This is a genomic window from Nonomuraea sp. NPDC050547 (assembly GCF_044457345.1).
Lineage (GTDB): Bacteria > Actinomycetota > Actinomycetes > Streptosporangiales > Streptosporangiaceae > Nonomuraea.
In genome coordinates this window covers 1-57,212 of sequence record NZ_JBITGW010000020.1, presented here as the reverse complement: position 1 = coordinate 57,212, position 57,212 = coordinate 1, and the positions used below count along the sequence as shown (strand labels likewise).

Here is a 57,212-nt window from a genome sequence, read left to right as displayed (position 1 = left end):
CCAGCGTGATCGCCGAGGCCAGACCGGCGATCAGCGCGAACATCCGGAACCTCGCCACCTTGTCCGACAGCGGGCCGATCAGCACCACCGCCAGGAACGTCGCGACCTGGCCGACGAGCATGAGCATGCCCATCTTGGAGACGACCTCGGCCTTCGGGATCTTGATGAAGTCCTCGAGCAGGAAGAGGTTGAAGGTGAAGATCATCATGTAGCCGAGCATGATTCCGAAGCGCCCGACGAACGCCCACAGGAAGTCCCGGTGACGCAGCGGCCGCACGAACGCCGCGAGAAACTCGCCCATGTCGAACGGCTGGCGCGGCAGCTCCGTCGACGAGCGGTCGGGGCTGGCCAGCACGATGAGCAGGGCCGCGGCGACCAGAACCCCCATGACCACGTAGTACGCGCCGCCGTCGGCCAGCTGCGGCATGCTCATGAACATCAGGGCGGCGGCGATCGTGGCCACCGGCGTGCCGAGGCCGAACAACGCGGAGAAGGTGCCGTAGCGGCGGGCCGGGACCCGGTCGGGCAGGATCGCGGTGATCGCGGCCTGGTAGCCGTTCATGATGAGCTGCACGCCGGCCCAGCTGATGCCGAGCATGAGCACGCTGGCCGCGTTGGCCTGCAGCAGCAGCGCGAGAACGCCGATCGCGACGCAGCCGAGGATCCAGGGGGAGCGGCGGCCGAACCGGGAGCGGGTCCGGTCGGAGATCTGGCCGAAGATGGGGTTGGCGATGGTGGCCATGAGCGGGCCGATCGAGTTGGCCAGCCCGAGCGCGGCCACGTCGTTGGTCCCGGTGATCAGCTGGACGTGGCGGGGCAGCAGGAACGCGCCCACGCCGATCCAGAGGAACATGACCGCGACGTTGGCGAGGGGGAGCGTGAGATAGAGCGGGCCGAGACGGAATCCGCGATCCTCATCTGCCGTGGGGGCTTTGCCCTGAACATGGGTCATCGACCAGGACCTTTCCAGCAGTGGTGATACGTATCACCGACGATTGCTCTGGACTGTAGGTCGCCGGTCCCCGCGTGACAAGACACGCGGCCAAGTTGTTACGAGCTGGATCTGACGATCAGACGTGGGCCGTAGACGCTGATGACCGTCCCCGGCTCCGCGGTGCGGTCGCCGCGGACCAGTTCGTCGATGAAGGCGGCCATTCCGGCCGGGGTCGCCGTGGTGTCGAAATGGACGCTCGTCAGGCGGGGGCGTACCAGGGAGGCGAGCAGCAGGTCGTCCGCGCCGACGATGGCCACGTCCTCCGGGACCCGCACGCCGGCGTCCTGCAGCGCGCTCATCAGCAGCAGCGCGTACTCGTCGTTGTAGGCGAAGATCCCGTCGGGCAGGTCGTGCCTGGTGGCGACCGCGCGGGCGGCCTCCTCGGTGAAGGCCAGGTCGATGCGTTCGGCGCCGGGCGCCACCTGGCGTACGCCGCGCAGGCGGCCCGCGCCCATGAGGTCGACGCCCTCCTCGCGGGGGACGATCGCGGCCAGCCGCCTGCGTCCGCGTTCGGCCAGGTGGCGGGCGGCGCAGGCGCCCACCGACTCGTGGTCCATGACCACCGTGGGCACCAGCGGGGACGGGGCGTCGGCGAAGCCGATCACGGCCCGCGTGCCCGAGGCGCGCAGCAGGTCGACCGAGGCCTTGGTGAGCCGGTCGGCCTCGACGATGACCGCCGTCGGGCGCAGTCCCGCCCACACCTTGGCCGCCGGCACGCCCTTGAGGTGGCGCTCGCCGTACTGGACGAGGGTGTAGCCGCGCGGCCGGAGCTCCTCGCCGAGGTCGTCGAGCAGATCGCGGACGAGGCCGCCCGTGCGGGCGGGGGACAGCGGGACCAGCACGATGCCGCTGCGGCCGGTGCGCAGAGTGCGGGCGCTGGCGTCGGGCACGTACCCGAGCCGGGCTGCGGCGTCGCGCACGCGCTGCCTGGTCTCCTCGCTCACCCGGGCGTTGGGGTTGTCGTTGAGCACGTAGGAGACGGTGGCCTGGGAGACGCCGGCGGCCCTGGCCACGTCCACGCTGGTCGGCGGTCTGTTCGAGGTCACACTCTTGTCCCGTCCATCGTGGGATGCTATCAAGCGCTTATACGTATAACATCAGGCCCTCTCCGGCCCGCGCTCGCCCTCGCCACTCGCTCGGCGGCCTCACGCTCGGCGCCGCCGTCGACCGCCTCATGCCCGGCCGGGCGATCGGCTCCGACCCCGCCTTCCGGCTGCCCGTGCTGGAGGGCGGCACCCCGATGACCGACCTGATGGCACAGGCGGCTGATCGCGGCCACGCACCCGGGGCGCAGGTGGCTGATCCGTCGTTTTTGGTGTCACCGGAGTTCCAGGAGGAGTTGGTGGGGAAGGGATTCGAGGTGAAGGTGGTCAAGGGCGCCGAACACACGATCCACCGGCACCTGTTCGAGGACTTCATGGCGGGGTTGGATGGCCGGCTCTGAAACTCCCGGCAGCGCGGAACCCGGAGCCCGCGCTGCCGGGCCCCACCCCACCCCCTCCTGAGCCACACCTCCCGAGCGGCCCCTCTCGGGCGGTCTGCTGCCTGTCCCACCGTCCGGCCCACCGCTGCCGTGCCGTGGCTTGTTGGCCGTGTCGCGCCGCGTCTCCTGGGCTACACGGCCTTCGGGGGTGGCTCTCCCGCCGCCGGTTGCCCCTGTGAGGGTTCTCCTGGCTTTGGTCCGTGAGTCCTGCGTCACGTGCTATCCCTTGGGCCAGGCGGGGCAAGGCGGGTGATTTCGTCGAGGAGGTGTTCCAGGTGGCTGTCGTCGGTTGCCGGGTTCATGACGGTGACGCGGAGGTGGCGGATGCCGTTCAGGACGGTTGAGGTCAGGTAGAAGGTGCCGTCGGCCATCATGCGTTCGCGGATCCCGGCCGTGTCGGCCGCGCCGTACCGGAAGCAGACGATGTTGCTCTCCGGCTCGTACGGCAGCGCGAATCCCGGTCGGCGGCGAGCCAGCTCCCAGAAGCGGTGGGCGGCGGCATAGCGGCCGGCCACGAAGTCGCCGAGGCCCCGCTCGCCCCGCCAGGCGAGGTTCAGGAAGATCTTCAGACCGAGTTCGGCCTTGGTGCACTCGACGGTCCTGCCGATCAGGTCGAAGCCCTGGTCGCCGTAGAAGATGTAGCTGGCGTCCTGCTGGAAGGCGGCGTCCAGGGCGCCATCGCGGCGGACCAGGACGGCGGCGGCCAGGGAGGACGTGCGGAGCATTTTGTGGGCGTCCCAGATGAGGGAGTCGGCCAGTTCGACGCCGTCGAGCAGGTGGCGGTGGGCGGGGCTGAGGAGGGCGGAGGCGCCGTGGGCGCCGTCTACGTGGAACCAGATGTCCCGGTCGCGGCACCACTGTCCGACCGCGCGAAGGTCGTCGTGCAGGCCGGTCCCGGTGGCGCAGGCGGACGCCACCAGCGCGATCGGCCGTTTTCCGGAGATTTCGGGGAATCGCGCGACGGCCAGGCGGCCCAGCTCGTCCGTCGGCAGCTCCACCACCGCCTTCTGGCCCAGGCCCATGATCGAGGCGGCCCGCGAGACCGAGTAGTGCGCCGACGGCGGCGCCAGGATCACCAGGTCGTCGGGGGTGCCGTTCGCCCACGCCTCGGGCGCGGCGTGCGCGCGGGCGGCCAGCAGGGCGGTGAGGTTCGCCAGCGAACCCCCGTGGGTCAGCACGCCGGCGCCGCGCGGGAAGCCGGCCTTCTCCAGCATCCACCGGATCACCTCGAACTCCACCGTGGCCGCCGCCGCGCCCATCTCGTAGATGGCCATGGGGTTGTTCGTGGCGCCGTGGATGAAGTCGGCCAGCGCGGCGGGAAAGTCGGGAGAGGCGACCTGATGGGCGAGATAGGCGGGGTGGTGGAGTCGGGTCCCCTCGCTCAGGAAGGCGTGGAGGAAGTCCTGGTACGTCTCCGTGCTCAGCCCGCCCTCCCGGATGAGCTCGGCCAGGCGTAGCCTCCCGGCGATCTCCGCCGGCGGCCGCTGCCGGACCACGGGCACCTGGCCGCGCTGGCTCTCCTCGACGTAGGCGGCCAGTTCGCTCACGGTGACGGCGGCAGCTTTGGTAAAAGCCTCAACATCCCACATACCCCGAAATATCCGCGCTCAGCAGGGCATGTGGCTAGATTTACCGAATATGAGGGACCAATCGGGGCAGGCAGCCGAACTCGATTCGATTGACCTGGCGATTCTGGCCGAGTTGCAGAACGACGCTCGGCTGCCCAACAAGGACCTGGCGGAAAAGCTCGGCGTGGCACCCTCCACAGCCCTGGAGCGGGTACGCGCGCTGCGCCGCCGTGGCGTGATCACCGCCTTCCGCGCCGACGTCGACATCGCCCGCCTCGGCCGCCCGCTGGAGGCCCTGCTGGCGCTGCGGGTACGCCCGCACACCGCCCAGCTGTCCGACCCGCTGCGCCGGTTCGTCCTGAGCCTGCCGGAGACCATCACGCTGTTCAACGTGGCCGGCCCCGAGGACTTCCTCGTGCACGTGGCGGTCGCCGACGCCACCAGCCTGCACCGGCTCGTACTGGAGAAGTTCCTGGTCCGGCCGGAGATCGTCCACCTGCAGACCACCTTGATCTTCAAGACCGAAAAACAGGCGGTGCAACGGCCCTCCGAACTGTGAGAATGTCCGCCATGTCCCTCCGGATCACCACGCTGGCCGAGCGTCCCGAGTTCGCCGAGTCGTTGTGGGACATGGACACGGCCTGGCCGGAGTTCATGTTCAACGACCCGATCGCGGACCTCTTCTACGCGGTCGCCACCACCCACTACGCCGAGTACATCCTGGTCGCCGACGACTCCGACGAGCCCGGCCGGATGGTGGCGCGCGGCTGCATGATCCCGTTCAACTCCCGCGACGGCGAACTGCCCGAGGACGGCTGGGACGCGGTCATCAGGCGCGGCTGGCTGACCAGGGACAGGGGCACGACGCCCGACGCCCTCTCCGCCCTGGAGATCACGATCAGGAAGGACCTGCTCGGCGCCGGACTGTCCCGTCACATGGTCGCCGCGATGCGCGAGCGGGCCGCGCGCCTGGGCTACTCCGAACTGCTCGCGCCGGTCAGACCCAGCCAGAAGCACCTGGAACCGCGCACCCCCGCCACCGAGTACGCCTTCCGCACCCGCGCGGACGGCCTGCCGTACGACGCCTGGCTGCGCGTGCACGTCCGCGCCGGCGCCACGGTGGAGAAGGTCGCCCACCGCTCGATGACGATCTCCGGCACGCTCGGCGAGTGGCGGGAGTGGACCGGCCTGCCGTTCGACGCCGAGGGTCCGGTCGAGGTGCCGGGAGCGCTCGTTCCCGTGCACTGCGATGTCACCCACGATCACGCGGTTTACGTCGAACCGAACATCTGGGTGCGCCACTCGCTCTGATAACGTTCTTGGTGCCAAGCGAGCGCTCGGGAGGCTGGCGTGCGGGAACTCTCCGGCAAGGTCGCAGTGGTCACCGGAGCGGCGAGCGGCATCGGCCGCGCGCTCGCGGTCCGCCTGGCCGAGGAGGGCATGAGCCTGATGCTCGCCGACGTCGACCCGGGCGGGCTGGCCGAGACCGCCGCGCTGGCCGGGCGCGGCAGGGTGCTCACGCAGATCACCGACGTCTCCGACGACGCCGCCGTCCAGCACCTGGCCGCGCGCACGTTCGGCGAACTCGGCGCCGTCCACGTGCTGTGCAACAACGCCGGCGTCTTCCAGGGCGGCCACATCTGGAACCGCACCACCGAGGACTTCGCCTGGCTCCTGGGCGTGAACCTCTGGGGCGTGCTCCACGGCATCCAGGCCTTCGTCCCCCGCATGATCGAACAGGACACCGAAGGCCACATCGTCAACACCGTCTCGGTGGCGGGGTTGTTCGCCGCGCCGTACACGGCGGGATATGCCGTCAGCAAGTACGCGGCGTTCGCCGCGTCGCAGACCCTCGCCCAGGACCTCGCGATCACCGGCTCCAAGCTGAAGGTGACCGCGCTGTGTCCCGGCGCGGTGCGCACCCAGATCAACACCTCCGAGCGGGTACGGCCCGCCGACCTCCTCGTCGGCCGCACCCGCGACGACTACGCCGCCCAGGGCATCATCGACGCCATCATGGAGCGGGGCATCGACCCCGCGGACGTGGCCAGGCAGGTGGTCGAGGCGATCCACGAGGAGCGCTTCCTCCTGCTCACGCACCCCGAGTACGCCAAGGGGCTGCGTGAGCAGCTCGAAGCCCTGCTCGACGGCGCCCTTCCGCCGCTGCCCGGCTACGAGTGACCGCGGCGCCGTCCGCAGCGGGGCGGGGTGCGGGGGCCGATACACTGGGTGTACCGCATTCGCTGTTGGAGGGTCTGTCTCGTGTCTGAGTTCGACACTGTGCTCGTGGTCGACTTCGGTGCGCAGTATGCGCAGCTCATCGCCCGCCGCGTGCGCGAATGCCACGTCTACTCGGAAATCGTCCCCTCGTCGATGCCGGTCGAGGAGATGCTGGCCAAGAAGCCCAAGGCGATCATCCTGTCGGGTGGGCCTTCGTCGGTCTATGCCGACGGGGCGCCGGCCGTACCGGATGGGCTGTTCGAGACGGGTGTGCCGACGTTCGGCATTTGTTACGGCTTCCAGGCGATGGCACGTTCCCTCGGCGGCGACGTCGCCCGCACGGGCGTGGCCGAATACGGCGGCACCGCGCTCGACGTGCTCAGCGAGGGCGTGCTCTTCGCGGGCCTGCCCGACAAGCAGAAGGTGTGGATGTCCCACGGTGACGCCGTGGCCACCGCGCCCGCCGGCTTCGTGGTGACCGCCTCGACGTCCGAGACCCCCGTCGCCGCGTTCGAGGACACCCTTCGCGGCCTGTACGGCGTGCAGTTCCACCCCGAGGTCCTCCACTCCGAGCACGGGCAGGCGGTGCTCAAGCACTTCCTCGACGCGGCCGGATGCCGTCCGAGCTGGACCATGCTCAACATCGTCGAAGACGCCGTCGAAGCGGTACGCCGGCAGGTCGGCGAGGGCCGCGCCATCTGCGCGCTGTCCGGCGGCGTCGACTCCGCCGTGGCGGCCGCCATCGTCCAGCGGGCCATCGGTGACCGGCTGACCTGCGTCTTCGTCGACCATGGCCTGCTGCGCAAGGGCGAGGCCGAGCAGGTGGAGCGCGACTTCGTGGCCGTCACCGGGGTGAAGCTGCGCGTGGTGGACGCCGCCGACCGCTTCCTGAAGGCCCTGGACGGCGTGACCGACCCGGAGGAGAAGCGCAAGATCATCGGGCGCGAGTTCATCCGCGTCTTCGAGGACGAGCAGCGGGCCATCATGGCGGACGGCCCCGTCGACTTCCTGGTCCAGGGGACGTTGTACCCGGACGTGGTCGAGTCGGGCGGCGGCACCGGCACCGCCAACATCAAGTCGCACCACAACGTGGGCGGGCTCCCCGACGACCTGCAGTTCCAGCTCGTGGAGCCGCTGCGGACCCTGTTCAAGGACGAGGTACGGCGGGCGGGCGAAGAACTCGGACTGCCGTCGGCGATGGTGTGGCGGCAGCCGTTCCCGGGGCCCGGACTGGGGATCCGGATCATCGGGGCGGTGACCAAGGAGCGGCTGGACCTTCTGCGCGAGGCCGACGCGATCGCCCGCGAAGAGCTGTCGCGGGCCGGGCTGGATCGGGAGATCTGGCAGTGCCCGGTGGTGCTGCTGGCCGACGTACGGTCGGTGGGGGTGCAGGGCGATGGGCGCACCTACGGCCACCCGGTGGTACTGCGGCCGGTCACCTCTGAGGACGCGATGACCGCGGACTGGGCCAAGGTGCCTTACGACGTGCTGTCGCGCATTTCGACCCGGATCACGAACGAGGTCCGCGAGGTCAACCGGGTGGTGGTCGACGTGACCAGCAAGCCCCCGGGCACCATCGAGTGGGAGTAAGAGCCAAGGGCTAGATTCTCGCGTGGCTCGCGCGTCTTTCTGAGGCCCACCCGCTGCCCGGCCAAGTGGTTGGGCAGCGGAAGCCCGACCACCGCTCGCTATCCAGCTACCCAGGGTGCTCTCGGAGACGGCATCATCCACGGTCACCACCGGGCAGATGCCAAAGGCGTCAACCGGTGCCGACCGACCGAACCATGTGCCGCCGGCTTGGCACGGCCCCTGGCAACGTCCGCGACAGGGGCGACCCAAGCCAACGAGCTGGACCCGGCAGCGAGTCCTCGGGGCGCCAATTGCGGTAAGAAGCTGACCGCAATCATCTCTAGCCTTCACCGCATGGAGACGACCAAGCAAACTCCCGAACCCCAGGGCGAGAACACCGTGAACGGGTTCATCGTCGTTGACGGAGCCGCGCCTTTCATCGACTTTCTCGTCGCTGTCTTCGATGCGACTGAGCGGGAGGAAGCCCGCACCCCTGACTTCTACGCCGGAGACGGAACGCTGATCCACGCCGAAGTCAAAATCGGCAACTCGTTGCTCATGGTCGCTGACCGTAAGGCCGACTGGCCGTTCACCCCGGCCCTGACTCAGGTGTACGTCGCCGACCCCGAGGAGACGATGCGCAGAGCGGTCGAACGCGGGGCGACCGTCATCACTCCGGCGTCTTCCTTCTACGGCGGGTACGGCATCGCCCGCTTCCTCGACCCTTGGCACAACCTGTGGTGGCTGTTCTTTCCCGAGGCGGAAACCAGTCCGGCGGCCGGGGAAGAGCCGAGCTGGGAGGAATCCGCTGACCCCGGCCCTGTATACACGACGCTGCTCAAGACGATGGTCACGCTGGCCGACTCCCGTACCGGTGGCATCGGATGACCTGACCGGCATGGGGGATCTTCCGCTGCGAGGCGGGCCGACCCCGAAGGAACCTCCCGGCCAACGTGACGGACGGAAACCGACGCGGCGAGGCCCTGGGGGTTGCTCAAGGTCGGCGAAGACATCGTGTGGATTGAGCTGCCCAATGCGCCGCCCGACCTGGTGATCGTGGCCGCCCGCTGTCCCGGCCGCGTCGACCACCCGTGTCCTCTCGCCCAGCAGGACCGGCCTCACTCCTGCTGAATCGTGGCCCCATCCTCCCGGGTGGCGAGGCCACTCCGCGCAACCCTGCGCCGCGTGGGGTGGCGTCGCTCCACGTCACCTCGCGCCACCCCGCACCCCCCTGCGCCGCGTGGGGCGAAGCCACTCCACGTCACCTCGCGCTGTGTGGGGTGAGGTGGCACCGGGCCACCTCGCGTCGGGTGGGGTGAGGCCACTCCGCGTCACCTCGCGTCGGGTGGGGTCAGGTCAGCCCGTGAGACCTCGCGCCGCGCCGGGACCCGGACGGTGCGTTCGGAAGAGACGGTGTGTTCAGAAGATGAGCGCGATCTTTCCGTTCAGGCTCCCCCGCTGGAAGTGCTCGTGCGCGGCCTTCACGTTCTGTACGGCGTATTGCGCGTCGACCCGGATCTTCAGCCGCCCGCCGTCAACGGCCGTGGCGAGTTCGGCGAGCCCCCGGCCGTCTTCGCGCACCTGGTTGACGGTGGTGCGCATGCGGCGAGCCCGCATGCCCAACTCTCCAAAAATGCCAATATGTTCGATGGCCATCCAACACTAGCGCCGTCGCGGACCGCCGGGGTCGGAGCCGCACCTGCCACGACAAACAGCAAATCTCGCCTGGCTCAAGGCGCTTTCCGCTGCCGAGCACCCCCGAAAGGGGGTCAGAGCGGCCGAGGGAACAGGCGGGACCGGATAAAGGGCGGCCCGGGTGACCCGGTTGGGTTCCTGTGGGGAAATCCATCGTGTGGCGTGTGGACGTATTACGGGCAGGTGCCGCCCACGAAGGGAACCAGAGATGATCAAGCGCCTCCACAGGTTCGCCACCATCCTCGCCGCGGTGGCCGTGGCCGCGGTGATGTTGTCCCCTCCGAGCTCGGCGGCCGTCGCTCTGTCCGCGCCTGAGCCGCTGCGCGTCGACACCGTCACCGCGACCCAGATCTCCTTCCACTGGTCCCAGAACACGTCCGGGAGCGTGGGCGTCCTTCGTGCCCGGATTTACCAGCACGGGGCTCTGGTCACGACCACGCGGCTCCAGCGCTACACCGCTTCCGGGCTGGTTCCGGGCGCCACGTACTCCTTCCATGTCATCGCCGCCGATGACGCCGGGAACACCTCGCCGCCGAGCCGTACCCTCACGATCACCACGCGCGGACCGGGAGTGATCCCGCCCGGACCGGCGAACCTGCGGGCCACCGAGGTGGCCTCCGCGCGGGTCGGTCTCGCCTTCGAACAGCCGGACGACAGCTGGGACATCAGCTACTACGAGGTTCTCGACGGGGGCGCGGTCGTCGCCACGATCCCCGCCGGGCCCTTCGACGGGACGGAGACGATCGGTCTGGCGTTGCGGGGGCTCACCGCGCAGTCGTCGCACACGTATGTGGCACGGGCGGTTCGTACGGCCATAGGCGTGTCGCCCTCGTCGAACACCCTGACGCTCGACACGCTTGCGCGTACGGACGTGGCCGCGCCGTCGGCTCCCACCGGGCTGGTGGCGAAGACGGCCAGGTACGCGTGCTTCACCGTCGACCTGACCTGGACGCAGTCGAGTGACAACGCCGATCCGCAGTCCGCGATCGACTACGAGGTCCTGGTCAACGGCACGCACGATGGCTGGGTACGCGGCGCCGGGGCCTACACCATCGGCATCGTGCCCGTGGGGGACAACACGATCACGGTCCGTGCCGTGGACGGCTCCGGCAACGCCTCGGCCGCCGCCACGACCACGTTCGTGCGTTCGCCCGGCTGCGGCGACGACGCCTGACATGTAGCGGTCCAGCCCGAGGCGCACCCGTCTTGGGCTGGACTGCGCTGTGGTCACCACCCGGTGAGATCCGCGTGATCGATCACCGCGCCGGGGACGGGAGCTGCACTCCGATGATTCGAGACCGCAGCCGCCGGGCTCGCCTGCGAGGGATCATCCGACGACGCCGCCCGGCCAGAGTGCCGCGCTCATGACCGGGTGGCGGTGTCTCTGGGCTCGCGGAGGGTCGCCGCTGCCGCGACGAGCAGGGCCGCGAGCAGGACGATCGCCATGAAGACCTGCCCGTGCAGGCCGAGGACGAAGACGGTGCGGTCGGCGAACTCCGGGTCGTAGGTGGCGGTGCCGGGGAAAAGGAGCGCGCCGACCATGCCAAGCCACGGGACGGCCAGGATGGCGGCGGCGTGGAGCAAGGTGTTCCGGTCTCGCCGGAGCGCGAGGGCCAGGCCGGTCAGGCCGAGAAGCACGGTCATCACCATGTACTGGGCATCGTGGAACTTGGCGTGGGGCGGCCACGACGGGTTGAACGCGTGTTGCGCCGCGAGGTCGGGGATGACCAGGTCGGCGAGTACGGCTCCGAAGGTCGTGATCGCCGCGACGGCGATGATCAGGAGACGGGGGAGGGTCATCAGATCGTCCAGGTGTAGGTGGGGGCGAGCGAGCGGTTGAAGAACATCTTGGGCAGGAGGGGGAGGGCCGCGTCCCGCAGCGTGGTCATGGGAGCGGACGTCCAGTGCGCGGGGGCGCCGACCTGGCGGGAGCGGCGGACGATCATTTGGGTCCGGGGCCTGCGGGCGCGGTCGTAGGCGGCCGGTCCCGCGTGCGGCCCGAGGGTGTCCAGCGCGTGCGCGAGGGTGACCGCGTCCTCGAGCGCCTGGCAGGCGCCCTGTCCCAGGTTGGGCGTCATCGCGTGGGCCGCGTCGCCGAGAAGGGCGACGTTTCCTGAGACGTACGTGGGCAGCGTCGGCAGCTCGTAGGTGTCGCGTTGCACCACCGCCTCCTCGTGCACGGACTCGAGCAGCGCGGGGATGGGCCGGTGCCAGCGGGCGAAGCGTTCGCGCAGTTCGTCCAGGCCGATGTCGGAGCCGGCCGGGGCGTTGGCCATCACGTAGCAGTAGATACGGCCGTCGGGCATCGGCAGGTACCCGAAACGTTCGCCTCTGCCCCACGTCTCCACGCTCTCCTCGACGGGTTGGGGCGGGCCGATGAAGCGCCAGGTGGTGTAGCCGACGTAGCGCGGACGGGCGAGGCCGGGCCAGAGGGAGGCGCGGGTCACGCTGTGCACGCCGTCGGCGCCGACCACGACGTCCGCGGTGGAGACGCCGCCGCTGTGGCGGACCGTGCCGTCGGGCCGCACATCCTGTACGGCGACGCCGGCCCGCAGAGCCTCGGGCGGCACGGCCGCTCTCAGCAGGTCGACCAGTGCGGCCCGGTGCACGGTCACCCACGGGCCGAAGCGGCGCTTGAGGTCGTCGACATCGTGGCGGACCAGCCAGTCCCCCCGGCTGCCGCGGATGCCCGCGGGCGGACCGGCGAGGACGCCGGCGCGCAGACGCTCGCCCAGTCCGAGGGCGTCCAGCGCGCGCAGGCCGTTGGGCTGGATGCTCAGTCCGGCGCCCACCTCGGTGAACTCGGCGGCGCGTTCGAGGACTTCCACCTGGATCCCACGCTGGTGAAGGGCGGCGGCCGTGGCGAGCCCGCCGATGCCGCCGCCCACAATGATCACTTTCACGCGCACATCTCCTTGACGGTCAGAACGGCAGATGCCTTAGAGGCTCTAGATTTCTTAGAGTCATTAAGTAAACATAGAGGCTCTAAGAAGTCAATCGAGCCTGCTCCTCACGTCGTAGTGCCGGGCCCGGATCTGCCCTGGACGTCGTAGCCGGACGAACGCCCCCAGGGCGATGATCGCGGGCGGCTCCGCGGCGATGATTTCCCCATGTGAGGCGCCCGTGCCCCCACGTGCGCGACTTTCGTGAGGAGACATCCCTTGCCTGTCCAACCCCGACGACTCGCCATCGCCTTCGCCCTCGTCCTCGCCGCCGTGACCACGGGAACGGGGGTCGCGTCCGCCGAGAGCGGCACCCGTGGCTGGGCCGCCACCTGGACCGCTTCGCCGCAGCGGCCGGGCGTCAACTACACGCCGAACTGGTCAGAGGAGGGCTTCTCCCAGCAGACGGTTCGCCAGGTGGTCCGGATCAGCGTGGGCGGTGTGGCGGCCCGGGTGCGGCTGTCCAACGTCTACGGGACCACCCCGCTGAAGGTCGCGGGGGCCACGGTCGCGCGGACCGCGGACGGCGCCGCCGTTCGGCGTGGGTCGGTTCGGCATCTCACCGTCAACGGTGCGAGGGCCTTCTCGGTCTCGGCCGGGGCCGAGATCGCGAGTGATCCGGTGCCGCTGCCGGTGGAGGCCTTGAGCTCGGTCACGGTCACGCTCTACCTCGCCGCGCCGACCGGTCCGGCGACCTACCACGCCCAGGCCATGGCGCCCAGCTACCGCGCGAGCGGCGACCACCGGGCCGACGTGGGCGGCGCGGCGTTCACCGAGACCACAGTGTCCTGGTACTACCTGAGCGGGGTCGACGTCATCGGCGGTACGCATCGCCGGGGCGTGGTCGCCTTCGGGGACTCGCTGACCGACGGCTACGGGTCGAAGCCGGGCGCCGACAACCGCTATCCCGACGAGCTGGCCGAGCGACTGGCCGCCGCCGGTCGGCCGCGGGCCGTACTCAATCAGGGGATCGGTGGAAACCGGGTGACGGTCGACTCGATGCAGCTCGGCGACAAGGGCACGTCGCGGTTCCGGCGCGATGTACTGAGCCAGCCGGGCGTGGGCACGGTCATCGTCCTGGAAGGCATCAACGACATCGGGATGAGCCGGGCGCCCTCTCCGATCGGCGCGCCGCCCACGGATGTCTCGGCGCGGCAGGTCATCGCCGGGCACCGTGAGCTGATCCGGCAGGCGCGGGCCAAGGGTGTGCGGGTCATCGGCGCGACGCTGCCGCCGATGAAGGGCTCGCAGTACTACGACGCGGTCAGCGAGGCCAAGCGGGACGAGGTCAACGCCTGGATCCGCACGTCGGGTGAGTATGACGCGGTGCTCGACCTGGACCGCGTCCTTGCCTCGTCCTCCGACGGGGACCAGCTCGACCCTGCCTATGACTCCGGTGACCACCTGCACCTCAACGACACGGGGTACCGGGCGGTGGCGAACGCCGTCGATCCGGCCGACCTGCGCTGAAGGCCGACACCCATGAGCCCTTCCCCTGGCGGGGCCGGGGGAAGGGCCGCGGGTAAAGCGAATCCAAAGCGGCCGACCCTAGACTCCTGCATCGATCCCATGGGGCAGCCTCACGGCGGGCGCGAAAAGGAGTCAACGGTGAAACTGGCACGCGGCATCCTGGCAACCATGGTCGCGAGCATGCTGGCGGTCGTGTCGCTGTCCCCGGCGGCGAGCGCTCAAGCCGGACCACGCTCCTGGGACTGCGAACGGGAAAGGTGGCCCAACGACGGCGACGCCGGGGGCGTTTCCGGCGCCGCGACCTTGCAGTGGAACAACACCGCCGCCAAGGCATGGGTGGCGTTCGATGCCTACAGCGAGAAGTTCACGCTGGTGAACAAGACCAAGGCCGACACGAGGGGGCGGTTGTGGTTGAAGAACGCCTGGGGCGCCTGGGTGGTGTTCGACATGATCTGGGTGGACGCCGACGAATCATCGGAACGGCATGACCTGTCCCTCGACGAAGGCGAAGCGGTCCAGATAGAACTCCGGCTGAACGGCCGTGGCACGTGCTCCATCAGCACGCTGTGTGCCTGAACCGGTCAGCGGAGCTTGTTGCGGTCGGCCCACGCGGCGATCGCCGCCGCGATCCTCTCCGGCTGGTCCTCCGTGGCGTGGTGGCCCGCGGCGCCGGCGTACTCGACCTCCAGTGCCGCCACCGCGGACCTGCTCCACTCGGCCACCTCGGGTGTGATGAGCAGGACGGGCGAGCCGTCGAAGGTGAGCAGGAGCTTGGGGGTCTCGTGGCTGGCCGTGAGCCACTTTCCGTAGTGGGCGACGCGGTCGGCCACGTCGGCGGGCTCGCCGTCCAGCGGGATGGACCGGGCCCAGGCCAGGATCGGGCGGCGGCTCTCGGGGGTGGGGTACGGCGCGAGGTAGGCCGCTTTTTCTTCCTCGCTCACGGGGGTGAGGACGCCGCCGGTGTAGGCGGTCTGGATGAAGTAGTCGGTGCCGAGCACCAGTTCCTCGCCCTTGGGGGAGCGGATGGCCTCGGAGCGGGCGCGTGGGCCCTCTCCCAGGTCGGCCCAGGAGAGGGGGCGCATGAAGGTTTCGAAGACGGCGACGCCGCGTACCGTGCCGGGGTGGCGGGCGGCCCGGTCGAAGGCGAGCGCGCCGCCCCAGTCGTGGCCGACGAGTATCACGTCCTCCAGGCCGAGGGCGTCGAACCATGCGTCCAGGTAGCGCGCGTGGTCGGCGAAGGTGTAGTCGATGCCGGGCTTGCCCGAGCGGCCCATGCCGATCAGGTCGGGCGCCAGCAACCGGCCCTCGCCGACCAGCGGGAGCACCTTGCGCCACATGTGGGAGGAGGCGGGGTTGCCGTGGAGGAAGACGATGGGGGTGCCGGAGCCGGTCTCCTCGTAGTGGATGGTCGAGCCGAGGACCTCGATGGTGGGCATCTGTACTCCGTTAGTCAGATAAACGTTAGTGGCACGAACGAAATTACATCGTTAGTGCCACTAACGCAATAGCCTTGGCCCATGGAGAAGACCCCGGCCCGCCTCAGAAGGGTGCCGAGCAGACTGCTGGGCCTCGCCGCCGCCCAGGCCGACCGGGTGGTGACCTCCGGGTTCGCCGAGCTGGGCGCGCGCAAGTGGCACTACAGCGCCCTTGTCGCCCTGCACGAGTCCGGACCGGCCAGTCAGGCCGAGCTGAGCGACCGGACCGGGATCTATCGCAGCGATCTGGTCGCCGTCATCAACGAACTGGCCGAGCGCGGGTTGGTCGAGCGGACGCCGGACCCCGACGACCGGCGGCGCAACGTCATCTCGATGACGAAGGCGGGGCGGGAGCAGTTCGCCCGGCTGGAAGCCGCGCTCGTGGCGATGCACGAGGAGCTCCTCGCCCCGCTGACCGAGGCAGAGCGAGAGCAGCTCATCGACCTGCTGGTCAAGCTCGTGTTCTCGCCTTGAGCGGCGCCGCCGTTCCCTTCGAGGGCCTGCTCGGCAGCATCACGATCGCCGCCACCAGCCCCACCGCCGCGATGCCCGCCGAAGCCATGATCGCCGCCTGGTATCCCGCGGTCAGCGCCTCCTGCGAAGGGTTGGGGCCGGAGACGGTGGTGGCCAGGGAGACGAGGGCGGCGACGCCGATGGAGATGCCCACCTGCGGGGTCACGTTGAACAGGCCTGAGGCCAGCCCCGCCTCCTCCGGCGTGGCCTCCGCCGTGGCGGCGATGGTGACGGCCACCACCAGCAGGCCGAAGCCGATGCCGGTCAGGAGTTCGGGGGCGAGCAGCGCGCCGAGGAAGGTGCTGGCGGGGGTGATGCGGAGGTACGCGACGGCTCCGGCGGTGATCAGGGTCATGCCGGTGACGGCGGTGGCGCGGATGCCGAATCGGCTGACGAATCGGCCGCCCACGGTCGAGGCGGTCAGGGCGATCGCGATGGAGATGGCGACGACCGACAGGCCGGCTTCGGTGGCGGAGTAGCCGAGGACGTACTGCGTGTAGAGGGTGAGGATGACGAACAGCGGCTGTGCGGCGGCGGCGACCAGGAACATGATCGTGTTGCCCGCGCGCAGCAACGGCTTGCGGAAGATCGAGAGCGGCATCAGCGGGTTCTTGGAGCGCGACTCGATGACCAGGAACAACGCCAGGAGAACGACGGCCAGGCCGCCCAGGGGCAGGGACGACTCCACGACGGCGTACATGAGCAGGCCGAGGCCGGCCGTCGAGGTGATCGCGCCGAGGACGTCGAAGCCGCGGGCGCCGGAGGGCGCGACGCGGGGGAGCAGGCTGAGGGCGAGGACGGCGACGACGACGCCCACCGGGACGTTGACGTAGAAGACCGAACGCCAGCCGAGCCAGTCGGTCAGCACGCCGCCGAGGACGACGCCGGTCGAGGCGCCCACGCCGCCGACCGCGCCCCACAGGCCCATGGCCCGGTCGCGGTCGGGATCGCCGTTGAAGATGGTCATCACCAGCGACAGCGCGGCGGGCGCGACGAGTGCCGCGGCCATCCCCTGTACGGCCCGCATCGCCACGACCAGCGCCCCGCCGGAGGCGAGTCCGCCGAGCAACGAGGCGAGCGCGAACAACAACATCCCGGCGACGAACACCCGCCGCCGGCCGAAGAAGTCGGAAAGGCGCCCGCCGAGCAGCAGCAGGCCGCCGAACACGAGCGAGTAGGCCGTGTGCACCCACGACAGCTGTTCCTGGCCCATGCGCAGGTCCTGGCCGAGGAGCGGCAGCGCGATGCCGACGATGGTGGAGTCAAGGATGAGGACGAACTGGGTGGTGGTGAGGAGGGCGAGGGCGGTCCACTTGTTCTTCACGATGCTTCCTTAGGGGAACGACTTGTAACAGTGGACATCGTGTGTGACCATCAGGGCCTATGGAAGAAGGCACTTTCATGTCCCAGGGGAACACCGCTGTACCAGACCAGCTCAAGACGCTGGCGGACGCTCAGGCGCTCATCGACTCGGGCCAGTGCCCGATCCCGCCGCGCGAGATCCTTGACCGGATCGCCGGCAAGTGGGCGATCCAGATCATCGTGGTCGCCTCGCGGGGCCCGGTCCGGTTCACGGAGCTGGAGCGCACGGTCGAGGGCGTCAGCCGGCGCATGCTGACGCTGACCCTGCGCAACCTGGAGCGCGACGGCATGCTGGAGCGCACGGTGTATCCGACGGTGCCGCCGAAGGTGGAGTACCAGACCACGCCGATGGCGCTGGAGCTGTATGAGGCGCTGCTGACGGTGACCAACTGGTCGCGCAAGCACAGCGCCTGCGTCGCGCGGGCGCGCGAGATCTACGACCGGCGCTTGAACGAAGAGGCCAGCAGCGGCAGCAGCATGACGCCGACGAAGATCGGCGTGGCCATGTAGCGGAAGTCCTGGGCCGAGATGTTGGCCAGGATGGCCAGCTGCTGGCCGAGGACGATGGCGCCGACGCCGAGCACGTACCGGTTGCGCAGCGACCAGGCGGCCAGCGCGAGCGCGAGGTAGGACAGGTACGACCAGAGCGCGCCGCGCCACAGCATCCAGTCGACGGCCTTGTTGAGCGTGACGTCCAGCCAGGTGCCGGCCAGCGTGTGCAGGCCCTCGTTGAGCGGGCGCAGGGTGAAGACCTCGCGGCCCCGGTAGTCGGGCACCTGGTCCTCGCCGATGTAGGAGTCGGCGTTGGGGCGGCGGGAGAAGCGGTAGGTGTCGCCGCCGGTCTCCTCGTCGTCGGCCCAGAGCTGCCAGGCGATCGCGCCTCTGCACAGGCGGGTGTCCACAGCCAGGCCGGGCTCCTGAACCAGCAGCCGCTTCCACAGGTCGAGCAGTTCGGTGGCGTGGGCGTCGGCCTGCGGCCAGCTGAAGTCGCCACGCCAGATCAGCGGGTTGATCGTGTGGCAGGTGCCGCCCTTGTCCCAGCGCTTGAGCGGCGCGATCGTGGCGAGCATGGCCCGGTCGCTGTTGTCGAACAGGTCGGGACGCTCGTGGAAGGCGACCGCGATGTCGCCGAAGGCGGTGTGGTAGACGTACGTCTTGCTCGGCGCCGAGATCCCGATCAGCGGGAAGATCAGGTTGCTGAGCAGCAGGGGGATGGCGGCCGCCGCGGTGCCGAGCAGCGCCAGCCGTACCCTCAGAAGGGGCACGACGAGCAGGAGCGCGGCGACGGCGATCGCCACGACCAGGAAGCCGTTGGCGCGGAAGAGACCCAGCAGCGTGAACAGGGCCGACAGCGCGGCCAGGCGGCCGTTGGTGAGGTCGCGGTCGGCGGCCACGCGCGCGCAGACGCCGGCGATCGCGACCGCGCAGATCGTGAACGGCACGTCCTTCCACAGCGCGACGGAGAACGCGCCGAGCGGCGGCAGGAACGCCAGCAGGATCGCCATGGCGTTGGTCCAGCGCGGCGGCGCCCCGAGCGCGATCAGCGCCCGCGCGAGGAACGTGAGCGTGAGGGCCGTCGCGGTCGTCTGCAGCAGCGTCACCGCGCCGAGATCGCCGGTGAGCCGCATGCTGAGCCACAGCACGGAGTCGTAGAGGACCGAGTGGTCGCTGATCCACGGTCCGGCCAGGGTGTGGCTCAGATAGAGGACCGAGTCACGGCTGAACAGGCCGGGGTAGAAGGCCGCCCACCAGCAGAGCAGCACGATCTGGATGGGCAGGAACGTGGAACGGAGAACGCGCATGAGTCCTGAGGCCGGGGAGAGTGCACCTTGGGGGCAAACCCTACCCGGCTATTACGGATATACCATTCCCGGCGCGAGTTTCTTGCCGCCGGCCAGTTGGGGCACGGTGACGAGCGTGTAGCCGCGCTTCTTGAGCTCCTTGATGATCTCCGGCATGGCCCGCACGGTCTGCGGGACGGTCTCGTGCATCAGGATGACCCCGTCGCGCCTGGCCAGCCGCAACACCGCCGCCTTGATCTTCCTGACGTCGCGCGACTGCCAGTCGAGGGTGGTGCCGGTCCACATGACCTGCGACATGCCCTCCTGCGCGGCCAGCTCCACGATGCGCTCGTCGGTGTGCCCGTACGGCGGGCGGAACATCTTCGGCGTGATCCCCGCCACCCGCTCGACGATCTCCTGCGTGAGCCGCAGCTCGGTCGTGACCTGCTCGTCCATGAGCGAGGGCAACGACGGGTGCCCGTAGGTGTGGTTGCCGATCGCGTGCCCGTCGGCGACGGTCTTCCTCAGTACGGCCGGCCGCCGCTCCACCTGCTTGCCCATGACGAAGAACGTCGCCTTGACCTTCGCCTTCTTGAGCACCTTGAGCAGCTCGGGCGTCGTCTTGCCCGGTCCGTCGTCGAACGTCAGGGCCAGGCACTTGGCCTTCGCGCAGTTGACCTTCGCCGCCTGCGCGGGGATCGCCGGAAGGGCTGTTCCCACCACGAGTCCCGCCACGAGTCCGGCCACGAGTCCCGCCATGAGCCCCGCCGGCACCGCCACTCCACGCCCGACCACCGGGCACCACCTCCCCTTCGCGAACCCCCGGCAAGTGTGGCATATCCGCGATATCCACTTTTCGCATCGTGCGACGAAATCACCGCCGGGGGAATTGATTGCCCCACCATTGGTATGTCGGGAGGTCAATCCGCGGCGCACCGGCGCCGATCGGCGAGAGGGTCGAGGGCGTGCGCCTGCTCACTCCTCGCCTCTCGCCGGTCGCAACCGCCGCGGAGCCCGCGGTCCGGGCGGGGAGGGCGGCGCTGGTCGCCTTCGGCGTGTACACGGTGCTCCTGCCGCCGGCGCTCCTGGTGCCCGCTCTGGCCGGCGCCGACCCGTTCACGCTGCGCGGCACCCTGTTCCCGCTGGCCGTGGGCTTCATGCTGGCCGTACCCCTGCTCGCGGTGGCGCTGATGTGGCGGCGCCCGGCCGTCTACGACGTGGCCGCCGCCGCGTTCGCCGCGTGGACGGCGCTGGCCATGCGCGTGGCCCTGCACGGCACGCCGTTCGGCTTCGACGGGCTCTCCGGCGACATGGCCAGGATGGCCTCGATGGCCACCAGGTTCAGCGTGGTCGCGGCCAGCAGCGACGGCATCGTGGAGGGCGTCGCCGCCGAGTACCCGCCGCTCTACCCCTGGCTGATCGGCCGCGCCGCCGCGCTCACCGGCATCCCCGCCTGGCAACTGCTGGCGGAGGCGGAGATCGTCTGGACCTCCGCCGCCGTCGTCGCCGCCTACGCCCTGTGGCGACGCACCACCACCGCCCCGGTCGCGCTGGCGCTCGCCGTCTTCAGCCTGGTCGCGTTCTCCTACCCGTGGAAGGCCTACGAGGTCTTCGCACTCGCCGTCTTCATCCCCTGGGCGCTCGGCACGCTGGCCGCCCGCCCGGGCGGGCGGATGCACTGTCTCGGCTCGGGGCTGCTGCTCGGCCTCATCGTCCAGCTCTACCTGGGCTTCTTCCTGTACGGCATAGCCGGCCTGCTGGCCCTGGTCGTCTGCGCCTTCTGGCAGAGCGCCGACCGGTGGGGCCTGCTGTGGTACTTCACCAGGGTCGTGGCCATCGGACTGGCCGTCTCGGCCTGGTACGTGGCGCCGTACCTGGTCACGCTGGCCACGACCGGCGGCCAGAACGTCGCGGACCTGTACGCGACACCGGCCGTCGCCGCCTCCTCCTTCCCGTTCATGCAACCCTCCTTTCTGGGCGCGGTCGAGGCCGCCGGCCTGGTCGGCGCGGTCGTGCTGCGCAACCGGACCTGGTGGGGCCTGCCGATGGCGCTGCTCATCGCCGGCACGTACGCCTACCAGGGGGCCTACGCCGTCGGTTTCGTGTTCACCGGGCACACCGGGATGGCGCACCACTCCATGCACCTGCTGCACGGCCTGCTGCTCGCCTCCGGCGTGCTGTCGCTGACCTGGCTCGTGCCGAAGCTGCCGGTGAAGCCATGGGCGCAGGTGGCGCTGGCCGTCTGCGTCGTGTGGTCCGGCAGCCACCTGTGGCGCGCCTGGTCGCCGGTGCCGGTGGGTTCGGCCGCCGCCTCGCACGCCGAGGGCGTGCACGCCGCGAGGGCGCACGCCGAGCCGCTGCCCGACGGCAGGATGCCCGCCACCGGCGCGGCCGGGCAGGAGGAACTGCGTCAACTGGGCACGGCGCCGCCCTCGGCCTTCCCCGTCGCCGAGATCCGCCGCGCCGTCCGCGAGCACTACGGCCCGCACGTGCGCCCGCGCACGCTGGCCGTCGACGAGCGCCTCTACTCCTACCTGCCCTGGCCCGGCTACCTGCCCGTGGTCAGGACCGCCGCCCTCAGCGTCGTGCGCTGGGACGACAGGTACGCCGAGCTCCAGCGGCTGGCCGCCATCACCGACCCGGAGCGGTTCGCCGCGGCCACGCGGGCGAGCAGGTTCGGCGGGATCGACGTCTTCGTGCTGTGGGCGCGCAAGGCCGCCTGGACGTGGCGGCCCGTGCTGGCCGACGGCAGCACGGCGCAGTTCTCCCCGGTCCAGTTCTCACCCCGGCACTTCGCCGTCGTGCGCGACCTGCCCGGCGGGATCGTCGTCGCGATCAGGCTGCCCGATCGTCAAGTCTCGGCAAGGAGTGAACCAGGACCATGCCGAGGCGCAGCGTGTGCGGCCCTGGACGCCCATGCTTCCTGACAGGGAGGGGGAAGCGATGCGGGTACTGATCATCATTCCTGCGTACAACGAGGAACAGTCGATCCGGCTGGTCATCGACGAGCTGGAACGGGCCTGCGGCTACGCCGACATCCTGGTCGTGGACGACGGGTCGGCGGACTCCACCGCGGCGCTGGCCGAAGCGACCGGCGTGGCCGTGCTCCGCCTTCCCTACAACCTCGGCGTCGGCGGCGCCATGCGCGCGGGCTACCGCTACGCGCTGGACCGCGGGTACGACGTGGCCCTTCAAGTTGACGCCGACGGCCAGCACGACACGCGCTACATCGGCAAGCTGGTCGCCGCCGTGGAGTCGGCGGACATCGTGATCGGATCGCGCTTCGCGGGGGCGGGCACGTACACGAGCGCGAAGTTCGCCAGGCGCCTGGCGATGCGGTTGCTGGCCATGGTCGTCTCCGGTCTGGCCAGGACCAGGCTGACCGACGTGACCAGCGGCTTCAGGGCCGCCAACCGGAAGGCGATGGCGATCTTCGCCGTCCACTACCCGGTGGAGTACCTGGGCGACACCGTGGAGTCGCTGGTCATCGCGGTCCGCAGCGGCTGCGTGATCAGGCAGATCCCGGTCAAGATGCGGCCCCGCGAGTACGGCACGGCCAGCCAGTCGAGCCTTCGCGCGCTCGTCTACCTGGTCAGGGCCGGTGTGGCGCTGGGCCTGGCGCTGATCAGGCGCTGGGAACCGGTCTCCGCCGCCGAGGTTCCGGAGAGGGCCGGAGTATGAGCGTCTACATGCTGGGCCTGGTCGGCGCCGTCGTCACGGTCTCGATCGTCTTCGAGATGCTGCGCCGCAGGAAGCTGCGCGAGAAGTACGCCACGTTCTGGGTGCTGCTCGCCGGGGTGATCGTGGTGATCGCGTTGTTCCCCGAGGTGCTGGCCGGAGCCGCCGCGATGCTCGGCGTGCAGGTGCCGGCGAACCTGCTGTTCTTCCTCGGCAGCCTCGTGCTTCTGGGAGTGAACGTGCAGCTCAGCTCGGAGCTCGGCCGCCTGGAGGAGCGTACGCGGACGCTGGCCGAGGAGGTCGCCCTGTTGCGACTGTCCAGCCGCGAGCACCGCTGAGCATGACCACGCTCAGGAGCCTGCTGCGCTTCCTGCTGGTCGGCGGGCTGAGCTACACCGTCGACCTCGGCACCCTGTACCTGCTGCACAGCGTCCTGGCCGTCGGCCTGGCCCCGGCCACCCTCCTGGCGTTCCTGCTGGCGCTCGTCGTCAACTTCGCGCTCAACCGGTCGGTGTCCTTCGCCGCCGCGCCCGGCCGGATGCGCCGCCAGTTTCTGCGCTACTGCACGCTGTGCGCCGTCAACTACGGTCTCACCCTGGTCGGCGTGCTCGGGCTGGTCGAGCTCGGCACGCACTACCTGGTCGCGAAGACCGCCATGGTCGGCGTGGGCGTGGCCGTCAATTTCGTCCTCTGCCGCTACTGGGTCTTCCCCGCGGTGAGCCATCGGAGTGAGCGACCTGACTACCATCCAAGCGTCCCCGTCTGAGCGGACCGCGATCGCGGCGAAGCCGTCCAGGATCGACCGGCTGCCCGCCCTCGTCTTCACCGGCTGCCTGGCCGTCTACCTGCTGTGGTGGGCGGCCTTCTATCCCGGCCTGATGAGCTGGGACTCCATCACCTACGTGTGGCAGGTGACGACCGGCAACTGGCGCGCCGACCACTCGGTCCTCTACGACGCGCTGGTGTGGCTGTCGCTGGCCGCGACCGGCGACCTGGCCGCGCTCACCCTCGTCCAGGCCGCCGCCGCCGCGCTCACGCTGGCCGTGCTCGCGTGCGTGGTGCGCGACTTCGGCGTCCCGTGGGCGTGGTGCCTGGCCGCCGCACTCGCGGTGGCCGCGCTGCCCGCCACCGGCACGTTCGTGGTCACGGTGTGGAAGGACGTGCCGTTCGCGCTGGTCCTGGTGCTCATGACGGCGACGCTGGGCCGCCTGGCGCTGCGCCGCCGCTCGTGGCCGCTGATCGTCACGCTGGGCGTGGAAGTGCTGGTGCTGTGCCTGCTGCGCAACAACGGCTTCCTGTTCGCCGCCATCGCGCTCGCCCTCGCCGTCATCCTGCTTCCCGGGACGCGGGTACGGCTGGCCGGCGCCGCCGCCGTCCCCCTGGCGACCGTCTACCTGGTCACCGCCTACGCGTATCCCGCCATGAGCGTGGACCCGGTCCGCCCCTGGCTGAGCTACGCCACGGCCTACTCCGACATCGCCGTCACCTACGCCCGCCGTCCCGCCGCCTTCCAGGAACGCGACCTGGCGCTGATGGCGCGGATCGCGCCCCTGGAACACTGGAAGTCCAACGCCAACTGCCTCAACGCCGACACCACCCTCAGCGCCGGCTTCGACGTCGCCCGCGCCGACCGGCTCTACAAGAAGCTCGTCGGCCTGTGGGTGCGGCTGATCAAGCGCGCCCCCGACGCGGTCACCGCCGCCCGGCTCTGCCGCGGCTCGGTGGCCTGGGTGGCCTTCCCCGCCCAGCCGGGCGAGCGCGTGCTCGTCGGCATGCCCAACGTCCCCGAAGACCTGTACGGCTGGCGCGCCTCCGGCCAGACGATGGCGGCCAGCCCGTACCGGCCGATCCTGGCCACGCGCCCGCTCTCGCAGACGCTGCACGACGCCGCGGTCTTCGTCAGGGGCCTGTCGCTGACCGAGCAGTTCGAGTGGCTGCTGTGGCGCGGCGCGACCTGGTGCTACCTGGTCTACGCCGCGGCGGCCGCGCTGGCCTGGGCCGGACGGCGGCAGGCGGCGCTCGTGCTGGCGGTGGTCGTGGCGGGGCACCAGCTCGCGGTGACGGCGGCCATCCCGGCGCAGCTGTTCAGGTACATGGCCGCACCCATCATGATCGGGATCATGCTGCTTCCGATCCTGGTGGCGGTGCTGTCCAAGCGGCTGCGGAGGCCGGCCGGCGAAGGTCAATAGATCGCCTGGTTTTCCTCTGCTCCCCGCCAAGCGACCCGGTGATCGTGTCGCTTCTGGCCATGCTGACATGCGGTTTGCACGTCGATCGGGAGGAAGCTTCGTGACGCCTGTGCTCAGCGTCGTCGTACCGTTCCACAACGTCGAGCCCTACCTGGAGCACTGCCTGTCCTCGCTGGCGGCCCAGGAGTTCCCGGATCTTGAGGTGATCTGCGTCGACGACGGGTCGAGCGACCTCAGCCCGGTGATCGCCAAGGACTTCGCCGGCCGCGACCGCCGCTTCACGCTGATCCAGCAGCGGCACAGCGGCCCGGGACCGGCCCGCAACGCCGGCATCGCGCTGGCCTCCGGCCGCCTGCTGGCCTTCGCCGACGGCGACGACTACGTGCCGCCGGAGGCGTACGCCACGCTGATCGAGAGCCTGGAACGCACCGGCTCCGACCTGGCCTGCGGGAACGTCTGCTGCTTCGACTCGGTGAGCACGTGGCGCTCGCCGCTGCACGCCGACATGTTCGCCGCGACCGTCGAACGCACCCACGTCAGCCGCATGCCCGTGCTCATGACCGACAGGACCGTGTGGAACAAGGTCTACCGGCGCGCGTTCTGGGACGCCGCCGAGCTGGCCTTCCCCGCCGGCTACTACGAGGACACGCCGGTCGCGGTCCCCGCGCACGTGCTGGCCGACACGGTCGACGTCCTGAACACCGTGGTCTACCACTGGCGCCAGCGCGACTCCGGCACCCGCTCGATCACGCAGAGCCGGCGCGAGCGCGGGCACCTGGAGGACCGCGTCTCCACGATCGAGACCATGCGCGACTTCCTGCGCCGCGACCACACCGCGCTGCTGCCGCTCTATGACGAGCACGTGCTGCGGAGCGACCTCGTGCCGTTCCTGAAGGCGTTCGAGTTCACCGACGGCGGCCGCGACGACTACCGCGGCCGCTTCTTCGACCGGCTGGAGCCGCTGCTGGCCGCGATCCCGCGCGACGTCTCCATGTCCCTGCCGTGGCTGGAGCGGCTCGCCTACCACCTGGTGCGTACGCGCGAGGCGGACGAGCTGACCAGGCTGCTGACCGACCGCCGCACCGGCCGGGCGTTCGCCGTCCGGCGGCGCTGGCCCAACTTCTACGTCGACCATCCGCTGCGCGGGAAGAGCGGGGTGCCCGCGCGGCTGTTCCGCGTGCGGCCCGCCGAGGTGAACCTGCTCGCGCAGGCCGACCGGGTCAGCGAGGCGGGCGCGGGATTCCGGGTCGGCGGGCACGCCTACTTCGAGGGGCTCGACGCCACGGGCTCCAAGATCCGGATGTGGCTGCAGCCCGGTGAGGGCCGCCGCGTAGAGGTGCCGGTCCGCAGGGTGAGCAGGCCCGACGTCAGCGAGGCCCACGGCTGCGAGCCGGGCGTCTACGACGGCTCGGGCTTCGAGGCCGACCTCGACGTGACCGGCCTCTGGACGCCGGCGAGCTCGGCCACCACCTGGGAGGTCCTGGTGGAGGTGCGCAACGGCCGAGCGCACGCCGAACTGCCGCTGCCCCTGCCCGCCCGCGTGCTGCCCGCCCAGTCGCTCAACCGCTGGCTGTCGCGCTCGGCCAAGGTCGAGACGATCAGGAGCAAGGGTCACCTGGTGGTGCGGGCCAGGGCGGTGCGGGTCGTGGCCGAGTCCTGCGCGGACCTGCCCGGCGGGCTCGAACTGCGGGGCCGCGTCTTCACCGCGGTCCGTACGGGGGAGCTGACCGCGGCCGACACCACCACCCGGCTGCCGGTGGAGTTCCTGCGCGGCGAGGACAGGACCGCCTTCCACGTCCTCATCCCGCACGACGCCGGATTCTCCGGCGCGGTGTGGCTGGAGAGCGGCAAGGAACGCTTCAAGATCTTCGCCGCGGAGCACTGGGCCGACGGCTCCGGCGCCACCCCCGGCGGCGAGCGCTGGCTGAGCGCCACCCGGACCGGCGCCCTCACCGCGACGAGCAGGGAGCGGCGGCCCGCCGTACTGTCGGCCGAGTGGACCGACGCGCGCTCCCTCACCCTGCGCGGCCACTACCGGGGTACGGCCAGGCCCGCCGTCTTCCGGCTGGAGCGCACCGCCGGCGGCGGCGTCCACGAGCTGCCGGTGATGTGGGAGGACCAGAACTTCACCGTGGAGCTCGACCCGGCCGCCATGCCGGTCTTCGGGCAGAGCCTCCCGCTGGCCCCGGGAACCTGGCAGCTCACGGCGGCGACCGACGCCGGCCGGTCCGCGATCGGCCTCACCAACAGCGCGCTGCGCGAGGCGGGCGCCGAGGTCACCGTGGGCGCCCACGACCTGCGCCTGCAGTCGGACGCGGAGGACACGGCCGAGCTGCGGGTCCGCGCCCTCGCGGCCACGGGCAAGGCGGCGCTGCAGCGCGCCCTGGAGAAGGACTATCCGCGCCTGCGCGCCCTGCCCGCCCTCGACCTGGCCGTCTTCGAATCCTGGGAGGGCCGCCAGTACTCCGACAACCCCCGCGCGATCTTCGAGGAGCTGCGCCGCAGGGGCGACGCGCGGGAGTGCGTCTGGGTCACCGCGGACGGCCGGTTCGAGCCGCCCCCCGGCGTGCGCACGGTGCTCAGCGGCAGCGCCGCGCACGTCGACGCGCTGGCCAGGGCCGCGCTCATCGTCTCCAACGACTGCGCTCCCGAGTGGTTCGTCGCCCGCGAGGGCCAGAAATACGTCCAGACCTGGCACGGAACCCCGCTGAAGACGATCGGGCACGACGCCAGGCGGCACCCGTTCCCCGCCGCCATCGACTACGCCAGGCGTCTGGCCGACGACGTCGCCAGGTGGGACCTGCTGCTGTCGCCCAGCCCGTACTGCAGCGAGGTCTTCCGCCGGGCCTTCGGCTACCGGGGCGAGATCGCCGAGGTCGGCCAGCCCCGCAACGACCTGCTGCGCCGCCCGCCCGCCGAGGGCCTGCGCGAGCGGCTCGGCATCCCGCCGGGCAAGAAGATCGTCCTGTACGCGCCCACGTGGCGCGACGACGAGATCGGCCGGGGCGACCTGTACCGGATGAACCTCATGCTGGACCTCGCCGAGACGCGCGAAGGACTGGGCGAGGACCACGTGCTCCTGGTCCGCGCCCATTCCAGGGCCGCGGGCGCCATGCAGCCGCTCGGCGAGCCCGGCTTCGCGATCGACGTCAGCGCCTACCCGGAGATGGCCCACCTGCTGGGCCTGGCCGACGTGTTCGTGACCGACTACTCGGCCGCGCTGTTCGACTTCGCGGTGACCGGCAGGCCCATGGTCTTCTTCGCGCCCGACCTGGCCAACTACCGCGACCACGTACGCGGCCTCTACCTCGACTACGCCGCCGGGACGCCGGGCCCGGTGGCGGCCACCACGCGGGAACTCGTCGCGGCGGTCAGGGCGGCCGAGGTCGGCTACGACGCGGCCTTCCTGGAGAAGTACTGCCCCCTGGACGACGGCAACGCCGCGGCCAGGGCGGTGGACCGGATTCTCGGCTGAGACGCCAAATCTCGGCAACGGGAGCCCCGGCTGATCGCGATGCCGGCGCCACGCCCGGTACGTCCTCAGGATGCTGGACCCATGGGTTGCCCGAAGATCAGTATTGTCGTCCCCTTCTACAACGTGGAGCGATACCTCCGGCCCTGCCTGGAGTCGCTCGCCCGGCAGACGCTGACCGACATCGAGGTCGTCATGGTCGACGACGGCTCGCCCGACGGCAGCGCCGTCATCGCCAAGGAGTACGCCGCCCGCGACCCCCGCTTCCTCCTGATCCAGCAGGAGAACCAGGGGCTCGGGCCGGCGCGCAACACCGGGGCGCGCCGGGCGGGCGGTCAGTACCTCGCCTTCGCCGACAGCGACGACCTCCTGCCGCCCCAGGCCTACGACCTGCTGGTCGGCTCGCTGGAGAGCACCGGCTCCGACCTCGCCTCCGGCGACGTACGCACGTTCGGCACGACCGGCGTGCACCGCTCGTGGCTGCCACGCGGACTGTTCCACGCCGACCGACCCCGCACCCACGTACGCAGGGACAACCGCCTGCTGTGGGACCGCTCGGCGTGGAACAAGGTGTTCCGCCGCACCTTCTGGGACGCCCGCGGCTTCGCCTTCCCCCCGGGCCTGTACGAGGACGTGCCGGTCACCATGCGCGCCCACGTCGCGGCCGGGACCGCCGACGTGGTCAGGGACGTCGTCTACTACTACCGCCAGCGCGACGGGGCCGGCGCGCCGTCCATCACCCAGCGCGACGGCGACCTGGCCAACCTCCGCAGCCGCGTCGGCGGCCTGCACGAGGTGGCCGGCTTCTTCGCCGCCGAGGCGCCCGAGCTGAAGAACGCCTTCGACCGGACCGCTCTCATCGGCGACGTCCGGCGGGTGATCGAGGCGCTGCCCGCCGCCTCTCCCGAGGACCGCGGCACCTTGCTGGACCTCGCCACCGGATACCTGGACACGGTGGACGCGGCCGTCATCGCCGAGCTTGGCCCCACCCACCGGCTGAAGTTCTCGCTGGCCGCCGACGGTGACCTGGAAGCGCTGCTCAGGGCGCTGGAGGCCGAGCGCCGCGCCAAGGAGCCCGCCGGCATCGTGCGCCGGGGCCTGCTGCGCCGCCGTCTGCTCCACGACCTGCCCGAGACCGGCGCACGGCTGCCCGAGCCGCTCCTGCGCGCCGAGCGCGACCTGTCCCTGCGCGCCAAGGTCGACGCGGCCGCCTGGCACGGCGAGACCCTGCGCATCCGCGGCCACGCCTACATCGAGCGGCTGGAGATGGCCGAGCGCGACGGGCTGCGCGCGTGGCTGCAGGACACCCGCTCCGGCACCCGCGTCACGCTCAAGCTCACGCGCGAGCGGCGGCCCGACGTCACCGCCGCCTCCGGGCAGTCGCACGTCTGTCTCGACTGGGCGGGCTTCACGGCCGCGGTGCCCGCAGGCGTACTGAAGACGGGGGAGCGCTGGGCTCCCGGCACGTGGGAACTGCGCGTGGCCGTCACCGCCGGGGGACAGGCCAGGGAGGGCCTCGCCGGTCTGTCGCCCGACGTCGCCGAGCGCCGCCCGGCCGCCCGCGCGGTGGGCGAGCGCTGCTGGGTACGCCCGCTGTTCACCGAGGCGGGACGCTTCCAGATCCGGGTCCGCAAGCCGAAAGCGGTCGTCACCGCCTGCCGTCCGGTCGAGGACGGGCTGCTCGTCGAAGGCTGGATCAGGCGCCTGGCCAGCGCCGAGCCGCCGGTCCTCGTGGCCACCAGGCGGCGCGACGGGGCCGAGGTGCGCCGCCCGGCCGCCTTCACCCCCGAGGACGAGCGCCACCAGGCCTTCACCGTGACGATCCCCGCCGCCGAGCTCGCAGACCCGCCGAGGAGCCCGCTCGCCGACCCCATGTTGTGGGAGGGCGAGGACAGCCGCTGGAGCCTGTCCTTCGAGGCGGGCGAGGAACAACTCCCGCTCGCCGCCGACGACCTGCCGCCCGTCCGCGTGCGCGCCGGCGAGCAGGAAGCGGTCCTCACCCAGACCGGGTACGGCTCCGCCGACCTCGTCCTGCGCCCCCACCGCCCCGTCCTGGCCGAAGCCCACTGGACGGCCGCCGGCGAACTGGTCGTCACCGGACACCACTTCGGCGGCCCCGCCGGACTGCGGGCCGGCCGGCGGATCGAGGGCGACGCCCACCCGTTCGAGGTCACCTGGGACGACGACCGCTTCCGCGCCGTGCTGAACCCGGCCGGGATGCTGCCCGGCGCCTGGGAACTCCTCGACGACCGCGGCGGCCCGGTCGTCACGGACGGGGCGGCGCCCCTGCCCGCCGCCCGGGTGCACGACGACCTGGAGTTCGCGCCGCGCTCGTCCGCAACCGGCGCGCTCCTGCTCAACGTCAGGCAGGCGCTGGCCGACGACGAACGCGGCCGGTACGCCCGCCGCCTGCTGGAGCAGGAGGTCTACCCGGCGCTGCGCCGCGAGCCGGTGCGCGAGTGCGTCGTGTTCGACAGCTGGGAGGGCAAGCAGTGCTCCGACAGCCCGCGGGCCATCTTCGAGGCGCTGGCCGGCAGCGGTCTCGACCTCGTCTGGGTGCGCAGGGAGGGACGCTTCGCCGTACCGGTGGGGGCGCGGTCCGTGGTGCGTGGCAGCAGGGAGCACGTCGAGGCGCTGGCCACGGCCCGCTACATCGTGGCCAACAGCACGCTGCCCGCCTGGTTCCGCAAGCGGCCGGGTCAGGTCTACGCGCAGACCTGGCACGGTACGCCGCTGAAGCGCATCGGGTTCGACATGGACGCCGTGCTCAGCGCGGAGGGCGCCGCCTACCTGGAGCGCTTCGCCGCCGACGTGCGCCAGTGGGACCTGCTGGTCTCGCCCAACGCCTTCAGCACGCCCATCATGCGCAGGGCCTTCCGCTTCGAGGGCGAGGTCGTCGAGTGCGGCTACCCGCGCAACGACGCGCTGCTCGCGCCCGGCGCCGACGAGCGCGGCAGAGCGGTGCGCAGGGCGCTGGGCGTGCCCGACGGCAAGCGGGCCGTGCTCTACGCGCCGACCTGGCGCGACGACGAGCACGCGCACGGCCGCTACCGCTTCGACCTGCGCATCGACCTCGACCGGGCCAGGGCGGAGCTGGGCGGGGACACGGTGCTGCTGGTGCGCGGGCACAGCAACGTCACCGCCGGGATCCCGGCCGGCGACGGGTTCGTGGTGGACGTGACCCGCCACCCCGACGTCGCCGAGCTCTACCTGGCCGCCGACGCGCTGGTCACCGACTACTCCTCGGTGATGTTCGACTTCGCGGTCACCGGCAAGCCCATGGTCTTCTTCACCTACGACCTGGAGCGCTACCGGGACGAGCTGCGCGGGTTCTACTTCGACCTGGAGGCGGGGGCGCCGGGGCCGCTGGTGCGCGACTCCGAGGCGCTGATCGGGGCGCTGGCCGACCTCGACGCCGTCGCGGCCGGGTACGCGGCGGCGTACCGGGGGTTCCGTGAGCGGTTCTGCGAGCTCGACGACGGCGGCGCGACGGCGCGCGTGGTGAGCCGGATCTTCGGCCGAGTCTTCCGGGATGGTCAAGAAGCGGCATGGACATCTTCCAGTAGTTCCAGAGAGTAATCGGTTCCCGACCCTGAGTGGCCATGCTGGAATCCATGAGGACCTATTCGCTCGATGACGTCTACGCGACACGCAAGCGGAGAGACTCCTGGTGGACCGTGTACTTCGTGGACCCGGTCGCCTGCCGGGTCGCGCTGACCGTCGCCAACCGCACGAGCGTCACACCCAACGCGCTCACGGTCTTCTCGCTGGTCCTCGGCCTGGTGTCGGCGGCCTGCTTCGCGGTTGACGAACTGGCCGCGGGGGCGGTCGTGTTCTACCTCAGCTTCATGATCGACTGCGTCGACGGGAAGATCGCCCGGCTGAAGGGCACGGGGACGCCCTTCGGCCTGTGGCTCGACTACGTGGGGGACCGGGTCCGGGTGGTGTTCTGCGCCACCGGGCTGGCCATCGGGCAGTACATGCTCACGCACAACGTCGAGTTCATCGTGCTGGGGGCGGCGGTGGCCGTCCTGGATCTGTTCAGGTACGTGAACGCGCCGCAGATGAAGCGAGTCCGTGAGGCGATCAGGGAGGGCATGCCGCCCAAGCCCACGGTGTCCGAGGAGGTTGTCGTCCGGCCCGCGCGCCACCCGTCGTTCATGCGCAGGCTCAACAAGTACCTGGCGCGCAGGCGGGTGCGCTCCCATCTCATCAGCGGAATCGAGTTCCACGCCGCCGTGTTCGTGGTCGCGCCCCTCATCGGAGCGGCGGCGCTCATCCCGGTCTCGGCAGCCGCCAGCGTGCTGCTGCTGGTCAACGAGATCTTCCTGGTGTATCGCATGTGGCTCTTCGCGCGGCGCTTCGCCGTCGTGTCCTCCCAGGAGAGCCGAGAGCACGTTCTCGTCTAAGTTTTCGGGGGTATCGAAGCTATGTCGGATCGGCCGATATTCGTCATCGGGTGTCCACGTTCAGGGACCACGATGCTGCAGCTCATGCTGCATTCGCACCCGCGGATCGCGGTGCCGCCGGAGACCCGCTTCCTGGTGCCGGCCTACTACCGGCGCCGCGTTTTCGGGGACCTGCGGGTCGCCTCGGCGCGGCAGGCGCTGGCGCAGTGGATCGCGACCGACAAGAACACCAAGTTCCGCGAGCTGAAGATCGACAAGGACGACTACGTCCAGGAGTCCGCCGACGGGCCCGGCTCACTCGGCTCGGTCATCGGCACCGCCTTCCGCATGTACGCCGACCGGTTCGGCAAGGCCCGCTGGGGCGACAAGCGGCCCAGCTACGTCAAGCAGGTCGACCTGCTCCTGCGTCTGTTCCCCGACGCCCAGTTCGTCCACCTCATCAGGGACGGCCGCGACTGCGTGTCGTCGCTGAAGGAGATGCCCTGGTACACGCTGGACTCCTTCCACGCCGTCTCCACCTGGGCCGAGGCCATGGACGCCGGGGCGAAGCTGCGCAAGTCGATGCCCGAGGACAGCTACTACGAGCTGCGCTACGAGGACCTCACCGAGGACCCGGCCACCGAGATGAAGAAGCTCTGCCACTTCCTGGAGGAGGACTTCGACCAGGCGATGCTCTCGCCGCGCGAGGCCGCCCAGGTGGCGGTCCCCGTCCACAAGGTGTGGCACAGCAACACGCACGGCGAGGTCACCAAGTCCCGCGTCGGCAGCTGGTCCACCCGCCTGGAGGACTGGGAGATCGCGCTGTGCGAGCAGGTGCTCGGCGAGCGCCTGGAGTCCATGGGTTACGAGCTCAGCGGCACCGAGAAGGCGGCGAAGGAGCACGTGCTGGCCTTCCAGAAGACCATGCAGAAGCGCAGGGCCTCACGCATGCGCAAGGGCATGCGCGACCGCATCAACCGCCTGCGCGAGCCCAGCCCGGTCGCCGCCCTGCTCACCTCGGGCCAGCGCGCCCTGGCCGGCATCCCGCAGCAGCGCGCGGAGGCCCCGCTGACCGAACGCGTCTGACCTTCTCCCCGGTACGGCGGAGCCGCTCCGCCGTACCGGGTCAGGCGATGGGCGCGATGTCGAGTTGCAACCAGTCGATGTCGAGAACGAACGGCGTCGTCATGCTCAGCGCCAGCGCGTCCACGTCGCGGTGCGTGGTCTTGCTCTTGGAGTACGGGCCGCCGCCGATCAGAATGTGGTGCTCTATGGAGACGGCACCCTGATCATCGAACTGGACGATCAGGTAGTGCGGAATACCCGCCTTGGCATACTCGCCCGCCTTGTGGATCCGGTCACGAGCTTGAGAGTGGGGCGAGAGCACCTCGACAGCGATGATGACGTCTTCCGCCCGGAGCCACTCGCCGGGTTCCAGACATGTATGCACCACCACGTCAGGCTTTCTGAGGCGGAGCGGGACATCCCACAGGATGACCTCGATCTCCGTGTTCACATCCACGCATGGCGCTTTCTCCGACCGTGACAACGAGCGGCGGTGCTTCTCGATGCCGTTCTCCAGGGCCTCGGCCAGTCGGCGTCCCGTCTTCTGGTGCCCGCGGCTTCGCTGCTCGCGCGTCGCGGCGACGCCGTCGACAACCTCGATGTCCCGGCGAGTCTCCTCATCCAGGGCCAAGTACGCGTCGAGGGTGTCCAGTTGTGCGGCGTGGCTTGGTCCAACATGCATCGGCAACTCCCGCTCGTGAACCTGGCGAAAGCCTAGCGCGCGATGTGGGTGAAGAGGGTTTCCCAGCCGTCCAGAATGTGGTCGAGGCGGAAGGCGGCGGCTCTGGCGCGGGCGGCGGCGCCCAGGCGGCGGCGCTCGTCAGGCGAGGACATGAGGTCGGACAGCGCGGCGGCGAATTTCCGCACGTCACCCGCCGGGACCAGCTCCGGGCCGGTCGACCGGACGCCGCCCGACACGTCGAAGGCCACCGACGGGACTCCGTGCGCGGCCGCCTCCAGCAGGACGACGGGCAGGCCCTCGTGCTCGCTGGTCAGGGCCAGGACGGCGGCGTTCATGTACTCGGCGGGCATCTGCGCGGCCGGCACCCTGCCGCGGAAGACGACGCGTTCGGCGACGCCCTCGCGTTCGGCGTGGGCGCGCAGGCGCGACTCCTCGGCGCCGTCGCCCAGCAGGTGGAGTTCCCACTCAGGTTCGCCGGTCCGGGCGAACGCGCTGATCAGGCGGTCGAAGCGCTTGACGCCCTCCAGCCGGCCCACGCCCAGGACCCTGGGGTTGGTCAGCGGAGAGGTCCGCGCCGGCCAGGCGGCCAGCGGGTTGGGCAGCGACCAGGTGTTCGGCAGCAGCGCGTGCTCGGAGAACAGCCAGGCGTCGTCCTCGCTCAGGAAGACGGCCTGGTCGAGATCGGGGTAGTGCCTGCGGATGGAGCCCAGGTGCCAGGAGCCGCGGGCGTGCTCGTACGAGCCGTGGTACTGCCCGATCGGGCGCAGGCGGCGGGGCAGCATCGGGACCAGGCGGGTGACCACGCCGGGCGAGGTCAGCACGGCGAAGCCGGGCGTCATCGACTCGAAGACGGCGCGCAGCCGGCGGTCGGCGGCGCGGCGGGCCAGGCGGCCCTCTGGCCCCATGGGGCCGCGGCCGACGACATGCTTGCGGTAGCGCGGCTCGGCCACGTAGCGGAAGGGCGTGGTGGACCGATGCAGGCCGATGACGTGCACGTCGTGGCCGCGTACGGCCAGGCCCTGCGCGAGCGTGTGGGTGACCTGCTGGATGCCGCCCAACGTGTCGGCGTCCATGCACGCGAAGACGATGCTCACCGCGTCCCCCAGACCACGGACCGGTCGGTGACGGGCTGCTCGAGCGGCACCGCGAAGAAGTCCTGGACGACCCGGGCCGAGGCGTTGCCGCGCTCGTCGGCGCACCACAGCTCGCGGAAGGCCGCGTACTTCTCCGAGAACGACGTGTGTACGGCGGGCAGCGCCCGAAGGCAGGTGATGACGTCCTGGGTGCTGGTCAGGCAGGGCCCGGGGGCGATCGACGGCAGGTCGTGGTAGACGCCGCGCTCGGCCAGGCGGTATTGGTCCCAGTCGTCGATGTAGAACAGCATCGGCCGGCCGGTCACCGCGTAGTCGCACATGACGGAGGAGTAGTCGGTCAGCAGCGCGTCGGAGGCCAGCATCAGGTCGTTGATCTCCGGGTAGGCGCCGGCCGGGCGGACGAAGTGGCGTACGTGCTGGGGGACGTGGTATCGCTCCACCGGGTGGGTGCGCAGGATCATCACCCAGTCGTCGGCCATCTCTTCCGCCATCGCCTCCAGGTCGACGCGGACGGACCTGCCGCTGCTCTTGGCGGTGTCGCGGTAGGTCGGGGCGTAGAGCAGGATCTTCTTGTCGGGGGGTAGTTCGAGCTCCTCCCAGACCCGGGGCACCGGTTCGCCGCGGACCAGGGCGTCGCAGCGGGGCGTGCCGTACCGGAAGAGCGGGCCGGTGTAGCCGTTGGACGGGACGAAGACCCGCGTGAACTCGGCGCTCGGCGCGATCAGCGCGTCCCAGCGGGCGACGGCGGCCCGCCACTGGTCGCGCGGGCCGGCGAAGTCGGCGCGCAGGTCGGGCGCGTCGAAGCCGATCGACTTGATGCCCTGGCCGTGCCAGGTCTGCAGGTAGCGGGTGCCGCGCGGCTTGGGGTAGTCGAGGGGGAAGCCGTGACTGTCCACCCAGATGCCCGCGCGGGCCATGATCCAGATGTAGCGCCAGCTCATCCGGCGGACCAGACCGGCGTCCTCGGGGAAGTTCTTCCTGCCGCGGGCCACCGACCAGATCACCCCGATCGGCAGCTCCCGGCGGCGCAGCTCCTCGTAGATGGCGCGGGGGGAGCCGGTGTAGCCCTTGCCGCAGTCGGACTCGAAGAGCGCCAGGTCCTTACGCCGCGGCACGACTTTGATCAGCGCCTTGTAGACGCGCAGCTTCATGGCCGGGGTGCTCACCCGGGAGAGGACCTCGCGTTTGATCTTGCCGGCCAGCCTGCGCCGGACGGACGGGGCGGTGACGCGGAGGAAGGCGGACGAGCCCGCGGCCTGGACGGTGTAGCCGTTGAGCGGGATCGGCTCCAGGTTCGGGTCGACCAGCAGCCGGTCGGTGGTGGTGTGTCCGTCGCGCTCGCGGGTGAAGCCGATGCGCGGGTCGCCCTTGCCCTCGGGGGTGAAGACGATCTCGCTGACGTAGCCGTCGCCGCTGGGATGCGGGTGGATGGGGAAGCGGTGCCCGCCGTAGGTCAGGAAGGCGCTCCATTCGGTGGGCAGCGCGCCGAAAGGGTCGTAGGTGTGGACGGTCATCGCGACCCTGCCGGCGTCCGCGGCGATCTCGGTGACCTCGTGGCGCAGCCGCGCGGCGCTGAAGGGCAGTTCGGCCAGGCGCAGGCGGGTGATGTCCATGCCGGGGGTGAGCGTGGTGCCCCAGTAGGTGCGGCCCTCGTGCCGAATCGCGGCGCGCGGCGGCGCGGCGGCGCCGGTGAGCGAGCGGACCGCGACCCGCAGGTCGTCGATGCGGTCGTCGAGTATCAGGTGGCAGCAGACCCTGGCCATCGGCTCGATCCGGTCGATGACCTCGTGCGGGATCGTCGCCAGGTAGGGGCGGACGACCGCGGCGAACTCCTTGACCCACACCAGGTCGCGGGCGGGCAGCGGGTTGAGGTAGACGCGAAGGTCCTGGCGCAGGAAGCGGTGCTGGCGTTCGGGGAGCAGGTCCTCGCGCCCGTGGTCGCGCAGGATCTTGTCGCTGCGCTGGGCGGCGATCATGCGGTGCCGTACGTTGTCCATCTCCTTGATGCTCAGGGAGATGGAGGTGTGTTCCGCCGCGCGGTGCCAGTGGTAGATCACCCAGGGGACGACCGCGAAGCGCCGGGAGGTCGCGTAGAGCTCGGTGGCGAAGACGTGGTCCTCGTAGTGGATGTCCTCGGGGAAGCGCAGCGCGTTGCGGCGCAGGAACGTGAGGTCGTAGAGCTTGTTGGTGCTGAAGGAGTCGAGGAAAAGCTCGGGGTCCTCGGCGATGCCGTTCACGATGCGGCGGCGGGCGAACAGGCGCGGGTAGTAGCGTTCCAGCCGCCCGCTGGGCTCGTAGTAGCGGGAGATCTGGCCGGAGACGAAGTCGGCGCCGGTGCGTTCGATCTCGGTCAGCAGGCTTTTGCAGGCGTGCCTGGGCAGCTCGTCGTCGCTGTCCAGGAACATGATGTACGGGGCGGACGCGGCGTCGATGCCGTCGTTGCGCGGGGCCCCGCAGCCGCCGCTGTTGAGCTCGCGCCGCAGGTAGCGCACCCGGGGGTCGGCGCGTTCGAAGGCGCCCATGACGCGCGCGGTCCCGTCGGTGCTGGCGTCGTCGACGACGATCACCTCGATGTCGCGCAGCGTCTGCCTGAGCACGGAGCGCACGGCCCTGGGCACCCGCTCGGCATCGTTGAAGGTGATGATGACAACGGTGCAGTCCGGCATGCCCATCTCCCCCGAGAAGTCGAACGCTCGGGTTCAGGCATTCCCCCTCTTCGGGTGATGTGTCCGGACTTGATGGTGTTTTTACCGCTGATCTCGCCTTAACTACCGCAAAAAACGCCTGATCAGCCAGATGATCAGCGCCACCAGCGCGACCCCGCCCACGAGCGGCGCGACCCGCTTCAGCAGCGGCGCTCCCGCGACCTCCAGAAGGTCCAGAGCCTCCTCGTCGGCCGTGCGCGAGGTGCGCAGCGTCCCGCTCGGGTGCGCGTCCGCGACCCCCGCCGGGTCGGGGACCGCGCTCAGGTGCCGCTCCTCGTCATCGCTCACGGCACTCCCCGGTACGGCTGCCGCCTCCACCCCCGGCTCGGCCAGCAGCTCCGCCAGGTTGGCCGCGAACCGGTCGATCAGCTTCGCCCCGACCTCGGCCATCACGCCCTTGCCGAACTGCGCCGGCCGCCCCGTCACGTTGAACGTCGTCTCCACGCTCACCGCGGTCGACGTGCCGGCCGGGGTCAGCTTGGCGACGACCGTGGCGGAGGCGGTGCCCGAGCCCCTGGCCTCCTTGCCCGACGCCTTGAGCGCGAGCGTGTGGGCGTCCTTGTCGACGTCCTCGAAGCGGGCCGTGCCCCGGTAGGTCACGGTGATCGGGCCGACCTTCACCTTCATCCTGCCGGTGAACTCGTCGCTCTCGACGAGGTCGAGCGCCGCGCCGGGCAGGCAGGGGGCCACCCGTTCGACGTCGAGAAGCACCGCCCACGCCTGCTCCACCGGGACCGGAACCGTGAACTCGTGCTCGAACCGCATCGCCATCGACGCCTCCTGTTTGCGACATTACGCCGGAAAGGGGGCACCCCGGAAGGGGCGCCCCCGAAGGGCCTACGGAGTTCCCGCCGCCGTCCTGACCGCGCGGTGGGTCAGAACCCTGGCCAGGTGCCGGCGGTAGTCCGGCTGCGCGTGCAGGTCGGCCGGCGGCGCGGTGTCGGCCGACGCCTCCTCGCAGGCCTGCCGTACGGCCTCGCCGAGCTCCACGCCCTGCAGGGCGCTCTCCGCCGCGCGGGCACGCAGCGGGGTCGCGCCCATGTTGCTCAGGCCGATCCTGGCCTCCTGGATCGAGCCGTTGGAGCGCCGCACGGCCACGGCCACCCCGACGATCGCCCACGCCTGAACCGTGCGGCGGAACTTCTCGTAGTGGAAGCCCCACTCGCCGGCCAGCTTGGGGATCTTGACGCCGACCAGGATCTCGCCGGCCTCCAGCGTCGTCTCCAGGTAGTCGGCGAAGAAATCGGCGGCGGGGATCTCCCGCTCGCCCTGCGCCGACCTGGCCACCAGGACCCCGTCCAGCGCCAGCACCACCGCGGGCAGGTCGCCCGCCGGGTCGGCGTGAGCCAGGGAACCGCCGAAGGTGCCGCGGTGCCGTACCGCGGGATCGGCGACCGTGGTCGCGGCCAGCGCCACCAGCGGGCAGCCCGCGCGGACCACGGGCGAGCGCAGGACCTCGTCGTGCGTCGCGAGCGCGCCGATGAAGACGTGGTCACCGCGGTCGTGCACGCCCGTGAGGCCCGGCAGGCGGCCGATGTCCACGAGCGTGGTCGGGTACGCCAGGCGCAGGCGCAGCAGCGGCAGCAGCGACTGCCCGCCGGCCAGCACCTTCGCCTCGTCGTCCGCGGCCAGGGCCTGGCAGGCCTCCTCCAGCGTCGCCGGGCGCAGGTAGTCGAACTGCGCGGGGATCATGACAGTGCCCTCCAGATTCGCTCGGGCGTACAGGGCATCTGGACGTCGTGGACGCCCCGCGGGCGCAGCGCGTCCACGATGGCGTTGACGACGGCCGGCGTGGAGGCGATCGTGCCGGCCTCGCCGACGCCCTTCACGCCGAGCGGGTTGGACGTGGCCGGCGTCTCCGTGCGGTCGGTGACGAACGTCGGCAGGTCCGCCGCCGACGGCACCAGGTAGTCGGCCATCGTCGAGGTCAGCAGGTTGCCCTCGGCGTCGTAGACGGCCTCCTCGTACAGCGCCTGCGCCACGCCCTGCGCGATGCCGCCGTGCACCTGGCCCTCGACGATCAGCGGGTTGACCACCTTGCCGACGTCGTCCACGGCCACATAGGAGCGGATCTTCGTCATGCCGGTCTCGGTGTCGACCTCGATCGCGCACAGGTGGGTGCCGTGCGGGTAGGAGAAGTTCTCCGGGTCGACGGTGGCGTCGGCGTCCAGTCTGGGCTCGACCCCGTCCGGCAGGTCGTGGGCCGCGAACGTGGCCAGCGACAGCTCCTGGATGGTCTTGCCGCTCTCGGTGCCGCGCACCCTGAACGTGCCCTCGCTGAACTCGACGTCGTCGGGCGCGCACTCCAGCACGTGCGCCGCGATCCTCTTCGCCTTCTCCTTGACCTTCTCGCACGCCGCCAGCACGGCCATGCCGCCGACGACAAGCGAGCGCGAGCCGTAGGTGTCCATGCCCTTGTGAGAGATGGCCGTGTCGCCGTGGACAACCGAAATGTCGTCGAACGGCACGCCGAGCGCGTCGGCCACGATCTGGCTCCACGCCGTCTCATGACCCTGGCCGTGCGGCGACGAACCGGTGACGACCTCGACCTTCCCGGTCGGCAGCATGCGGACCGAGCCGTGCTCCCAGCCGCCCGCGCCGTACCTGAGCGAGCCCAGCATCCGGCTCGGCGCGATGCCGCACATCTCGGTGTACGTGGACACCCCGATGCCGAGCTGCACCGGATCGCCGCGGTCGCGGCGGTCGGCCTGTTCCGCCCTGAGCTTGTCGTAGCCGAACAACGACAGGGCCTTGTCGGTGGCCGCCTCGTAGTTGCCCGAGTCGTAGGTCAGCGTGGCGATCGTGGTGTACGGGAACTCCTCGTGCCTGATCCAGTTGCGCCTGCGCACCTCGATCGGGTCCAGGTTGAGCTCGGCGGCCAGTTCGTCCATGACCCGCTCGATCGCGTACGTCGCCTCCGGCCGCCCGGCGCCCCGGTAGGCGTCGGTGGGCATCTTGGTGGTGAAGACGCCGGTGCAGCCGAAGTCGTAGGCGTCCATCTTGTAGATCGAGTTGTACATGAACGCCCCGAGCAGCGGCACGCCCGGCGTCACCAGCATCAGGTACGCGCCCATGTCGGCCAGCAGCTCCACCCGCAGCCCGCGGATGCGGCCGTCGGCCTCGGCGGCCAGCGTGACGTGCTGGATCTGGTCGCGGCCGTGGTGCACGGTCAGGTTGCCCTCCGAGCGCGACTCGGTCCACTTGACCGGCCTGCCGGTCTTCCTCGTCAGCAGCAGGCAGAGCACCTCTTCCGCGGTGACCTGGAGCTTCGAGCCGAACCCGCCGCCCACGTCGGGGGCGACCACGCGCAGCTTGTGCTCGGGGATGCCGGTCGTCAGCGCCAGCATCACCCGCAGGATGTGCGGGATCTGGGTGGCGCTCCACAGCGTGAAGCTCTCCCCGTCCGTGGCGGCCATGACCGCCCGGGGCTCCATCGCGGTCGGGATGAGCCGCTGCTGGATGTAGGTGCGGTCGATCAGCACCGGCGCGTCCCGCAGCGCGGCGTCGATGTCGCCCTGGGCGAACTTCCAGGTGAACGCCTGGTTGCCCGCCTCGTGCACCTTCGGGCTGCCCTCGGCCAGCGCGTCGTTCATGTCGAGCACCGGCGGCAGCGGCTCGTAGTCGACCTCGATCGCGTCCAGGGCGTCGGCCGCCTTGTAGCGGTCGGTCGCCACCACGCAGGCGACCGCCTCGCCCACGTAGCGCACCTCGGACAGGGCCATCGGCGGATGGTCGGGGATGACGACGTCCTCGCTGACCGGCCACGCGCACGGCAGGCTGCCCTGCTCCTGCGCGAAGTCCGCGCCGGCGTAGGCGGCGATCACGCCCGGCAGGCCGCGGGCCGCGGACACGTCGACCCTGGTGATCCGCGCGTGCGCCATCGGGCTGCGCAGGAACGCCACGTAGGCCATCCCGGGCAGCTGCATGTTGTCGGTCCACTGCGTACGGCCGGTGAGCAGGCGCGTGTCCTCCTTGCGCCGCCTGGCCGTGCCCACCTCGGTCATGGCGTCTTCACCGCCATGTCCTGCGCGCCCCGCCGTACCGCCTTGACGATGTTGCAGTAACCGGTGCAGCGGCAGAGGTTGCCCTCCAGGCCGTGCCTGATGGACTCCTCCGACGGCTCCGGGTCGTCGCGCAGCATGTCGATGGCGGCCATGACCATGCCGGGCGTGCAGTAACCGCACTGCAGGGCGTGTTCCTCGTGGAAGGCGCGCTGCATGGGGTGCAGCGTCCCGTTGGCGGCCAGGCCCTCGATGGTGGTGATCGCGGACCCGTCGGCCTGGACCGCGAGCACGGAGCAGCTCTTGACGGACTTGCCGTCCAGGAGCACCGTGCAGGCGCCGCAGTTGCTGGTGTCGCAGCCGATCGGGGTCCCGGTCTTGCCTAGCCGGTCTCTCAGCAGATGGACGAGAAGGAGCCGCGGCTCGACTTCCTCCTCGTATGCGATGTCGTCGACGGTGACGGTGATACGGGGCATACGTCCTCCCTCTCAGGGGGGCAAGGCGGACACTCGCCAACGTACGCCCGTGTTTGTCCCGGTCAAGGGTCACTTACGGCGAGTGATCCTCGCGACGACTGCCACCAGCCCCGCAAAACCTAGCCCGACCACCATCAGTGCCACCAGCACCGCCGCGTCCGTGATCGAATCGGTCGCCAGCAGAATGCCCAGCACCACGAACAGCAGGCCGCTGAGCAACGCCATCCAGTCGGTCCTGTGCAACTGGCGCGGCCTGTCCACATCACGCCGCACGCCGGACCTCCACATCGCCCATGCCGCCGCGCAGGTTCAGCACGATCGTCGAGACCGCGCCCTTCGGCGGCGTCTCCGGGACCAGGATCTTGTCGAACTCCACGTCCACGCCGCCGCGCAGCGACTGGTCGATCGTGATGTCGCCGACCTTCGCCGTCGCGTGCACCTCCACCCGCGCCGAGGGTGGCACGATCACCATCAGCTCGCCGACCGAGACCGAGGCGTTGAACTCCGCCGTCGCGCCCGGATCCAGCTTCAGCTCGGACAGGTCGAGCCGGCCCTCGCCCACGCCCACGTCGTAGTTTCTGCTGGCCTCCGCCATCGTCAGCGGGGTCCAGTCGTAGTCGCCGACCCGTTTGGGCAGGCCGCCGACGATCAGGCCGCTGGCGATGACGACCGCCACCAGAGTGCCCAGGGCCACCAGGCCCGCTCCACGTCCCCACCAGGCCGCGACCAGCAGTCCGGCGCCGATCGTGATGAGCACCGCCGCGCCGACGGTGGTCGGGTTCACGCCTTGGGCCGACCCTGATTGGACAGCCACGAGGATCCCTCCAATGATGAGTGCCAGGAGCACGGTGATCACGCCGATGAAGGAGCGTGGCCGCTTCTTCTTCGTCGGCGGCGGGACCGGCCTGCCGTACAGGGCGGGGTCGTAGGGGGAGTACCCGGCCCGCTTGGCCGGATCCAGTGGCTGGTAGGGGCCGTGCGGAGCGAACGGCTCGCGGTGCGGGATGGACGGCACGCCCTCCGCGGGCAGCGGGCTCACCCGCTCGCCGCCGGCCATGCGGGCAGCGCGCTTCTCACGCATCATCGCCTCGACGCGCATCATCGCCTCCTCGCGGGTCCGCGGCCGGTCCTGCGCCGCGTGGACGCGCGGGGGCCGGTGCTCGCGGGGCTCCTCGGGGAGCGGCTCGCCGTAGCGAACCGGTTCCTCGCGGGTGGGCGGCTCTTCGACGGACTCGTGGTGCGTGGTGGGCTCGTCCGGTGAGACGGGCTCTTCGCGGGTGGGCGGCTCTTGCCTGGTGACGGGCTCGTGGCTGGTCACAGGCCCTTCCCCGGCCATGGGCTCTTGCCCGGTCGCGGGCTGCTCGCGGGTCGGCGTGCCGTCCGCCGCCTCCGGGGAGCTTTCCGCGCTGTCCGGGGTGTAGGGCTTCTGCGGGGTGTAAGGCCTTTGCGGCGTGTACGGCGGAGCCGCCGCCTCGGCCGCGAACGCCACGTTCACCATCGACCGGCCCGGCTCCGGGCGGCTGTAGGGCGGCGGCACCGGGGGAGTGGGCTGGGGCGAGGCGGTCTGCCTGCGGCTCAGCCGTTCCGGCATCGAACGCGCCAGCGCGAGCAGGTCCACCCCGTTGGCATGCGCGGTCAGCAGCGAGATGACCAGCACCAGGCCGACCACCAGCGTGCCGGTGGCCAGCCAGACCGTGGTCAGGTTGATGCCGAGCCCGAAGGCCAGCACCGCGGTCATCATCGCCAGCACGGCCTCGCCGTCGAAGTCACGCCGGGTCCAGTGCTCGATCATGCCGGGCAGGCCGCGCGTGTCCTTCATCAGCATGAAAGCCGCGATGTAGAGGAAGAATCCGACACCGGAGCCGAACAGCAGGATCGCGAACCCGACCCGGAACACCACCGGATCGATCCCCGTGTGCCTGCCCAGCCCGGCGCACACCCCGGTCAGGATGCGCCCTTCGCCGCTGCGGCGCAGGACCCGGGCCTCGTTCGATGGAGCTTCCGTCATGTACTCCATCGTGACGGCACGCGCGCGCGCTCGCATCCGGGACACCCCTGAGCCGACCCTGGGGGTTGTTCCCTGATGCCCGCACCCCCGCCGACATGTGACTATGTCGGTGTTATGGCTGACCAGAAGACTCTCGCAGAGCCCGGCACCGCCGAGGCGCCCTATCGCCGCATGCGCCGGCGTATGGAGGGCCGCCTCGTCGGCGGCGTCGCGCACGCGCTGGCCGACCAGCTGAAGCTGGATCCCGTGGTCATCCGGCTGGCGTTCGTGCTGCTGTCCGTCGTGGACGGCGTGGGCGCGGTGGCCTATGCCGTTCTGTGGATGGTGACCCCTCGGGAGGAGTACGAGGGACCGCCTCCCGCGCGCGACTGGAGCCAGCTCGCGGCGTTCGTCGCAATCGGGGTGGCGCTGTTCGCCTTCGGCTGGATCAGCGGCGCCTCGCAGGGCGGCATCGGCATGATCCCGTTCGCGATCGGCGGCATCGGCGCGCTGATCCTCTGGCAGCAGGCCGACCCCGACCGCCGCAGGGAATGGGTCGCGGGCGGCACCAAGAGCATTCGCAAGAACCGGGTCCGCACGTTGATCGGCGTCGTCCTCGTGGTCGCGGGCGGCGTCGGCTTCCTCGTCGCCCAGGACGAGCTGCAGGACGCCACGCCAGGCCTGCTGTTCACGGTCGTGGTGGTCGTCGGGCTCGTGGTGATCGTCGCGCCCTGGCTGGCCGGCCTGTGGAAAGAGCTCCAGCTTGAACGGCGGGAGCGCATCCGGCAGGAGGAGCGGGCCGAGATGGCGGCGATGGTCCACGATTCGGTGCTCCACACGCTCACGCTCATCCAGCGCGTCGCCCATGACCCGCGCGAGGTCGCCAGGCTCGCCCGTTCGCAGGAACGCGAGCTGCGCAACTGGCTCTACCAGCCCAAACAGGACGCCGACGCCACGCTGGCCGCCGCCGTACGCAGGATCGCGGCCGAGGAGGAGGACGCGCACGGCGTCCAGATCGAGGTGGTCTGCGTCGGCGACATCGACATCGACGCCGAGGGCAAGCTCGCCGCCCTCCTGAAGGCCTCCAGGCAGGCGATGGTCAACGCCGCCAAATACTCTGAGAGCCAGTCCATCTCCGTTTACGCGGAAGTGGAGGGTGAAGAAGTCACCGTTTTCGTGAAGGATCGGGGTAAGGGCTTCGATCTGGACGAGGTGCCGCTCGACCGGATGGGCATCAGGGAGTCCATCATCGGCAGAATGGAACGGCACGGTGGCAGCGCCAGGGTACGTACCGAGCCGGGTGAGGGCACAGAGGTGATGTTGACGATGAAGGTGGCGAAGCGTGATTAAGGTCCTGATCGTCGACGACCACAGGCTGTTCCGCTCCGGCGTGCGGGCCGAGCTGGGCGACTCGATCCAGGTCATCGGCGAGGCCGAGGACGTCGACTCGGCGGTCAAGGCGATCGCCGACATGGAGCCCGACGTCGTGCTGCTCGACGTCCACATGCCGGGCGGCGGCGGCCAGGAGGTCCTACGCCGCGTGCTCGGCTCGGGCGGCCAGGTGCGGTTCCTCGCCCTGTCCGTCTCCGACGCCGCCGAGGACGTCATCGGCGTCATCAGGGGCGGCGCCCGCGGCTACGTCACCAAGAACATCAGTGGCAAGGAGCTGACCGACGCCATCCGCCGCGTCTCCGAGGGCGACGCCGTCTTCTCGCCCCGGCTGGCCGGATTCGTCCTGGACGCCTTCGCCTCCTCCGAGGCGCCGCCCATCGACCCCGAGCTTGACTCGCTGACCCAGAGGGAGCGGGAGGTGCTCCGGCTGATCGCGCGCGGGTACGCGTACAAGGAGATCGCCAAGGAGCTGTTCATCTCGGTGAAGACCGTGGAGACGCACGTGTCCTCGGTGCTGCGCAAGCTGCAGTTGTCCAACCGCCACGAACTCTCCCGCTGGGCCACCGCCCGCCGCCTGGTCTGACCCCACGCCGCCGCCGGCCAGGCGCCCGAGCCGGTGACCCGCGGGGCGGGACACCACGGGGCGATGGCCGCGAAGGGCGGAATCCAACCGGACGAGGCGGCACCGGATGCGGCGGCAACCCATGGGCGGATCGCGTGGCGCCGGGCGGTGTGGCCTGTGGCGCGCCGGCCTGACGAGCGGAACCCGCGGCGGCTTCCGGGGTTCGCGGCGCGAGAGCCGCGGGCCGTAGCCCGGCGGTGGAAGCCCGAAGGTGGGAGCCGGTGGGTGGGGCGGCGCATGCCGGGTGGAGGCCGTGGGGCGCTGTGCTGCCCGGGGGGTGGGCTGGTGTTTGAGGCTAGATCGTGCGACATTTCGAGGTATGGGCAGGGACGTGCCAGTCGTCGTGTTCAGCCGGGAAGACCGTAGGACATATCGGGAAAAAGTACGGCGATGTCTGGATGTTTTCGCCCAGATGCTGCGCGAATCCCGCTTCGAGCTTGAACGCCCCCTCGCCGGGCTGGAGATCGAGCTCAACATCGTCGACGAACACGGCGAGGCCGCCATGCGCAACGCGCAGGTCCTGGCCGCCATCGCCCAGCCCGACTGGGCCACGGAACTGGGCCAGTTCAACATCGAGATCAACATCGAACCCCAGGGGCTGGACGGCGAGGGCGCCCTCGCCCTGGAGAACGACGTGCGCTCCCGCCTCAACCACGCCGAGTCCAGAGCCCGGTCGGAGGGCGGCCACCTGGTCCTGATCGGCATCCTTCCGACCCTGCGCGAGCAGGACATCGGCGAGGGCACACTGTCGGCCAACCCGCGCTTCCGCCTGCTCAACGAGCAGATCTTCGCGGCCAGGGGCGAGGACCTGCACCTGCTCATCGAGGGCGTCGAACGGCTCGACACCCATGCCGACAGCGTGGCGCCCGAGGCCGCCTGCACCAGTGTCCAGCTCCACCTCCAGGTCAGCCCCGAGGCCTTCGCCGCCCACTGGAACGCCGCCCAGGCCATCGCCGGCGCGCAGGTGGCCGTGGCGGCGAACTCGCCGTACCTCTTCGGCAAGGAGTTGCACCGCGAGACCAGGATCAGCCTCTTCGAGCAGGCTACGGACACGCGCCCGGCCGAGCTGAAGGAGCAGGGCGTGCGGCCGCGGGTGTGGTTCGGCGAGCGGTGGATCACCAGCGTGTTCGACCTGTTCGAGGAGAACGTCCGCTACTTCCCGGCCCTGCTGCCGCTGGTCGAGCACGAGGACCCGCGCGAACTGCTGGAACGCGGCCTCATCCCGCACCTGCCCGAGCTGACCCTGCACAACGGCACCATCTACCGCTGGAACCGGCCCGTCTACGCCGTGGTCGGCGGCACCCCGCACCTGCGCGTCGAGAACAGGGTGCTGCCCGCGGGCCCCACGGTCCTCGACGTCGCCGCCAACGCCGCCTTCTACTACGGCATGATGGCCGTCCTGCCTTATGCGGAGCGGCCGATCTGGAGCCAGATGTCGTTCGCCGCGGCCGAGGACAACCTCAACACCGCCGCCCGGCACGGCATCGACGCCCGCCTCTACTGGCCCGGCGCGGGGGAGGTGCCGGCGGTCGAGCTGATCCTGCGCCGCCTGCTGCCGATGGCCCATGAGGGGCTCGAACGCTGGGGCGTGGACAAGGCGGTCGCCGAGCGGCTGCTGGGGGTCATCGAGGGTCGCTGCCTGACCGGGCGTACGGGCGCCACGTGGCAGGTGGAGAAGGTCGACGCGATCGGCGGCGACCGGCACGAGGCGCTGCGCAGGATGACGCTGGAGTACATCGAGCGCATGCACACCAACGAGCCCGTCCACACCTGGTCCGTCTAGGTGAGCAGGCTCTCGCCCAGTTCGGTGATCGTGTGCATGACGGAGTTCTCCTCGCGGCTGCTGGTGATCAGGCCGGCCGCCCGCAGGATCGAGGCGTGCTGGCTGGCCGAGGAGGGGGAGATGTGCAGCAGCCGGGCGAGCTGGGTCGTGGAGCGCGCGCTCCTGGTGGCGCGCAAAACCGCCGCGCGCGTGGGGCCGAGCAGCCCGGAGACCGCGTCGTCCGCCGCGTCGCCCGAGGGCAGCAGCCACGCGCCCCGGTGCTCCACGGGGTAGACGAGCACCGGCGGCAGGCCGGGGTCGGCGAGGCTGACCGGCGTGCCCCAGCAGAACCACGACGGGATCAGCAGCAACCCCCGCCCGCCCAGGTGCAGGTCCCTGTCGACCGGGTACTCCACGTGCAGGACCGGCGGCTGCCAGCGCATGATCGGCCGCAGGCTGTACAGGACCGCCTCGACGCCGCCGGAGTGGAAGGCGCGCAGCCGCCGCGCGTGGTCGGCGGCGACGTGGTTGCGCACCTGGGCCCAGTAGGGGGCGACGGTGATCCGGTGCAGGGAGCGCAGCGCGCCGGCGACCTCGTCCATCGCCTGCGCGTCGGCGCGCGCGAGGTCCCTGGCCCAGCCGGTACGGCCCGGCAGCCTGGAAACCTCGTCCCTGACCCTGGTGCCCGGCGTGGACAGCAGGCTGTCGAGCCCGTCGTCGAGTGTGCCCCCGTTGCCGGGCGTGAGGAAGTCGGGGAAGTAGGGCCGGGGCGGCGCCAGCGAACGCAGCCCGCCCAGTGGTTCGGCGGACAGGCGTGGGGCCACCTGCGTGAGCCAGTCGGCGAAGAAGGTACGGCCCCGCCGGCCGTACAGGCGATGGAGACTGAAGACCGTCTCCCAGAGCGGATCGGCGGAGGATGCCAGGCGGGTACGAGCGAGGTCGTCCCCGGTGAAGTGAATGCGTAACATGCGACCGGCCTCTTCGGTGGATCGTGCCGCCATTATGACCAGAAATTTCGTCATATCGGTGTCATAAGCAGGGTCTTTCGGTTCTGGTCGAAAGAGGGTGACCGGGGCGGGGGCGATGGGTGAGGCTGAGCGCCATGTTCCGCGTTCTCGGCCCGCTCGAGATCACGTTGGGTGAACGGCTGGCGCAGCCCCCCGGACCGCGTCAGCGGGAGCTCCTCGCTCTGCTGCTGCTGCGCGCCAACCAGGTGGTCTCGATCGGCACCATCGTCAGGCTGGCCTGGGGCGAGCGGCCGCCACCCACCGCACGGCGGCAGGCCCAGAACTGCGTGGGACGTCTGCGCAGGCTCATGACCGACGTCGGGCTGTCCCCGAAGACGATCGTGACGACCCCCGGAGGCTACCTCCTCAGGGTCGCCGACGATCAGCTGGACATGCTCGCGTTCCTGGCGCGGGCCGACGAAGGACGTGCCCTCGCGGGGGCAGGGCACGTCTGGAAGGCGAGCAGGTGCTACCGCTCGGCGCTGGCGTTGTGGCGCGGGCCCGCGTTCGACGGGATCGAGCTCGGGCCGCTGACCGGAGAGGTCGAACGGCTCGACGAGCGCCGCCTCGCCGTACTCGAAGACTGCTTGGACCTGGAGTTGCGGCTCGGCAAGCACGTGGCCGTCGCGGACGAGCTGGCCGTGCTCGTCGCGCGGCACCCGCTGCGCGAGCGTATGTGGGGGCAGTTGGTGATCGCCCTCTACCGGTGCGGCCGCGAGCACGAGGCGCTGATCGCTCTGGAAGGCGCCCGCGCCCGCTTCGAGCCCGGCGAGCGGCTGCTGGAGATCGAGGCGGCGATCCTGCGCGGCGAGGCGGGCGTCCCGGAACGGCCCGGCCGCCTGCCCGCCGACCTGCCCGACTTCACCGGGCGCGAGGAGGAGACCGGCGCGCTGGCCGCGCTGCTGAGCCGCGAGGCCGGAGCCGTCGTGTCGGGGGAGGCGGGCATCGGCAAGACCGCGCTCGCCGTGCACGTCGCCCACCGCGTCAGCAGCCGCTACCCCGACGGCCAGCTCTTCGCGAGCCTGCGCGGCAGCGGGCCCGCCGAGGTGCTGGCCGGGTTCCTGCGGCGGCTGGGCGTACCCGGGCACGCGGTGCCCGACGGGATCGAGGAACGCGCCGAGCTCTACCGCAACAAGCTCGCCGGGCGGCGGGCGCTGATCGTGCTCGACGACGTGGCCGACGCCGCGCAGGCCCGCCCGCTCCTGCCCGAGGCCCCGCGCTGCGCGGTGCTCATCACCAGCCGCTCCGGCCTCGACGAGCTGACCGGCGGCTCCCGGCTGCCGGGGTTGGGCGGGATGTCGGCGGGCTCCGTACTGCCCGGACTCGGAGGTCTGGCGGATGAGGCGTTTCGCTCGGAACCGGGAGGAATGGCGGAGGGGGCCTTCCGCTCCGGTCTGGGCGACGCGACCGCCGGACCGCCCGGGTCCGGGCCCCTCCCGGCCCGGCCGATCTGGCCTGCCTGGGCGGGGATGTCCGGCTTCGGGGTACGCCAGAGCCGCCCGAGCACGCCCCGCGCCGGCCTCTCGCTCGTCGAGCTCGCGCCGCTGGAGAGCGGCCCCGCGATGACGCTGCTCGCCAAGATCGCGGGCGCGGGCCGCGTGGCGGCCGAGGTCGCCGCGGCGCGCGATCTGGTACGGCACTGCGGCGGCTCACCCCTGGCCATCCGCGTGGCCGCTGCCCGCCTGGCCGCCGAGCCCCGGCTGCGGGTGAGCTGGATGGCCGACCGCCTGTCCGGCCACGCGATCCACCGAGACCCCCGCCCCGAGCACCCGCGCCCCGAGCAGCCGGAACGCGAGCACCCGCACCATGAGCACCCCGATCGCGAGCGGCGATCCGAGCGACAGGACTCCGAGGTGGCCTCGGCCCTGGGCTGGCCGGCCGCCGAGGTGCTCGGCCTGGGATACGCCGGGCTGCCCGAGGCCGCGCAGCGGCTGCTGCGGCTGACCGGCCTGGTCGAGGCCCCCGACTTCGCGCCCTGGGTCTGCGCCGCGCTCCTGGACGCCGACCTCGCCGAAGCGGAAGAACTGGCGGAACGCCTGGTGGAGGCCCAACTGCTGGAACGCACCGGCCCAGCGCGGTACCGGCTGCAGGACGTCGTCCGCGCGTTCGCCGCCCGGCGGGCCGGCGGCGACGAGGGGGCAGGCGGCGGTGAGCGGGCCGAGGCGCTGGGACGGCTGCTCGACGGCTGGCTCGTGCTCGCCGACCAGGCCAACGGGCTGCGGTTCGGCGGCGGGAGCGGCCCGCCGGAAGGGCGCTGGTCGCCGAAGGGCGTCGCCGTCGGCGACCCCGCCGACTGGTTCGAGAGCGAACGCCCCGGCCTCGTCTCCGCCGTACGGCAGGCCGCGGCGGAAGGCCGCGCGGAGCACTGCTGCCGCCTGGCCGTCGCCCTCGCCCGCTTCCTGGAAGGCGCCGGCCACCTCGACGATCTGGCCGAATGCCTGAGATTGGCACTGGCGGCCAATCCGCAGAGTGAACCCGGGCACACTTGGGCATTGTGAACCACGTGAAGCGTCCCCTCGCGCTCGTCGTGCTGCTGGCGCTGCTGACCGCCTGCGGCCTGGTCCGCGCCCCGTCCATGGACGCCACCGGCAAGGACACCTTCGAGGACGACGTGAACTCGGCCCGGGTGCTGAGCGAGGAGTACTGGAAGCAGCAGTTCGCCGCGCTGGGCCGGACGTACCGGCCGGTCACGGAGTTCGTGGCCTACGAGGGCGAGGGCGGGCCGAGGTGCGGCGGGCAGCCGTCCGTGCCGAACAACGCCTTCTACTGCCCGGCCGGCCACTTCATCGCCTACGACGCCCGGTGGATGCGCGGCCTGTGGGAGGAGATGGGCGATGGTTCCGTGTATTTGATCATCCCGCATGAGTTCGGGCATGCCGTTCAGGCGCAGCTCGAAACGTCGTTCCAGCTCAACGTGCAGCAGGAACTCCAGGCGGACTGCTACGCCGGCGGCACCCTGGCGGCCCTGGTGAAGTCCGGCGCCCTCCGCGCCGAACCCGGTGACGAGGAAGAGCTCCTGCTCAACCTCGCCGCCGCCGGCGACCCCGACGAGGACTGGTTCAACCCCCAGGCACACGGTACGGCCGAGCAGCGCCAAGCCTCCTTCGCCGTCGGATACCGCGATGGAGTAGGCGGCTGCTGAGAAGTACGCCCGCGGGATGATGCGCGCCGGCGCCGACCCGGTCTAGCGTGGTGCCATGCCGTTGGGAGAGATCAGCTGGCTGCGCAGGGGAGCCTGCCGTACCAGCGATCCTGAGCTGTTCTTCCCGCTCGCGCCGGGCCCCGAGCAGGAGGCGCGGGCCAAGGCCGTCTGCGCCGGGTGCCAGGTGCTCGACCAGTGCCGGGACTACGCGCTGAGCGCCGGTGAGTCCGAGGGGATCTGGGGCGGGATGACGCCGGACGAGCGCCGTCGCGCCCGCTTTCCCGCGGGCTGGCACAGTCCGGCCGCCAGTTAGCCTGCAAGGGTGCTGCTACGTTCCCTCGCCGTGCTCACCGCGGCCAACATCCTCAACAACCGGATCGCCCCCCGCCTCGGCCCCGTCACCTCCGCCGCCGCCACCGCCGCGCTGGTCGCGATGGCCCGCAGGTCCGGACTGACCTGGGAGGAGCTCGGCTTCCAGCACGGCCGCAAGGGCGCCGTGGCCGGTGGGGTCCTGTTCGCGGCGGTGGCCGTCGTCTACACCGCGGGCATCTCCCACCCGAGGACCCGCCCCCTGTTCCACGACGACCGCGCCCTGTCCCTGACCCGCGCCAGGGTCCTCGAAGAGGCGCTGGTGCAGGTCCCGTTCGGCACCGTGCTGCTGGAGGAGGTCGGCTTCCGCGGCGTCCTGTACGCCGCCCTGCGCCGCCGCCACGGCACCGCCGCCGCGACGGCCGGATCCTCCGCCGTGTTCGGCCTGTGGCACATCCTGCCGTCGATCGACATGGCCAAGGCCAACCCGGCCCTGGGCGCCCTGACCGCCGCCGAGTCCCCCAGCCACCTCGACACGGCACGGGTGGTGGCGGGCAGCGTGGTGTCGACGGGGGTGGCGGGCGTGGCCTTCTGCGAACTCCGCCGCCACGCGGGCCTGGCCGCCCCGGTGCTCCTCCACCTGGCGACCAACTCCCTGGGCTACCTGTTCGCCCGCCTGTCGACCCGCCTCCCGACCGCCCCGGAAACACCCACCACCTGACAAGCCGCCCACCCCTTTTCCTGAGCCTCTGCTCTGGCCGGGTAGTTGTGCCCGGGGTGTTCCCGGTCGGGTGGGTAAGGGGGCGTCGTTACGGTGCCCGGCCCTGTGCGGGGGCAGAAGCGTCTCCCTGGAGGCCCTCAGCCATGTGGGGGTGGGTGGGGGTGGGGGTGGCTGCGCCGTAAAGGATGGAAGGGGTTTTAGGCGGTGGGGACGATCTGGAAGGACTCGGCGGAGCGGCCGGTGGGGAGGCCGGCGGTGGCGCCGTTCTGGAGGAAGCGGTCGCGGACGAAAGCCTCGAACCCCTCACGGTGCGACACCTGGCTCACATGCGACAGCAGCGCCGCCACCTTGCGGTCCAGGGAGTCGGTGATGTCGACCCAGTGGTTCGGGGTGGAGCCGCCGTTGAGCCACACCTCCCGCACCGTCCACTCCGTCAGGCCCTCGTCGCGCAGCAGCTCGGGGAAGGCGTACGGGTTGCGCGCGTCGGGGTAGACGGCGTCCAGCGTGGCCCCGCCGACGGCGCGGTGGTCCGGGTGGCTCGGTGCGATGAACTCGTAGTTACGGTCGGGATGGTGGGTGATGACCAGGTCCGGGCGTACCTGCCGGATCACCCGGGCGATGTCGCGCCGCAGTTCCAGGGACGGCACGACGGTGCCATCGGAGTAGCCGAGGAAGCGCACGTCGGTCACGCCCACCGCCTTGGCGGCGGCGGTCTGCTCGGAGCGGCGCAGTTCGGCCATGCCGGCGTTGTCCTGGGCGCGCTCGTTGCCGCCCGCGTCGCCGTCGGTGACGAGCAGGTAGGTGACCTCGACGCCCCGATCGACCATGAGCGCCACCGTTCCGGCCGCGCCGAAATCCGCGTCGTCCGGGTGCGCGGTGACCACCAGCACCCTGTTGACCTGGTTCTCCGCCAGCATGGCGTCCCCTTTCCGATATCTCCTTGGGCACAACCAGAGGGCCCCAGTCGGCATTCCGAGTCACGATTGTCGGTGGGGCGTCCTAACCTAGGGGCGTGCCGACCCAAGTCTCTCTAGACCACCCACTGCTCGACGGCCTCAACCCGCAGCAGCGCGAGGCCGTGATCCATCACGGCAGCCCGCTGCTCATCGTCGCGGGCGCGGGATCGGGGAAGACGAGGGTGCTGACGCACCGCATCGCCTACCTGCTGGCCGAGCGCAAGGTCCACCCGGGCGAGATCCTCGCGATCACCTTCACCAACAAGGCCGCCCGAGAGATGAAGGAGCGCATCGACAAGCTCATCGGCCCCCGCTCCAAGGTCATGTGGGTGATGACCTTCCACAGCGCCTGCATGCGCATCCTGCGCAAGGAGGCCAAGCGGCTGGGCTTCCCGTCGAGCTTCTCGATCTACGACCAGGCCGACTCGCAGCGGCTGATGGCGATGGTCTGCCGGGAGATGGACCTCGACCCGAAACGCTACCCGCCGCGCGGCTTCTCGGCCCAGGTGAGCAACTACAAGAACGAGCTCATCGACTACGAGACCGCCATCGACCGGGCGAACAACCACCTGGAGAAGACGCTCGCCCAGGCGTACAAGGCCTACCAGCTCAAGCTGACCGAGGCCGGCGCCATGGACTTCGACGACATCATCATGAACACGGTGACGCTCTTCCAGCTCTTCCCCGAGGTGGCCGAGCACTACCGGATGCGCTTCCGGCACGTCATGGTCGACGAGTACCAGGACACCAACCACGCCCAGTACATCCTGATCAGAGAGCTGGTCGGCCACCCCGAGCTGAAGACGGCCGACGGCGAGCTGGTCCGCACCGGGTCCGACATGTCGGAGCTGTGCGTGGTCGGTGACGCCGACCAGTCGATCTACGCCTTCCGCGGCGCGACGATCCGCAACATCCTGGAGTTCGAGCGCGACTATCCCGACGCGCGCACGATCCTGCTGGAGCAGAACTACCGCTCCACCCAGAACATCCTGGCCGCCGCCAACGCGGTCATCTCCCGCAACGAGGGCCGCAAGCCGAAGAACCTCTGGTCCGACCAGGGTGACGGCCCCAAGATCGTGGGGTACGTCGCCGACAACGAGCACGACGAGGCCATGTTCGTCGCCCAGGAGGTCGACCGGCTGTCCGACGAGGAAGACGTCAAGCCCGGCGACGTGGCCGTCTTCTACCGGACCAACGCCGCCTCGCGGGTGTTCGAGGAGATCTTCATCAGGACCGGCCTGCCGTACAAGGTGGTCGGGGGTGTGCGCTTCTACGAGCGCAAAGAGGTCAAGGACCTGCTCGCGTACCTGCGCGTGCTGGCCAACCCGGCCGACGTGGTGTCGATGCGGCGCATTCTCAACGTCCCCAAGCGCGGCATCGGCGACCGCGCGGAGGCGATGGTCGAAGCGCTCTCCTCGCGGGAGAACATCACGTTCTGGGACGCGCTGCGCCGCGCCGAGGAGGCCTACGGCATGGCCACCCGCTCCCTGAACGCGGTACGCGAGTTCGTGGCCATGCTGGAAGAGCTGATCGCCAAGGCCGAGGGCGTGCCGCCGTCCGCGCTGGCCGAGGAGATCCTGGTCGCCACCGGCTACCGCGCGGAGCTGGAGGCGTCGGAGGATCCGCAGGACGAGTCCCGGCTGGAAAACCTCAACGAGCTCATCTCGGTGGCCCAGGAGTTCGAGGAGGCCAACCCGGAAGGCACGCTGGTGGAGTTCCTGGAGCAGGTCTCGCTGGTGGCCGACGCCGACCAGATCCCCGAGGCCGACGGCGGCCAGGGCGTGGTCACGCTGATGACCCTGCACACCGCCAAGGGCCTGGAGTTCCCCGTGGTGTTCCTGACGGCGATGGAGGACGGCGTCTTCCCGCACATCAGGTCCCTGGGCGAGCCCAAGGAACTGGAGGAGGAACGCCGCCTGGCCTACGTGGGCATCACGCGGGCGCAGCAGCGCCTGTACATCACGCGCGCGGCCGTACGCAGCTCATGGGGCGCCCCGTCCTTCAACCCCGCCTCCCGCTTCGTCAACGAGGTGCCGGCGACGCTGCTCGACTGGCGTACCGACCCGGAGAAGTCGGCCAGGACCGCCGCGGTCCGCCGCGACCCGACCCCGGCTCCGGCCAAGAAGAGCTCCCGCGCGGTCCCGAACCTGACGCCGGGCGACCGGGTGACGCACGACGCGTTCGGCCTGGGCACCGTGGTGTCGGTGGACGGGGTGGCCGAGCGTACCAAGGTCAAGATCGACTTTGGGAGCGGGGGAGAGAAGACGTTGCTGCTGGCTTACGCGCCCCTCGAAAAGCTCTGAGGGCATGGGCCTTCGCTTCGCTCCGGGCTGGTTGGTGTGGGGGAGCCCAGCTCCCCCACGCCCCCTGGCGGGGGGGGGGGGGGCCCCCCCCCCCCCCCCCCGCGGGGGGGGCGGGGGGGGGGGGGGGGGGGGCGGGGGGGCCCCCCCCCCGGGGGGGGGGTTTAAAAAACCCCCCCCCCCCCGGGGCGC

General features: G+C 70.9%; 49 protein-coding genes (1 of these 49 running past the window's edge). 28 read left to right on the top strand and 21 right to left on the bottom strand.

Annotation, left to right across the window (positions count from 1 at the left end):
* Together ACIBHY_RS41050 and ACIBHY_RS41045 are read right to left on the bottom strand one after the other, a co-directional pair.
* Window positions 1-952 carry the 5' portion of an MFS transporter gene (locus ACIBHY_RS41050; protein ID WP_397256621.1) on the bottom strand. 302 nt of this gene lie to the left of the window's left edge, so the window shows 952 of its 1,254 coding nt (coding positions 1-952); the start codon lies at window positions 950-952; its stop codon lies off the left edge, out of view.
* 98 nt (window positions 953-1,050) lie between these two features.
* A complete protein-coding gene (locus tag ACIBHY_RS41045; protein WP_397256619.1) occupies window positions 1,051-2,040 on the bottom strand; it encodes a LacI family DNA-binding transcriptional regulator in 990 nt (329 codons plus the stop codon).
* Window positions 2,041-2,168: 128 nt separating this feature from the next.
* On the opposite strand from ACIBHY_RS41045, the gene ACIBHY_RS41040 reads away from it, so the two are divergent.
* Window positions 2,169-2,438 (top strand): hypothetical protein, encoded by a 270-nt coding sequence (locus ACIBHY_RS41040; protein ID WP_397309570.1) that lies wholly within the window; start codon window positions 2,169-2,171, stop codon window positions 2,436-2,438.
* A gap of 251 nt (window positions 2,439-2,689) precedes the next feature.
* Here ACIBHY_RS41040 and ACIBHY_RS41035 read toward each other — a convergent pair whose 3' ends face one another.
* Window positions 2,690-4,024 (bottom strand): pyridoxal phosphate-dependent decarboxylase family protein, encoded by a 1,335-nt coding sequence (locus tag ACIBHY_RS41035; protein ID WP_397309569.1) that lies wholly within the window; start codon window positions 4,022-4,024, stop codon window positions 2,690-2,692.
* A gap of 91 nt (window positions 4,025-4,115) precedes the next feature.
* On the opposite strand from ACIBHY_RS41035, the gene ACIBHY_RS41030 reads away from it, so the two are divergent.
* From ACIBHY_RS41030 to ACIBHY_RS41010, 5 genes are all read left to right on the top strand, one after another.
* Window positions 4,116-4,604 (top strand): Lrp/AsnC family transcriptional regulator, encoded by a 489-nt coding sequence (locus ACIBHY_RS41030; RefSeq protein WP_397256613.1) that lies wholly within the window; start codon window positions 4,116-4,118, stop codon window positions 4,602-4,604.
* An 11-nt stretch (window positions 4,605-4,615) separates the two neighbouring features.
* Window positions 4,616-5,356 (top strand): N-acetyltransferase, encoded by a 741-nt coding sequence (locus ACIBHY_RS41025; protein WP_397256611.1) that lies wholly within the window; start codon window positions 4,616-4,618, stop codon window positions 5,354-5,356.
* A 39-nt stretch (window positions 5,357-5,395) separates the two neighbouring features.
* Window positions 5,396-6,226 (top strand): SDR family NAD(P)-dependent oxidoreductase, encoded by an 831-nt coding sequence (locus ACIBHY_RS41020; protein ID WP_397256609.1) that lies wholly within the window; start codon window positions 5,396-5,398, stop codon window positions 6,224-6,226.
* Between the two features lie 81 nt (window positions 6,227-6,307).
* Window positions 6,308-7,855 (top strand): glutamine-hydrolyzing GMP synthase, encoded by a 1,548-nt coding sequence (gene guaA, locus ACIBHY_RS41015; RefSeq protein WP_397256607.1) that lies wholly within the window; start codon window positions 6,308-6,310, stop codon window positions 7,853-7,855.
* A 333-nt stretch (window positions 7,856-8,188) separates the two neighbouring features.
* Window positions 8,189-8,722, top strand: coding sequence for a VOC family protein (locus ACIBHY_RS41010; RefSeq protein WP_397256605.1), 534 nt, complete (start codon window positions 8,189-8,191; stop codon window positions 8,720-8,722).
* Window positions 8,723-9,253: 531 nt separating this feature from the next.
* Here ACIBHY_RS41010 and ACIBHY_RS41005 read toward each other — a convergent pair.
* Window positions 9,254-9,451 carry a zinc-binding dehydrogenase gene (locus tag ACIBHY_RS41005; protein WP_397309568.1) on the bottom strand — a complete coding sequence of 66 codons (198 nt, stop codon included), beginning with the start codon at window positions 9,449-9,451 and terminating at the stop codon, window positions 9,254-9,256.
* Between the two features lie 286 nt (window positions 9,452-9,737).
* Between ACIBHY_RS41005 and ACIBHY_RS41000 the strand changes: the two genes are divergently transcribed.
* Window positions 9,738-10,703: a fibronectin type III domain-containing protein gene (locus tag ACIBHY_RS41000; RefSeq protein WP_397309567.1), complete on the top strand. Its 966-nt coding sequence runs from the start codon at window positions 9,738-9,740 to the stop codon at window positions 10,701-10,703.
* 188 nt (window positions 10,704-10,891) lie between these two features.
* Here ACIBHY_RS41000 and ACIBHY_RS40995 read toward each other — a convergent pair whose 3' ends face one another.
* Together ACIBHY_RS40995 and ACIBHY_RS40990 are read right to left on the bottom strand one after the other, a co-directional pair.
* Window positions 10,892-11,329, bottom strand: a complete 438-nt coding sequence (locus tag ACIBHY_RS40995) for a DUF6640 family protein (RefSeq protein WP_397309566.1) — start codon at window positions 11,327-11,329, stop codon at window positions 10,892-10,894.
* Window positions 11,329-12,432, bottom strand: coding sequence for an FAD-dependent monooxygenase (locus ACIBHY_RS40990; protein WP_397309565.1), 1,104 nt, complete (start codon window positions 12,430-12,432; stop codon window positions 11,329-11,331). Before ACIBHY_RS40990 ends, ACIBHY_RS40995 begins: the two co-directional genes overlap by 1 nt.
* Window positions 12,433-12,690: 258 nt before the next feature.
* On the opposite strand from ACIBHY_RS40990, the gene ACIBHY_RS40985 reads away from it, so the two are divergent.
* Window positions 12,691-13,941, top strand: a complete 1,251-nt coding sequence (locus tag ACIBHY_RS40985) for an SGNH/GDSL hydrolase family protein (RefSeq protein WP_397309564.1) — start codon at window positions 12,691-12,693, stop codon at window positions 13,939-13,941.
* Window positions 13,942-14,079: 138 nt separating this feature from the next.
* Window positions 14,080-14,517 (top strand): hypothetical protein, encoded by a 438-nt coding sequence (locus tag ACIBHY_RS40980; RefSeq protein WP_397309562.1) that lies wholly within the window; start codon window positions 14,080-14,082, stop codon window positions 14,515-14,517.
* A gap of 5 nt (window positions 14,518-14,522) precedes the next feature.
* On the opposite strand, the gene ACIBHY_RS40975 is transcribed toward ACIBHY_RS40980, so the two are convergent.
* Window positions 14,523-15,377 (bottom strand): haloalkane dehalogenase, encoded by an 855-nt coding sequence (locus ACIBHY_RS40975; protein ID WP_397309561.1) that lies wholly within the window; start codon window positions 15,375-15,377, stop codon window positions 14,523-14,525.
* Between the two features lie 81 nt (window positions 15,378-15,458).
* Between ACIBHY_RS40975 and ACIBHY_RS40970 the strand changes: the two genes are divergently transcribed.
* Complete coding sequence (locus ACIBHY_RS40970; protein ID WP_397256594.1) at window positions 15,459-15,890, top strand: MarR family winged helix-turn-helix transcriptional regulator; 432 nt, start codon at window positions 15,459-15,461, stop codon at window positions 15,888-15,890.
* On the opposite strand, the gene ACIBHY_RS40965 is transcribed toward ACIBHY_RS40970, so the two are convergent.
* Window positions 15,868-17,253, bottom strand: coding sequence for an MFS transporter (locus ACIBHY_RS40965; protein WP_397309560.1), 1,386 nt, complete (start codon window positions 17,251-17,253; stop codon window positions 15,868-15,870). The two genes, ACIBHY_RS40970 and ACIBHY_RS40965, sit on opposite strands and share 23 nt — an antisense overlap.
* 77 nt (window positions 17,254-17,330) lie before the next feature.
* Here ACIBHY_RS40965 and ACIBHY_RS40960 point away from each other — a divergent pair, with 77 nt between their 5' ends.
* Complete coding sequence (locus ACIBHY_RS40960; RefSeq protein ID WP_397256591.1) at window positions 17,331-17,801, top strand: winged helix-turn-helix transcriptional regulator; 471 nt, start codon at window positions 17,331-17,333, stop codon at window positions 17,799-17,801.
* Here the strand turns inward: ACIBHY_RS40960 and ACIBHY_RS40955 are convergent.
* Window positions 17,726-19,093: a hypothetical protein gene (locus ACIBHY_RS40955; RefSeq protein ID WP_397309559.1), complete on the bottom strand. Its 1,368-nt coding sequence runs from the start codon at window positions 19,091-19,093 to the stop codon at window positions 17,726-17,728. The two genes, ACIBHY_RS40960 and ACIBHY_RS40955, sit on opposite strands and share 76 nt — an antisense overlap.
* A gap of 51 nt (window positions 19,094-19,144) precedes the next feature.
* Entirely contained in the window at window positions 19,145-19,867 is a 723-nt protein-coding gene (locus tag ACIBHY_RS40950) for a polysaccharide deacetylase family protein (protein ID WP_397256587.1), read from the bottom strand.
* 170 nt (window positions 19,868-20,037) lie between these two features.
* Between ACIBHY_RS40950 and ACIBHY_RS40945 the strand changes: the two genes are divergently transcribed.
* The 9 genes from ACIBHY_RS40945 (at window position 20,038) to ACIBHY_RS40905 (ending at window position 33,885) form a co-directional block, all read left to right on the top strand.
* The gene (locus ACIBHY_RS40945; protein WP_397309558.1) at window positions 20,038-21,999 is read left to right on the top strand and encodes an arabinofuranosyltransferase; all 1,962 of its coding nucleotides are present in this window, start codon (window positions 20,038-20,040) and stop codon (window positions 21,997-21,999) included.
* A gap of 16 nt (window positions 22,000-22,015) precedes the next feature.
* Window positions 22,016-22,753: a glycosyltransferase family 2 protein gene (locus ACIBHY_RS40940; protein WP_397256584.1), complete on the top strand. Its 738-nt coding sequence runs from the start codon at window positions 22,016-22,018 to the stop codon at window positions 22,751-22,753.
* A complete protein-coding gene (locus ACIBHY_RS40935; protein ID WP_397093576.1) occupies window positions 22,750-23,088 on the top strand; it encodes a DUF2304 domain-containing protein in 339 nt (112 codons plus the stop codon). Before ACIBHY_RS40940 ends, ACIBHY_RS40935 begins: the two co-directional genes overlap by 4 nt.
* Before the next feature lie 2 nt (window positions 23,089-23,090).
* Entirely contained in the window at window positions 23,091-23,516 is a 426-nt protein-coding gene (locus ACIBHY_RS40930; protein ID WP_397256582.1) for a GtrA family protein, read from the top strand.
* Complete coding sequence (locus ACIBHY_RS40925) at window positions 23,479-24,939, top strand: hypothetical protein (RefSeq protein WP_397309557.1); 1,461 nt, start codon at window positions 23,479-23,481, stop codon at window positions 24,937-24,939. Before ACIBHY_RS40930 ends, ACIBHY_RS40925 begins: the two co-directional genes overlap by 38 nt.
* A gap of 100 nt (window positions 24,940-25,039) precedes the next feature.
* On the top strand, window positions 25,040-28,414 hold the full coding sequence (locus ACIBHY_RS40920; RefSeq protein ID WP_397309556.1) for a CDP-glycerol glycerophosphotransferase family protein: 3,375 nt from the start codon (window positions 25,040-25,042) through the stop codon (window positions 28,412-28,414).
* A 39-nt stretch (window positions 28,415-28,453) separates the two neighbouring features.
* The gene (locus ACIBHY_RS40915) at window positions 28,454-31,990 is read left to right on the top strand and encodes a CDP-glycerol glycerophosphotransferase family protein (protein WP_397309555.1); all 3,537 of its coding nucleotides are present in this window, start codon (window positions 28,454-28,456) and stop codon (window positions 31,988-31,990) included.
* 35 nt (window positions 31,991-32,025) lie between these two features.
* Window positions 32,026-32,820: a CDP-alcohol phosphatidyltransferase family protein gene (locus ACIBHY_RS40910; protein WP_397256574.1), complete on the top strand. Its 795-nt coding sequence runs from the start codon at window positions 32,026-32,028 to the stop codon at window positions 32,818-32,820.
* Window positions 32,821-32,841: 21 nt separating this feature from the next.
* Window positions 32,842-33,885, top strand: a complete 1,044-nt coding sequence (locus ACIBHY_RS40905; RefSeq protein WP_397256572.1) for a sulfotransferase family protein — start codon at window positions 32,842-32,844, stop codon at window positions 33,883-33,885.
* A 40-nt stretch (window positions 33,886-33,925) separates the two neighbouring features.
* Here ACIBHY_RS40905 and ACIBHY_RS40900 read toward each other — a convergent pair whose 3' ends face one another.
* From ACIBHY_RS40900 to ACIBHY_RS40860, 9 genes are all read right to left on the bottom strand, one after another.
* Window positions 33,926-34,546 carry a Uma2 family endonuclease gene (locus tag ACIBHY_RS40900; RefSeq protein ID WP_397256570.1) on the bottom strand — a complete coding sequence of 207 codons (621 nt, stop codon included), beginning with the start codon at window positions 34,544-34,546 and terminating at the stop codon, window positions 33,926-33,928.
* A gap of 32 nt (window positions 34,547-34,578) precedes the next feature.
* The gene (locus tag ACIBHY_RS40895) at window positions 34,579-35,640 is read right to left on the bottom strand and encodes a glycosyltransferase (protein WP_397309554.1); all 1,062 of its coding nucleotides are present in this window, start codon (window positions 35,638-35,640) and stop codon (window positions 34,579-34,581) included.
* Window positions 35,637-38,306 (bottom strand): CDP-glycerol glycerophosphotransferase family protein, encoded by a 2,670-nt coding sequence (locus tag ACIBHY_RS40890; RefSeq protein WP_397309553.1) that lies wholly within the window; start codon window positions 38,304-38,306, stop codon window positions 35,637-35,639. Before ACIBHY_RS40890 ends, ACIBHY_RS40895 begins: the two co-directional genes overlap by 4 nt.
* A 102-nt stretch (window positions 38,307-38,408) precedes the next feature.
* Window positions 38,409-39,116, bottom strand: a complete 708-nt coding sequence (locus ACIBHY_RS40885; protein WP_397309552.1) for an SRPBCC family protein — start codon at window positions 39,114-39,116, stop codon at window positions 38,409-38,411.
* Window positions 39,117-39,182: 66 nt separating this feature from the next.
* Window positions 39,183-40,037 carry an FAD binding domain-containing protein gene (locus ACIBHY_RS40880; RefSeq protein ID WP_397256563.1) on the bottom strand — a complete coding sequence of 285 codons (855 nt, stop codon included), beginning with the start codon at window positions 40,035-40,037 and terminating at the stop codon, window positions 39,183-39,185.
* Window positions 40,034-42,349, bottom strand: a complete 2,316-nt coding sequence (locus tag ACIBHY_RS40875; protein WP_397309551.1) for a xanthine dehydrogenase family protein molybdopterin-binding subunit — start codon at window positions 42,347-42,349, stop codon at window positions 40,034-40,036. The genes ACIBHY_RS40880 and ACIBHY_RS40875 overlap by 4 nt, the downstream gene beginning before the upstream one ends.
* A complete protein-coding gene (locus ACIBHY_RS40870; protein WP_397256559.1) occupies window positions 42,346-42,822 on the bottom strand; it encodes a (2Fe-2S)-binding protein in 477 nt (158 codons plus the stop codon). The genes ACIBHY_RS40875 and ACIBHY_RS40870 overlap by 4 nt, the downstream gene beginning before the upstream one ends.
* A 69-nt stretch (window positions 42,823-42,891) precedes the next feature.
* Window positions 42,892-43,095, bottom strand: coding sequence for a hypothetical protein (locus ACIBHY_RS40865; RefSeq protein ID WP_397256557.1), 204 nt, complete (start codon window positions 43,093-43,095; stop codon window positions 42,892-42,894).
* On the bottom strand, window positions 43,085-44,830 hold the full coding sequence (locus tag ACIBHY_RS40860; protein ID WP_397309550.1) for a PspC domain-containing protein: 1,746 nt from the start codon (window positions 44,828-44,830) through the stop codon (window positions 43,085-43,087). The genes ACIBHY_RS40865 and ACIBHY_RS40860 overlap by 11 nt, the downstream gene beginning before the upstream one ends.
* Before the next feature lie 114 nt (window positions 44,831-44,944).
* Between ACIBHY_RS40860 and ACIBHY_RS40855 the strand changes: the two genes are divergently transcribed.
* From ACIBHY_RS40855 to ACIBHY_RS40845, 3 genes are all read left to right on the top strand, one after another.
* Window positions 44,945-46,159 (top strand): PspC domain-containing protein, encoded by a 1,215-nt coding sequence (locus ACIBHY_RS40855; protein WP_397256553.1) that lies wholly within the window; start codon window positions 44,945-44,947, stop codon window positions 46,157-46,159.
* Window positions 46,152-46,784, top strand: coding sequence for a response regulator (locus tag ACIBHY_RS40850; RefSeq protein WP_379625110.1), 633 nt, complete (start codon window positions 46,152-46,154; stop codon window positions 46,782-46,784). Before ACIBHY_RS40855 ends, ACIBHY_RS40850 begins: the two co-directional genes overlap by 8 nt.
* A 451-nt stretch (window positions 46,785-47,235) precedes the next feature.
* Window positions 47,236-48,606 (top strand): glutamate--cysteine ligase, encoded by a 1,371-nt coding sequence (locus ACIBHY_RS40845; protein WP_397309549.1) that lies wholly within the window; start codon window positions 47,236-47,238, stop codon window positions 48,604-48,606.
* Here the strand turns inward: ACIBHY_RS40845 and ACIBHY_RS40840 are convergent.
* On the bottom strand, window positions 48,603-49,553 hold the full coding sequence (locus ACIBHY_RS40840; RefSeq protein ID WP_397256549.1) for a helix-turn-helix domain-containing protein: 951 nt from the start codon (window positions 49,551-49,553) through the stop codon (window positions 48,603-48,605). The two genes, ACIBHY_RS40845 and ACIBHY_RS40840, sit on opposite strands and share 4 nt — an antisense overlap.
* A 134-nt stretch (window positions 49,554-49,687) precedes the next feature.
* Between ACIBHY_RS40840 and ACIBHY_RS40835 the strand changes: the two genes are divergently transcribed.
* The 4 genes from ACIBHY_RS40835 to ACIBHY_RS40820 are packed head-to-tail and all read left to right on the top strand — an operon-like array spanning window position 49,688 to window position 53,764.
* Window positions 49,688-52,090, top strand: a complete 2,403-nt coding sequence (locus ACIBHY_RS40835; RefSeq protein ID WP_397309548.1) for a BTAD domain-containing putative transcriptional regulator — start codon at window positions 49,688-49,690, stop codon at window positions 52,088-52,090.
* A 5-nt stretch (window positions 52,091-52,095) separates the two neighbouring features.
* Window positions 52,096-52,734, top strand: coding sequence for a neutral zinc metallopeptidase (locus ACIBHY_RS40830; RefSeq protein ID WP_397256545.1), 639 nt, complete (start codon window positions 52,096-52,098; stop codon window positions 52,732-52,734).
* A 55-nt stretch (window positions 52,735-52,789) separates the two neighbouring features.
* Window positions 52,790-53,047 (top strand): WhiB family transcriptional regulator, encoded by a 258-nt coding sequence (locus ACIBHY_RS40825; protein WP_379625099.1) that lies wholly within the window; start codon window positions 52,790-52,792, stop codon window positions 53,045-53,047.
* Window positions 53,048-53,056: 9 nt separating this feature from the next.
* Complete coding sequence (locus ACIBHY_RS40820) at window positions 53,057-53,764, top strand: CPBP family intramembrane glutamic endopeptidase (RefSeq protein WP_397256543.1); 708 nt, start codon at window positions 53,057-53,059, stop codon at window positions 53,762-53,764.
* 197 nt (window positions 53,765-53,961) lie between these two features.
* On the opposite strand, the gene ACIBHY_RS40815 is transcribed toward ACIBHY_RS40820, so the two are convergent.
* Window positions 53,962-54,681, bottom strand: a complete 720-nt coding sequence (locus tag ACIBHY_RS40815) for a PIG-L deacetylase family protein (RefSeq protein ID WP_397256541.1) — start codon at window positions 54,679-54,681, stop codon at window positions 53,962-53,964.
* 125 nt (window positions 54,682-54,806) lie between these two features.
* Between ACIBHY_RS40815 and pcrA the strand changes: the two genes are divergently transcribed.
* Entirely contained in the window at window positions 54,807-57,023 is a 2,217-nt protein-coding gene (gene pcrA / locus ACIBHY_RS40810) for a DNA helicase PcrA (protein WP_397256741.1), read from the top strand.
* Window positions 57,024-57,212 lie beyond the last annotated feature (189 nt).

Bases quoted from the DNA above. Each gene is read 5' to 3' on its own strand.
- ACIBHY_RS41010 (WP_397256605.1), top strand. From the start codon at position 8,189: ATGGAGACGACCAAGCAAACTCCCGAACCCCAGGGCGAGAACACCGTG.
- ACIBHY_RS40995 (WP_397309566.1), bottom strand. From the start codon at position 11,329: ATGACCCTCCCCCGTCTCCTGATCATCGCCGTCGCGGCGATCACGACC.
- ACIBHY_RS40960 (WP_397256591.1), top strand. From the start codon at position 17,331: ATGTCCCAGGGGAACACCGCTGTACCAGACCAGCTCAAGACGCTGGCG.
- ACIBHY_RS40845 (WP_397309549.1), top strand. From the start codon at position 47,236: ATGCTGCGCGAATCCCGCTTCGAGCTTGAACGCCCCCTCGCCGGGCTG.
- ACIBHY_RS40890 (WP_397309553.1), bottom strand. From the start codon at position 38,306: ATGCCGGACTGCACCGTTGTCATCATCACCTTCAACGATGCCGAGCGG.
- ACIBHY_RS40825 (WP_379625099.1), top strand. From the start codon at position 52,790: ATGCCGTTGGGAGAGATCAGCTGGCTGCGCAGGGGAGCCTGCCGTACC.
- ACIBHY_RS40970 (WP_397256594.1), top strand. From the start codon at position 15,459: ATGGAGAAGACCCCGGCCCGCCTCAGAAGGGTGCCGAGCAGACTGCTG.
- ACIBHY_RS40855 (WP_397256553.1), top strand. From the start codon at position 44,945: ATGGCTGACCAGAAGACTCTCGCAGAGCCCGGCACCGCCGAGGCGCCC.
- ACIBHY_RS40935 (WP_397093576.1), top strand. From the start codon at position 22,750: ATGAGCGTCTACATGCTGGGCCTGGTCGGCGCCGTCGTCACGGTCTCG.
- ACIBHY_RS40885 (WP_397309552.1), bottom strand. From the start codon at position 39,116: ATGGCGATGCGGTTCGAGCACGAGTTCACGGTTCCGGTCCCGGTGGAG.
- ACIBHY_RS40835 (WP_397309548.1), top strand. From the start codon at position 49,688: ATGTTCCGCGTTCTCGGCCCGCTCGAGATCACGTTGGGTGAACGGCTG.
- ACIBHY_RS40955 (WP_397309559.1), bottom strand. From the start codon at position 19,093: ATGCGCGTTCTCCGTTCCACGTTCCTGCCCATCCAGATCGTGCTGCTC.
- ACIBHY_RS41025 (WP_397256611.1), top strand. From the start codon at position 4,616: ATGTCCCTCCGGATCACCACGCTGGCCGAGCGTCCCGAGTTCGCCGAG.
- ACIBHY_RS40910 (WP_397256574.1), top strand. From the start codon at position 32,026: ATGAGGACCTATTCGCTCGATGACGTCTACGCGACACGCAAGCGGAGA.
- ACIBHY_RS40860 (WP_397309550.1), bottom strand. From the start codon at position 44,830: ATGACGGAAGCTCCATCGAACGAGGCCCGGGTCCTGCGCCGCAGCGGC.
- ACIBHY_RS40940 (WP_397256584.1), top strand. From the start codon at position 22,016: ATGCGGGTACTGATCATCATTCCTGCGTACAACGAGGAACAGTCGATC.
- ACIBHY_RS41005 (WP_397309568.1), bottom strand. From the start codon at position 9,451: ATGCGGGCTCGCCGCATGCGCACCACCGTCAACCAGGTGCGCGAAGAC.
- ACIBHY_RS40875 (WP_397309551.1), bottom strand. From the start codon at position 42,349: ATGACCGAGGTGGGCACGGCCAGGCGGCGCAAGGAGGACACGCGCCTG.
- ACIBHY_RS41000 (WP_397309567.1), top strand. From the start codon at position 9,738: ATGATCAAGCGCCTCCACAGGTTCGCCACCATCCTCGCCGCGGTGGCC.
- ACIBHY_RS40930 (WP_397256582.1), top strand. From the start codon at position 23,091: ATGACCACGCTCAGGAGCCTGCTGCGCTTCCTGCTGGTCGGCGGGCTG.
- ACIBHY_RS40905 (WP_397256572.1), top strand. From the start codon at position 32,842: ATGTCGGATCGGCCGATATTCGTCATCGGGTGTCCACGTTCAGGGACC.
- ACIBHY_RS40880 (WP_397256563.1), bottom strand. From the start codon at position 40,037: ATGATCCCCGCGCAGTTCGACTACCTGCGCCCGGCGACGCTGGAGGAG.
- ACIBHY_RS40870 (WP_397256559.1), bottom strand. From the start codon at position 42,822: ATGCCCCGTATCACCGTCACCGTCGACGACATCGCATACGAGGAGGAA.
- ACIBHY_RS40975 (WP_397309561.1), bottom strand. From the start codon at position 15,377: ATGCCCACCATCGAGGTCCTCGGCTCGACCATCCACTACGAGGAGACC.
- ACIBHY_RS40815 (WP_397256541.1), bottom strand. From the start codon at position 54,681: ATGCTGGCGGAGAACCAGGTCAACAGGGTGCTGGTGGTCACCGCGCAC.
- ACIBHY_RS40840 (WP_397256549.1), bottom strand. From the start codon at position 49,553: ATGTTACGCATTCACTTCACCGGGGACGACCTCGCTCGTACCCGCCTG.
- ACIBHY_RS40915 (WP_397309555.1), top strand. From the start codon at position 28,454: ATGCCGGCGCCACGCCCGGTACGTCCTCAGGATGCTGGACCCATGGGT.
- ACIBHY_RS41040 (WP_397309570.1), top strand. From the start codon at position 2,169: ATGCCCGGCCGGGCGATCGGCTCCGACCCCGCCTTCCGGCTGCCCGTG.
- ACIBHY_RS40900 (WP_397256570.1), bottom strand. From the start codon at position 34,546: ATGCATGTTGGACCAAGCCACGCCGCACAACTGGACACCCTCGACGCG.
- ACIBHY_RS41030 (WP_397256613.1), top strand. From the start codon at position 4,116: ATGAGGGACCAATCGGGGCAGGCAGCCGAACTCGATTCGATTGACCTG.